This window comes from Rahnella sp. R3(2024) (genome assembly GCF_042920125.1).
Classification (GTDB): domain Bacteria; phylum Pseudomonadota; class Gammaproteobacteria; order Enterobacterales; family Enterobacteriaceae; genus Rahnella; species Rahnella rivi.
In genome coordinates, this window is the sequence record NZ_JBHGBU010000001.1 from 2536032 (window position 1) to 2593702 (window position 57671).

General features: G+C 55.0%; 52 protein-coding genes (2 of these 52 cut by a window edge). 25 read left to right on the plus strand and 27 right to left on the minus strand.

Annotation, left to right across the window (positions count from 1 at the left end):
* On the minus strand, nucleotides 1-888 hold the 5' portion of the coding sequence (locus tag ABSH60_RS11485; protein ID WP_390974022.1) for a LysR substrate-binding domain-containing protein. It extends 15 nt beyond the left edge of the window; only the first 888 of its 903 coding nucleotides appear in the window; it begins with the start codon at nucleotides 886-888; its stop codon lies off the left edge, out of view.
* A 120-nt stretch (nucleotides 889-1008) separates the two neighbouring features.
* Here ABSH60_RS11485 and ABSH60_RS11490 point away from each other — a divergent pair, with 120 nt between their 5' ends.
* The gene (locus tag ABSH60_RS11490; protein ID WP_390974024.1) at nucleotides 1009-1749 is read left to right on the plus strand and encodes an SDR family oxidoreductase; all 741 of its coding nucleotides are present in this window, start codon (nucleotides 1009-1011) and stop codon (nucleotides 1747-1749) included.
* A gap of 136 nt (nucleotides 1750-1885) precedes the next feature.
* On the opposite strand, the gene ABSH60_RS11495 is transcribed toward ABSH60_RS11490, so the two are convergent.
* On the minus strand, nucleotides 1886-2794 hold the full coding sequence (locus ABSH60_RS11495; protein WP_183848347.1) for a DMT family transporter: 909 nt from the start codon (nucleotides 2792-2794) through the stop codon (nucleotides 1886-1888).
* A 189-nt stretch (nucleotides 2795-2983) separates the two neighbouring features.
* Between ABSH60_RS11495 and ABSH60_RS11500 the strand changes: the two genes are divergently transcribed.
* From ABSH60_RS11500 to ABSH60_RS11510, 3 genes are all read left to right on the plus strand, one after another.
* On the plus strand, nucleotides 2984-3856 hold the full coding sequence (locus ABSH60_RS11500) for a helix-turn-helix domain-containing protein (RefSeq protein ID WP_390974026.1): 873 nt from the start codon (nucleotides 2984-2986) through the stop codon (nucleotides 3854-3856).
* A 79-nt stretch (nucleotides 3857-3935) separates the two neighbouring features.
* The gene (locus tag ABSH60_RS11505) at nucleotides 3936-4475 is read left to right on the plus strand and encodes a GNAT family N-acetyltransferase (RefSeq protein WP_390974028.1); all 540 of its coding nucleotides are present in this window, start codon (nucleotides 3936-3938) and stop codon (nucleotides 4473-4475) included.
* Between the two features lie 37 nt (nucleotides 4476-4512).
* Entirely contained in the window at nucleotides 4513-5136 is a 624-nt protein-coding gene (locus ABSH60_RS11510) for a glutathione S-transferase N-terminal domain-containing protein (RefSeq protein ID WP_390974030.1), read from the plus strand.
* A 97-nt stretch (nucleotides 5137-5233) separates the two neighbouring features.
* Here ABSH60_RS11510 and ABSH60_RS11515 read toward each other — a convergent pair whose 3' ends face one another.
* Nucleotides 5234-6349 (minus strand): SDR family oxidoreductase, encoded by a 1116-nt coding sequence (locus ABSH60_RS11515; RefSeq protein WP_122094514.1) that lies wholly within the window; start codon nucleotides 6347-6349, stop codon nucleotides 5234-5236.
* A 472-nt stretch (nucleotides 6350-6821) separates the two neighbouring features.
* On the opposite strand from ABSH60_RS11515, the gene ABSH60_RS11520 reads away from it, so the two are divergent.
* The gene (locus ABSH60_RS11520) at nucleotides 6822-7679 is read left to right on the plus strand and encodes a PA4780 family RIO1-like protein kinase (protein WP_122094513.1); all 858 of its coding nucleotides are present in this window, start codon (nucleotides 6822-6824) and stop codon (nucleotides 7677-7679) included.
* A gap of 7 nt (nucleotides 7680-7686) precedes the next feature.
* On the opposite strand, the gene ABSH60_RS11525 is transcribed toward ABSH60_RS11520, so the two are convergent.
* Complete coding sequence (locus ABSH60_RS11525; protein WP_390974033.1) at nucleotides 7687-8427, minus strand: molybdate ABC transporter substrate-binding protein; 741 nt, start codon at nucleotides 8425-8427, stop codon at nucleotides 7687-7689.
* An 80-nt stretch (nucleotides 8428-8507) separates the two neighbouring features.
* On the minus strand, nucleotides 8508-9581 hold the full coding sequence (locus ABSH60_RS11530) for an ABC transporter substrate-binding protein (protein ID WP_390974035.1): 1074 nt from the start codon (nucleotides 9579-9581) through the stop codon (nucleotides 8508-8510).
* Between the two features lie 211 nt (nucleotides 9582-9792).
* Between ABSH60_RS11530 and ugpB the strand changes: the two genes are divergently transcribed.
* From ugpB to ABSH60_RS11550, 4 genes are all read left to right on the plus strand, one after another.
* Nucleotides 9793-11118, plus strand: coding sequence for a sn-glycerol-3-phosphate ABC transporter substrate-binding protein UgpB (ugpB, locus tag ABSH60_RS11535; RefSeq protein ID WP_390974037.1), 1326 nt, complete (start codon nucleotides 9793-9795; stop codon nucleotides 11116-11118).
* A 32-nt stretch (nucleotides 11119-11150) separates the two neighbouring features.
* Nucleotides 11151-11984: a glycerophosphodiester phosphodiesterase family protein gene (locus tag ABSH60_RS11540; RefSeq protein ID WP_390974039.1), complete on the plus strand. Its 834-nt coding sequence runs from the start codon at nucleotides 11151-11153 to the stop codon at nucleotides 11982-11984.
* A complete protein-coding gene (locus ABSH60_RS11545) occupies nucleotides 11981-12778 on the plus strand; it encodes an inositol monophosphatase family protein (RefSeq protein WP_390974041.1) in 798 nt (265 codons plus the stop codon). The genes ABSH60_RS11540 and ABSH60_RS11545 overlap by 4 nt, the downstream gene beginning before the upstream one ends.
* A 235-nt stretch (nucleotides 12779-13013) precedes the next feature.
* Nucleotides 13014-14576, plus strand: a complete 1563-nt coding sequence (locus tag ABSH60_RS11550; protein WP_390974043.1) for a methyl-accepting chemotaxis protein — start codon at nucleotides 13014-13016, stop codon at nucleotides 14574-14576.
* Between the two features lie 12 nt (nucleotides 14577-14588).
* Here the strand turns inward: ABSH60_RS11550 and ABSH60_RS11555 are convergent, their stop codons facing one another.
* Nucleotides 14589-16682, minus strand: coding sequence for a bifunctional diguanylate cyclase/phosphodiesterase (locus ABSH60_RS11555; protein ID WP_056776135.1), 2094 nt, complete (start codon nucleotides 16680-16682; stop codon nucleotides 14589-14591).
* A 269-nt stretch (nucleotides 16683-16951) separates the two neighbouring features.
* Here ABSH60_RS11555 and ABSH60_RS11560 point away from each other — a divergent pair, with 269 nt between their 5' ends.
* On the plus strand, nucleotides 16952-17620 hold the full coding sequence (locus ABSH60_RS11560; RefSeq protein ID WP_122094497.1) for a glutathione S-transferase: 669 nt from the start codon (nucleotides 16952-16954) through the stop codon (nucleotides 17618-17620).
* A gap of 382 nt (nucleotides 17621-18002) precedes the next feature.
* On the opposite strand, the gene ABSH60_RS11565 is transcribed toward ABSH60_RS11560, so the two are convergent.
* The gene (locus ABSH60_RS11565; protein ID WP_162997802.1) at nucleotides 18003-18152 is read right to left on the minus strand and encodes a hypothetical protein; all 150 of its coding nucleotides are present in this window, start codon (nucleotides 18150-18152) and stop codon (nucleotides 18003-18005) included.
* Nucleotides 18153-18166: 14 nt separating this feature from the next.
* Here ABSH60_RS11565 and ABSH60_RS11570 point away from each other — a divergent pair, with 14 nt between their 5' ends.
* Both ABSH60_RS11570 and ABSH60_RS11575 read left to right on the plus strand, forming a co-directional pair.
* On the plus strand, nucleotides 18167-19534 hold the full coding sequence (locus ABSH60_RS11570) for an NCS2 family permease (protein WP_056776138.1): 1368 nt from the start codon (nucleotides 18167-18169) through the stop codon (nucleotides 19532-19534).
* A gap of 313 nt (nucleotides 19535-19847) precedes the next feature.
* Nucleotides 19848-21497 carry a Na+/H+ antiporter gene (locus ABSH60_RS11575; protein ID WP_056776139.1) on the plus strand — a complete coding sequence of 550 codons (1650 nt, stop codon included), beginning with the start codon at nucleotides 19848-19850 and terminating at the stop codon, nucleotides 21495-21497.
* A 71-nt stretch (nucleotides 21498-21568) separates the two neighbouring features.
* Here the strand turns inward: ABSH60_RS11575 and ABSH60_RS11580 are convergent, their stop codons facing one another.
* A complete protein-coding gene (locus ABSH60_RS11580; RefSeq protein ID WP_122094612.1) occupies nucleotides 21569-22447 on the minus strand; it encodes a LysR family transcriptional regulator in 879 nt (292 codons plus the stop codon).
* Between the two features lie 113 nt (nucleotides 22448-22560).
* Between ABSH60_RS11580 and ABSH60_RS11585 the strand changes: the two genes are divergently transcribed.
* Nucleotides 22561-22983: a CidA/LrgA family protein gene (locus ABSH60_RS11585; protein ID WP_183848359.1), complete on the plus strand. Its 423-nt coding sequence runs from the start codon at nucleotides 22561-22563 to the stop codon at nucleotides 22981-22983.
* Entirely contained in the window at nucleotides 22976-23665 is a 690-nt protein-coding gene (locus ABSH60_RS11590) for an LrgB family protein (protein ID WP_390974046.1), read from the plus strand. Before ABSH60_RS11585 ends, ABSH60_RS11590 begins: the two co-directional genes overlap by 8 nt.
* Nucleotides 23666-24290: 625 nt before the next feature.
* On the opposite strand, the gene ABSH60_RS11595 is transcribed toward ABSH60_RS11590, so the two are convergent.
* From ABSH60_RS11595 to msrP, 17 genes are all read right to left on the minus strand, one after another.
* Nucleotides 24291-25052 carry an amino acid ABC transporter ATP-binding protein gene (locus tag ABSH60_RS11595; protein ID WP_056776143.1) on the minus strand — a complete coding sequence of 254 codons (762 nt, stop codon included), beginning with the start codon at nucleotides 25050-25052 and terminating at the stop codon, nucleotides 24291-24293.
* Nucleotides 25053-25060: 8 nt separating this feature from the next.
* Nucleotides 25061-26170 carry an ABC transporter permease subunit gene (locus ABSH60_RS11600; RefSeq protein ID WP_390974048.1) on the minus strand — a complete coding sequence of 370 codons (1110 nt, stop codon included), beginning with the start codon at nucleotides 26168-26170 and terminating at the stop codon, nucleotides 25061-25063.
* A gap of 9 nt (nucleotides 26171-26179) precedes the next feature.
* Nucleotides 26180-27358 carry an amino acid ABC transporter permease gene (locus ABSH60_RS11605; RefSeq protein ID WP_056776147.1) on the minus strand — a complete coding sequence of 393 codons (1179 nt, stop codon included), beginning with the start codon at nucleotides 27356-27358 and terminating at the stop codon, nucleotides 26180-26182.
* 110 nt (nucleotides 27359-27468) lie between these two features.
* Nucleotides 27469-28494, minus strand: a complete 1026-nt coding sequence (locus ABSH60_RS11610; protein ID WP_056776148.1) for an amino acid ABC transporter substrate-binding protein — start codon at nucleotides 28492-28494, stop codon at nucleotides 27469-27471.
* Between the two features lie 444 nt (nucleotides 28495-28938).
* The gene (locus tag ABSH60_RS11615; RefSeq protein WP_217204484.1) at nucleotides 28939-29124 is read right to left on the minus strand and encodes a hypothetical protein; all 186 of its coding nucleotides are present in this window, start codon (nucleotides 29122-29124) and stop codon (nucleotides 28939-28941) included.
* A 91-nt stretch (nucleotides 29125-29215) separates the two neighbouring features.
* The gene (gene lpxP, locus ABSH60_RS11620; RefSeq protein ID WP_056776152.1) at nucleotides 29216-30136 is read right to left on the minus strand and encodes a kdo(2)-lipid IV(A) palmitoleoyltransferase; all 921 of its coding nucleotides are present in this window, start codon (nucleotides 30134-30136) and stop codon (nucleotides 29216-29218) included.
* 425 nt (nucleotides 30137-30561) lie between these two features.
* Complete coding sequence (locus ABSH60_RS11625; RefSeq protein ID WP_056776155.1) at nucleotides 30562-30990, minus strand: DoxX family protein; 429 nt, start codon at nucleotides 30988-30990, stop codon at nucleotides 30562-30564.
* Nucleotides 30991-31192: 202 nt separating this feature from the next.
* The gene (fis, locus tag ABSH60_RS11630; RefSeq protein ID WP_004097144.1) at nucleotides 31193-31489 is read right to left on the minus strand and encodes a DNA-binding transcriptional regulator Fis; all 297 of its coding nucleotides are present in this window, start codon (nucleotides 31487-31489) and stop codon (nucleotides 31193-31195) included.
* Between the two features lie 21 nt (nucleotides 31490-31510).
* Nucleotides 31511-32476 carry a tRNA dihydrouridine synthase DusB gene (gene dusB / locus ABSH60_RS11635; RefSeq protein ID WP_112168396.1) on the minus strand — a complete coding sequence of 322 codons (966 nt, stop codon included), beginning with the start codon at nucleotides 32474-32476 and terminating at the stop codon, nucleotides 31511-31513.
* A gap of 402 nt (nucleotides 32477-32878) precedes the next feature.
* Nucleotides 32879-33763: a 50S ribosomal protein L11 methyltransferase gene (gene prmA / locus ABSH60_RS11640; RefSeq protein WP_122094494.1), complete on the minus strand. Its 885-nt coding sequence runs from the start codon at nucleotides 33761-33763 to the stop codon at nucleotides 32879-32881.
* 43 nt (nucleotides 33764-33806) lie between these two features.
* Nucleotides 33807-35252, minus strand: a complete 1446-nt coding sequence (gene panF / locus ABSH60_RS11645; RefSeq protein ID WP_390974052.1) for a sodium/pantothenate symporter — start codon at nucleotides 35250-35252, stop codon at nucleotides 33807-33809.
* On the minus strand, nucleotides 35242-35490 hold the full coding sequence (locus tag ABSH60_RS11650) for a YhdT family protein (protein WP_122094492.1): 249 nt from the start codon (nucleotides 35488-35490) through the stop codon (nucleotides 35242-35244). The genes panF and ABSH60_RS11650 overlap by 11 nt, the downstream gene beginning before the upstream one ends.
* Before the next feature lie 75 nt (nucleotides 35491-35565).
* Complete coding sequence (gene accC / locus ABSH60_RS11655) at nucleotides 35566-36915, minus strand: acetyl-CoA carboxylase biotin carboxylase subunit (RefSeq protein WP_056776169.1); 1350 nt, start codon at nucleotides 36913-36915, stop codon at nucleotides 35566-35568.
* A gap of 11 nt (nucleotides 36916-36926) precedes the next feature.
* Nucleotides 36927-37391, minus strand: a complete 465-nt coding sequence (accB, locus tag ABSH60_RS11660) for an acetyl-CoA carboxylase biotin carboxyl carrier protein (protein ID WP_056776171.1) — start codon at nucleotides 37389-37391, stop codon at nucleotides 36927-36929.
* A gap of 32 nt (nucleotides 37392-37423) precedes the next feature.
* Nucleotides 37424-37876, minus strand: coding sequence for a type II 3-dehydroquinate dehydratase (gene aroQ / locus ABSH60_RS11665; RefSeq protein ID WP_112168390.1), 453 nt, complete (start codon nucleotides 37874-37876; stop codon nucleotides 37424-37426).
* 241 nt (nucleotides 37877-38117) lie between these two features.
* On the minus strand, nucleotides 38118-38720 hold the full coding sequence (msrQ, locus tag ABSH60_RS11670) for a protein-methionine-sulfoxide reductase heme-binding subunit MsrQ (protein WP_056776175.1): 603 nt from the start codon (nucleotides 38718-38720) through the stop codon (nucleotides 38118-38120).
* Nucleotides 38721-38738: 18 nt separating this feature from the next.
* A complete protein-coding gene (gene msrP, locus ABSH60_RS11675; RefSeq protein ID WP_390974056.1) occupies nucleotides 38739-39740 on the minus strand; it encodes a protein-methionine-sulfoxide reductase catalytic subunit MsrP in 1002 nt (333 codons plus the stop codon).
* Nucleotides 39741-40023: 283 nt separating this feature from the next.
* Between msrP and csrD the strand changes: the two genes are divergently transcribed.
* From csrD to tldD, 8 genes are all read left to right on the plus strand, one after another.
* Nucleotides 40024-41958 carry an RNase E specificity factor CsrD gene (gene csrD, locus ABSH60_RS11680; protein WP_122094484.1) on the plus strand — a complete coding sequence of 645 codons (1935 nt, stop codon included), beginning with the start codon at nucleotides 40024-40026 and terminating at the stop codon, nucleotides 41956-41958.
* Nucleotides 41959-42313: 355 nt separating this feature from the next.
* On the plus strand, nucleotides 42314-43357 hold the full coding sequence (gene mreB, locus ABSH60_RS11685) for a rod shape-determining protein MreB (RefSeq protein ID WP_013577291.1): 1044 nt from the start codon (nucleotides 42314-42316) through the stop codon (nucleotides 43355-43357).
* Nucleotides 43358-43625: 268 nt separating this feature from the next.
* A complete protein-coding gene (mreC, locus tag ABSH60_RS11690) occupies nucleotides 43626-44633 on the plus strand; it encodes a rod shape-determining protein MreC (RefSeq protein ID WP_056776182.1) in 1008 nt (335 codons plus the stop codon).
* Nucleotides 44630-45118, plus strand: coding sequence for a rod shape-determining protein MreD (mreD, locus tag ABSH60_RS11695; RefSeq protein ID WP_056776185.1), 489 nt, complete (start codon nucleotides 44630-44632; stop codon nucleotides 45116-45118). The genes mreC and mreD overlap by 4 nt, the downstream gene beginning before the upstream one ends.
* Before the next feature lie 7 nt (nucleotides 45119-45125).
* Nucleotides 45126-45719, plus strand: coding sequence for a Maf family nucleotide pyrophosphatase (locus ABSH60_RS11700; RefSeq protein WP_390974059.1), 594 nt, complete (start codon nucleotides 45126-45128; stop codon nucleotides 45717-45719).
* Complete coding sequence (gene rng / locus ABSH60_RS11705) at nucleotides 45709-47178, plus strand: ribonuclease G (RefSeq protein WP_056776189.1); 1470 nt, start codon at nucleotides 45709-45711, stop codon at nucleotides 47176-47178. The genes ABSH60_RS11700 and rng overlap by 11 nt, the downstream gene beginning before the upstream one ends.
* Nucleotides 47179-47275: 97 nt before the next feature.
* Nucleotides 47276-51106 carry an AsmA2 domain-containing protein YhdP gene (gene yhdP, locus ABSH60_RS11710; protein ID WP_390974061.1) on the plus strand — a complete coding sequence of 1277 codons (3831 nt, stop codon included), beginning with the start codon at nucleotides 47276-47278 and terminating at the stop codon, nucleotides 51104-51106.
* 142 nt (nucleotides 51107-51248) lie between these two features.
* Entirely contained in the window at nucleotides 51249-52694 is a 1446-nt protein-coding gene (tldD, locus tag ABSH60_RS11715) for a metalloprotease TldD (RefSeq protein ID WP_056776193.1), read from the plus strand.
* A 33-nt stretch (nucleotides 52695-52727) separates the two neighbouring features.
* Here the strand turns inward: tldD and aaeR are convergent, their stop codons facing one another.
* Nucleotides 52728-53666, minus strand: a complete 939-nt coding sequence (aaeR, locus tag ABSH60_RS11720; RefSeq protein WP_056776195.1) for an HTH-type transcriptional activator AaeR — start codon at nucleotides 53664-53666, stop codon at nucleotides 52728-52730.
* 282 nt (nucleotides 53667-53948) lie between these two features.
* On the opposite strand from aaeR, the gene aaeX reads away from it, so the two are divergent.
* Genes aaeX through aaeB form a run of 3 tightly spaced genes read left to right on the plus strand, consistent with a single transcriptional unit; the run spans nucleotide 53949 to nucleotide 57063 of the window.
* Nucleotides 53949-54152 (plus strand): p-hydroxybenzoic acid efflux pump operon protein AaeX, encoded by a 204-nt coding sequence (gene aaeX, locus ABSH60_RS11725; RefSeq protein WP_015698919.1) that lies wholly within the window; start codon nucleotides 53949-53951, stop codon nucleotides 54150-54152.
* A gap of 7 nt (nucleotides 54153-54159) precedes the next feature.
* A complete protein-coding gene (gene aaeA / locus ABSH60_RS11730) occupies nucleotides 54160-55095 on the plus strand; it encodes a p-hydroxybenzoic acid efflux pump subunit AaeA (RefSeq protein WP_136376853.1) in 936 nt (311 codons plus the stop codon).
* Nucleotides 55096-55104: 9 nt separating this feature from the next.
* Nucleotides 55105-57063: a p-hydroxybenzoic acid efflux pump subunit AaeB gene (gene aaeB / locus ABSH60_RS11735; protein WP_390974064.1), complete on the plus strand. Its 1959-nt coding sequence runs from the start codon at nucleotides 55105-55107 to the stop codon at nucleotides 57061-57063.
* Between the two features lie 60 nt (nucleotides 57064-57123).
* Here aaeB and ABSH60_RS11740 read toward each other — a convergent pair whose 3' ends face one another.
* Nucleotides 57124-57671, minus strand: partial view of a maltose acetyltransferase domain-containing protein gene (locus ABSH60_RS11740; protein WP_390974066.1) — the 3' portion only. The gene runs 46 nt beyond the window's last position; only the last 548 of its 594 coding nucleotides appear in the window; its start codon lies beyond the right edge, outside the window; the stop codon is at nucleotides 57124-57126.

Here is a 57671-nt window from a genome sequence, read left to right on the forward strand (position 1 = left end):
ATCGCGCCGCGCAAACTCTTTGACCATCCAGTCAATGAATACCCGAACGCGTGGCGAAAGCTGGCGGTTGCGGGGATAAAGCAAAGCCACCGGCATCGCACCCACCGGAAAACCGGCCAGGATCTGCACCAGTTTTCCCTGCGCGAGATCGTCAGTCAGCGCGTATTTTGGCACCTGAATAATGCCCATTCCGCGCCGTGCGGCTTCTTTCATACTCTCCGCGCCGTTGACCGAAAATGGCGTCGGCAGCAGAATTTCACGGGTTTTGCCCTGAACCTGAAAAACCAGCGGCAACAGCCCGCCGGTCGCACTGGAGCGGTAGCCAATCATTCGGTGTCCGGTGAGATCGTCCGGTGTGTCTGGCGTGCCGAACCGTTGCAGATAGTCCGGGCTGGCGCAGGTGATTTCCGGCAGCGTGCCGAGCGGGCGCGCCACCATATCGCTGTCTTTCAGCTCACCGGCGCGGATCACGCAGTCGATGCCTTCGCGCACCAGATCCACCAGCCGGTCGCCCTCGCTCAGGTAAAACTCAATATCAGGATATTGCGCCAGAAAATCCGGCAGGCCGGGCAACACGAAATGCCGCGCCAGCGTGCCGTGCACATCCACCCGCAATAGCCCTTTCGGCTGCGCCCCTGCGAAGGCCATTTCGGCATCTTCCACCTCTGCCAGAATGCGCAGACAGCGCTGGTAATAGGCTTCGCCATCCAGCGTCGGGCTGACGTGGCGGGTGGTGCGCTGTAAAAGCCGGATGTTGAGCTGCGTTTCCAGCTGTTTAATGGCGTCAGTCACCGTCGAGCGTTTCAGGTTCAGCGCCTGTGCGGCCTGCGTGAAACTCCGCAGTTCCACCACGCGGGTGAACAACGCCATGCTGTCGAGTTTATCCATGATGATTGTTCGCCTTTTCCGGATAGTGATAACGAATATCAGGGAATTATCCGGCAGCGTCAATCGGCTACTCTTTCTTCAGCGACAACGAATCCGAATCACTCAAAAAGGAAACACATCATGACGTCATCCAATCAAAAAGTGGCACTGGTTACCGGCGCATCCCGTGGCATCGGTGCGGCTATCGCAGCGCGTCTGGCGCGGGACGGTTTCACCGTGATCGTGAACTATGCGCGCGGTGCGGCAGAGGCTGATGCAGTCGTCAGTAAAATCGAAAAGGCAGGTGGCCGGGCTATCAGCGCGCAGGCCGATGTCAGCGACGCGGCGGCAGTCAGCCGGATGTTTGCCAGTGCGCAACAGGCATTTGGCGGCGTGGATGTGCTGGTGAATAACGCCGGGATCATGACGCTTTCGGCGATTGCCGACACCGACGATGCCGCATTCGATCGCCTCATCGACATTAACCTGAAAGGCACCTTCAACACCCTGCGCGAAGCGGCGAAACACCTGCACAACGGCGGGCGCATCATCAACTTCTCATCGACCGTTGTCGGGTTATACCAGCCGACGTACGGCGTGTATGCCGCAACCAAAGCGGCCGTCGAGGCGCTAAGCCGCGTGCTGACAAAAGAAATGCGCGGACGCCAGATCACCGTGAATACTGTGGCACCCGGCCCGACGGCAACGGATTTGTTCCTCAACGGCAAATCTGAGCAACTGGTGGAAACCCTCGCCAAAACCTCGCCGCTCGAACGCCTCGGCCAGCCGGAAGATATCGCCTCCGTGGTGGCGTTCCTCGCCGGCCCCGATGGCGCCTGGGTGAACGGCCAGACGCTGAGGGCGAATGGCGGGATTCTCTAACCGCCCCGTTTTAAGGGGGAGATGAATCGCCGGAATACAGATGGCAAAACCCGGATCAGAAATACTGCTACGGGTTTTAACGATGTGCCCGCGCGCATCATTCCGCGGATTGTCGGGGAGAGTTTATTGGGCTGATTTAAAGCGACACCGCCGCCTTGCGCCTGAACATCTCCAGCCATGCCGGGCGGCAGAACATCACCAGATTACCGAGCAGGATCAGCGCCAGCCCGATGACGGCGTTGATGTGCCACTGATACCCTTCGTAGAAAGTGGAAACGGTCAGGGCGACCAGCGGGAACAGCAGCGTGCTGTAGGCTGCCTGGCTGGCGCCAATGCGTCCGACCAGCGTGAAGTAAATGCCGAAGGCCAGCACGGAGCCGAATACCGACAGGTAGACCAGCGAACCGAGGTATTGCGGCGTCAGGTCGATGGCGAAAGAGGCACCCTGAAACACGCTCAGTGCACCCATCACCGCTGTGCCGTAGAACATCGCGTAGGTGTTGGTGGACAGAACGTCCAGCCCCCGGCGCTGATGACGGGCGCTGATCATATTGCCGAGCGAGAAACCGTAGGTACCGAGCAGGCTCAGGCCAATGCCTTTGAGCAGTTCCGGTGCAATGTGGGCGGCGCTGAGATCGTGCCAGAACAGGGTGATAATTCCCGCCAGCCCGAGAACGGCCGCCGGAATAACCGCCGGTGCCAGTTTTTGGCGGAAAAACACCATGCCGTTGAACGCGTTGAACAGCACGGCCATCGAGAAAATCACCGATTCCAGCCCGCTGGTGATGTAAGCCGCTGCGTGATAGAAGCAGTAAAAATTGAAGCAAAAGACGCAGCAGCCCTGCACGATGCAAAAAAGATGATCTTTCAGGGCGAGCCTGCGCAGGCGACGGGCCGCCAGCAGCGCCACCAGCATAATCACCGCCGCCAGCAGGAAACGGTAAAAGATCGATACCGTCACCGGCACATCGCCCTGTTGCAGGTAAATCGCAAACCAGGTGGTGCCCCAGATAATAATCACCGAAATATAAAGCAGAGCGTTCATCGACTTCTCTCATTGAAAAATAATGGTCTGAGGGAAGTGTGCGGTAATCCGGTGCCTTTGGCTTTCAACGGCTTGCGGTTGAGTTGCATATTCTTGCGCATTTCTTTGTGCGCCGGCGTGGCAATATCTGGCTCTCATGCCGTCAAAACCCGTAAACTGGGCCTCTTCTTTTTCCTCCGGGTGCAGGTCATGACCAAGGTTTATCAGGCTTTCGACACGCTGCGTAAGCACAAAGCGGTTCTGCACGACAGTGTGGAGCTGAGTTCAGGTATTCAGCTGGCGGCCTGGTCGAATAAAAATGACACCGTGACCCAGGAAAGCCCGGATCACCATACGCTGAGTCTGTACGTCGCTGACGGCTACGAGTGTTATCACAAAACCCGTGGTGGCTGGCGCAACGGCGGCGGCCCGGACCGCTTTTGTCTGATGCCAAAAAACAGCATGTCGAGCTGGGATGTGCGCGATGATTTGTCATTCGTGCATGTGTATTGCTCTGATGAACATCTGCGTCATCTGGTGGAGCAAACCTGGGATCGCAGCCCGGCAGCGATTCAGATGGAAGAACGCACGTTCGAAGAAGATCCGCAGATCACGCTGCTCTATCGCCACTTTTTGCTCAGCAGCCAGTGGCAGGAAAACAGTAATCAGCTGATGCTGAGCAGTGCGGCAAATCTGCTGATGGCGCATCTGGTGAAGAACTACACTCACCTGCAATGGGCGTTGCCGACGGTGCGCGGCGGACTGGCACCGCATATTCTGAACCGGGTAAAAGACTATATTCACGCTCACCTTGCGCAACCCCTGATGCTGCCGGAACTGGCGCTTCTGGCTGAACTGAGCGAGTTTCATTTCGCCCGTATGTTCAAACAAAATATGGGCATGGCGCCGCACCAGTACGTGATGAACGCCCGTCTGATCCGCGCCGAACACCTCCTGAAAACCACTGGCATGGAGATCACCGCCATCGCGCTGGAATGTGGTTTCAGCTCCGCCAGCCACTTCAGCCACCGCTTCAAATCCGTGCGCGGTATCACGCCGAGCGCACTGCGCAGCGGATCTTAATTTCTTTCTCCGCCCGCACTTCCCGTCTTTTCAACTTCAATGCTAACGTGATGGTCATTCTGAGAAATGAGGAGCAACCATGCACGCCCAAGCGCCTGTTATTGAAACCGAACGTCTGATTTTACGTGGTCATCGCATTGATGATTTTGATGCTATTGCCGCGCAGTGGGCGGATCCTGCCGTGGTGAAATACATTGGCGGTACGCCGTCCAGCCGCGAAGCCAGCTGGAGCCGGTTACTGCGCTATACCGGCCACTGGCAGATGCTGGGTTTTGGTTATTGGATTGTGTTTGAAAAACACAACGGTAAAGAAGGGGCGTTCGCCGGTGAAATTGGTCTGGCGGATTATCAGCGGGAGATGACGCCATCGCTCAACGGCATGGCGGAAATGGGCTGGGTGGTGGCACCGCAGTTTCACGGCAAAGGCTATGCTGTCGAAGCGGCCAGGGCGGTACTGACATGGGCCGATGAAAACCTCGATCGTCAGCTATGCTGCATTATTGCGCCGGAGCATCAGGCGTCTGTCCGGCTGGCGGAAAAGTGCGGATTTGTGGCGCACACCGACACCACCTATCACGGCTCGGCAACGCGGATTTTTCTCCGTCAGCCCAAAGCCTGATGGTTATTCCGGTTGTTCCATTTTGTCAGGGGAAGTCATGCTGAAGATTCTGGGTAAATCGACGTCGATCAATGTGCGTAAGGTGTTATGGACCTGCCACGAGCTGGGGCTGGAATGTGAGCAGGAACAGTTTGGTTCAGGTTTTCAGGCTGTGCAGACGCCACAATTCAGGGCGCTGAATCCGAATGCCATGGTGCCGGTGGTGCTCGATGGCGAATTCGTATTGTGGGAATCCAACGTCATTTGCCGATATCTGGCGGCGAAGGAAGGGCGGGAAGACCTGCTGTCATCGGATCCGAAACGGCGTGCGCTGACCGAACAGTGGATGGACTGGCAGGCGGGTGAGCTGAATAATTCATGGCGATATGCGTTTCCGGCACTGGCGCGCAACAGCCCTCAGCACACCGATCCGGCGCTGATTGATGCCGGTGTCAGCGAATGGAACCGTCATATGCAGATGCTGGAAGAGCAGCTTCAGCGCAGCGGCGACTATGTGCTGGGCGATAATTTTACGCTGGCTGATATTCCTCTGGGGCTTGCCGTTAACCGCTGGTCGATGACGCCGATGTCGCGCCCGGCGCTGCCTGCGGTCTCGGCGTATTACGATCGGCTGAATCAGCGCGAAGGTTACCGGCTGTTTGGTCGTAACGGCATGGTCTGATGCGGATGCCGGGCTGAAAATAAAAAAAGACGCGGCAATGTCCTGTGCCGCGTCCTGTTATTCTAAACCTTCTCTATTTTTCAACAGACGCATCGGTTTATTTAAAATCGACTCTCATGAGTTCAGGAATTGTCTGACCATGCGTCGAGAAAACACACTTATCAATATAACTCTTAAATGCCGCCGGTTTAGGAATGCCCATATCCATCAGCCGGGAATTATCAAACTTCACGTTTAACTGCGCGAATCCGCCGTACAATTTAATGGCACGTAAAATAATTTTGTCATTACACGGCCCTAAAACATCTTTAAATTGTTTGCGAATGCCGGTGAATTCCTGATAACTGATCTGCTCGTATTCGTTAATAATACGCGAAGTATTATTGGCTTTTGCCACCGAGGTATCTATTTCATGGAAGGGTGTACACATTTCCGCGCCGGACGAAATATGATAGAAGCTGTGGCTCAGTTCGGCGGCCAGGCATAATTTCACCAGTACCATGGCGCAATAATCGACAGGAATAACATCGACTTCATCGTCGAGGTTACAGGTGAATTTCTTCAGCTTGATGGCCATCATAAAGACCCAGAAAATGCTGCTCGACGGCTGGCAACCGTACTGAGTGTGACCGACGATAATCGACGGACGTGCCACCACAAACGGCAGTGTCGGGCACTCTGAACGCACCAGATTCTCGATAGCACGCTTGGAAATGGTGTACTGCACCAGGTCTTCGTTGTGCTCGTTGTCCGGCATTCCTTCATAGAACACGCTGTCTTTGTCCGGCATGGAGGCCATCGCCGTGCCGACGTGAACGAAACGCTGCAAGCCTTTCACCTGCGCCATGCGTTTGGCGAACACCAGAGAGCCTTCGACATTGACGCGCCACATGGCCGGATTATTGCCGAACGAGGCAATCGCCGCACAGTTGATCACGTGAGTGACCTGATCTAAACGCGGGTCGTGAATAAAGCTTTCGGGTTCGGCAAGATCCCCGGTTAAAATAGACTGTTCAGTTAACGCAGAAAGCAGTTCGTCGCTTAATTCAAATTTCTTTAAATTATCGATGATTCTGGCGAGTCCCGTCGCATTATCGTCGGCTCTGACTAATAACAATAACTGGCTCTTCGCCGTTAATTTCTGACGTAAAAGATATTCAACAACTGCACCGCCGACAAAACCAGTGGCACCGGTAATTAAAATACTGTTCATTATTAAGACCTGCAACGGGAAAGTATTGAGACAGTATCACCCGGACTGTAAACAGAACGTATACCGTTTTTTGCGCTAATTAAACGGCAGTTAAACAGCACGAAAAGCTTAAAAAATCAGGAAAGTTCATTTTAATGAAAAACTAAATATATGGCATTTGTTGGTTACACCGGGAAACATCTCAATAATACATTCGTTCTCTCTTCTCGTTATTTAAGCCAAATTAACAGCGAATAAACCGGAGGGGCAACAGGGCGCGCAGGGGGCCATTTTTACGCATAATAGCGAGAAGATACGTGCAGAAAGTATCCACCATGCTGTCACTACGTTAAACTACTCATGTTTAGGGGGGTCTGTCTTTGGACTGCTCCGGAGCGATAACGAGGATGACGCGAACGGCGTGTCTGGTGTGTAATGCAGGGAATATTGCGCAGATCATTCCCTCACGCGCTGAAATAAGGTACAAGGCTGCATGAAAATCCCAAATAGAATCCAACCTCTGGTGGATGACGGCCTGATAGACGATGTGGTCCGTCGACTGAAAAGTGGCAAAGAAGCCGACGTTTACACTGTTTTATGCGGTGAAGAGATCCGTTGCGCCAAGGTGTACAAAGAAGCTACGCAGCGTAGTTTCAAGCAGGCCGTTCAGTATCAGGAAGGCCGAAAAGTCCGTAACAGCCGCAACGCCCGTGCGATGCAAAAAGGCTCGAAGTTTGGCCGCAAGCAGCAGGAAGAATCCTGGCAGACGGCGGAAGTCGATGCGTTGTTCCGTCTGGCGAATGCCGGTGTGCGCGTACCGCAGCCCTATATTTGTCTGGATGGCGTGCTGCTGATGGAGCTCATCACCGACGGCGATGGCGTGGTAGCGCCACGTCTGAGTGATGTGATCCTGACGGAAGAAGAAGCCGTGGCGGATTTCGAGACGATGATCCGCAATATCGTGCGGATGTTGTGTGCGGGTATCGTTCACGGAGATTTGTCAGAGTTTAACGTGCTGATGGATGCCGAGGGGCCGGTGATTATCGATCTGCCGCAGGCCGTGGATGCCGCGGCGAATAACCACGCCGAATCCATGTTTGAACGCGATGTGAATAACATGACCGAATACTACAGCCGCTTTGCGCCGCAGTTGCAGACGACCCGCTACGCGAAAGAAATCTGGGCGTTGTATGAAGATGGCAAACTGACGCCGGAAACCCTTCTTACCGGGCACTTCGCCGAAGATACGCATAAAGCCGATGTGGATTCACTGCTCGATGAGATCATTGCCGCCGAAGATGAATACTACGATCGTCAGCGGGCAATGAAAGAACGCGATCTCGACCACTAAGCCGTTATCAGTCCGGCATCACCGAATGCTTCCCGCAAAAACCGGCGTTCTGCAAAATATGCTGGCCGGTTTCTGACAGGATAAACTCCGCCAGCGGTTTCGCTTTCTCCGTACAGGTGGCGAGCGCATAGCTGGCGCGCACGTTGTAATCCGCAGGAATATTAAACACCTCCAGCTCATCATTTTCCCGCAGCAGGGTGGCGTAACTGGTGTAGCCGATAAAGACGTCGGCCTGCCCGGTGCAAATCAACCATTCTGCCGCCAGTTTCCCCTCCGGCACTTTCGCCGACTTCTCGCCGCCCACCAGACGCAACGCTTTATTGCGCAGCACCGCGCCGGAATCGGGATGACGTCGTTCAATCAGTTCGAACATTTGCCAGGTGTAATCACCGGAAGGATCGCTTTGCGGCGTCGATGTCGCCAGGCGAAAACGCGGATCGAGCAGTACGCTCAGCCAGTTAAGCTTCTCCAGTTCCGGCATCTTACGCGCGGTGACGCACAGGCTGTTGCCGCAAAAGGTCTGCACGTCCAGCGCTTTGCCGTGCTGTTGCAGCGCCAGCGGATGCGCGGTGTTGGCAGAGGCGAACAGATCGGGTTTTTCACCTTTTTCGATCCGTTCACGCAGCAGCCCGGCAGGGCCGAATTCGGTGACCACGCGGATGCCCGTTTCTGCCTGAAACGCCTCACACAGTGGCGCCCACGCCCGCCGCAGACTGCCCGCGGCGAGCACTTTGATCGATTTTGTCATCAGATCTCCTTGTCACATTGCTTCAAAAAAGTCGTTGAAACGCAGTGATTTCAACAGCATGTACGACGCAAAGAAGAGCATTATTTCCCCGCGTGCGGGGCTTCTGCGGCGGGTTTGAAATCCGTCCGGTAGAAGCGCTGATAGTAAGCATCTGCCTGTTTCTGCATGTCGATGTCAGCAAATTTTTGCGGATACAGCTTTTTCGCCATCCACAATTCACCGATCGCCATCGCTTCAGGCATCGGGTAGCCCCAGGCTTTGGCGTATTCCGGCATCAGGTATACGCGGTGGTTTTTCACTGCATCAATGCTCTGCCAGTTCGGATCGTGGTTGATCTGCCCGACCACTTCCGGGTAACGATCCTGCACGAAGATCACCTGCGGATCCCAGGCGATGACCTGTTCCAGCGATACCTGTTTGTAACCTTTCACCGTCGCGGCCGCCACGTTCATGGCCCCGGCACGCGCCATCATCAGCCCGGTATATTTACCGGATCCGTAAGTGGTCAGGTCAGGATTGGCCATATACGTGCGGATACGCTGCGCCGGCGCAATGTTTTTCAGCCGTTCGCCGGTGAGCTGACGCTGAGAAAAAGTATAGTCGATCAATGCCTGCGCCTGTTTCTGGCGGTTCATCACGTCGCCGATAAGCGTAATGCCTTTTTTCAGCCCTTCGGTATACGCCCGGTCTTCATCCGGCAGCGCCGGGTTCATTTTGTGTTCTTCGCCTTTCGGATCGTCACGCAGCGACACCGCCACCACGGCGATACCGGTCTGACTTATCTGGTCGATCATTTCCTGCGGCGCATAGTTAGTGACGAACACCACCTGTGGATGCAGCGCGACCACGCTTTCCAGATTGACGCTGGTCAGATCGCCGACCACCGGCGTGTTCACCAGTGAAGGCGCGAGCCGCACATAACCGCTGCCGAGCTGCTGTTGCCAGTTATTGAGCACACCGACGATGTTGCGGGTGGCGTCGAGCTGTACCAGCAGATTCAGGGTCTGATGTTGCAGCACCACCACGCGATCAACCTTGTCAGGCAGGGTCACCTGCCGGCCCAGCTGGTCGGTTATCAGGCGGGAAGCAAAAGCGGAAGGGACGGAAAAGCTCAGTACAAGTCCGAGAAGGACGGTGGATGAAAATGAACGCACGGCAGGATCCTCTGATTTCGTTATGCATAGGATTATATAGCGTTAAGGACGAGATGAATATGACCGCCGACAATCCCGCTTTGCGCAACGTTTTTTGGCTGAGCTCATGCGGGGCATGTCACCGTTTGTTCATGATTTCCTCCCTGAATTGTCATACACGCGTGCCAAGGTTACCGCCGGATAATTGTTAAGCTTTTCAACCGGAGCGATCATGAAAAACCCTGTAATGCGCGCCACGCTGATGAGTGCGCTGGCGGTAATGGCCTTTGGCGCACAGGCGCAAACGACGCTGACTTTCTGGCATTCCATGGACGGTGATTTAGGTAAAGAGGTCAGCGCGCTGGCTGACCGTTTTAACCAAACTCATCCGCAATACCGCGTGGTGCCGGTCTACAAAGGCAATTATGAGCTGGGGCTGGCCGCAGGCGTCTCGGCGTACCGCAACGGTAACGCGCCGGATATTTTGCAGGTGTATGAAGTGGGCACGCCGAACATGATGGCCAGCAACGCCGTGGTGCCTGTGGCGCAGGTGTTCAGGGATGCGGGCATCCCTAATGACGAAAGCGCCTTTGTGCCTTCCGTGGCGGCCTATTACAGCGACAGCAAAACCGGGCATCTGATCTCGCAGCCGTTCAACAGCTCGACGCCGGTGCTGTATTACAACAAAGATGCGTTTAAAAAAGCCGGGCTGGATCCCGACGAGCCGCCTAAAACCTGGAATGCGCTGGCGGCGGACGCCGCGGCACTGCGCGCGGCGGGTATGACATGTGGTTACACCAATGCCGGTCAGCAGGGTTGGATCCAGATCGAAGGCTTCAGCGCATGGAACGGTTTACCGGTGGCGACGCGTAACAACGGCTTCGACGGTACCGATGCCGTGCTCAACTTTAACGGCCCGTTGCAGACGGCACACATTACGCAGCTCAATGAGATGCACAAGAAAGGGGATTTCTCGTTCTATGGCCGTAACGACGATGCCACCACCAAATTCTACAGCGGCGATTGCGGCATCCTGACCACCTCTTCGGGCTCGCTGAACAGGATCCGTCAGTACGCAAAATTCGATGTGGGCGTCGGCATGATGCCTTATCAGGATGGCGCGCCGGGCGCACCGCAAAATGCCTTTATCGGCGGCGCGAGTCTGTGGGTATTCAAAGGCAAAACGCCGGAAACCTACAAGGGCGTGGCTGAGTTCCTGCACTTCCTGGTTGAGCCGGACATCGCCGCCGAATGGCATCAGAAAACCGGTTATCTGCCGATCACCAACGCGGCCTACACGCTGACCCGCGAACAAGGTTTTTATCAGACCCATCCGGGGGCCGATATCGCGATGAAACAGATGATCAACAAGCCGCCGCTGCCGTTCACCAAAGGGCTGCGGCTGGGCAATATGTCTCAGGTGCGCACCATCATGGACGAGGAGCTGGAGAAAGTCTGGAACGGTCAGGAAACCCCTAAAGCCTCGCTCGATAACATGGTGACCCGCGGAAATCTGCTGCTGCGCCGGTTCGAAACGTCGATTGCAGCCAAACAATAGCCGGTGATTTTTTCCCGATGTCAGGAGTGATGATGAAAGCGTTAACCCGATCTTTGATTTCTCCGGAGAACCCGGATGTACTGGTTATTGCCCACCGTGGCGTATGGCAAACCACCCCCGAAAATTCACTCGCTGCGCTGCATGAGGCGATTCATCAGGGCGCAGATATTATCGAGATTGACGCGCAAACCACCGCCGATTCGCAGGTGGTGGTGATCCACGATGCCCATCTAGACCGTACCTGTGATTATCAGGGCGAGGTGGCGACCATGTCGCTGGCAGCCGTTCGCCGCGCGAGGCTGAAGGCCGCAGACGGACGCGAAGGCATGGTGCTCACCAGCGAACGCGTTCCTTTGCTGGAAGAGTTACTCGAAGAAGCCCGCGGGCGCATCGTGGTGAATGTGGACATCAAGTATGCGCGGGATTTCGATCGCATCGTGGCGCTGATCCTCAGCATGAACATGGCCGACGGCGTGCTGCTTAAAAGCAAAATCGATCTGAAAACCCAGCGTTTTCCGCTGCAAATGACCGATGCGCGGATCCCTTATATGCCTATCCTGCACGCCCGTCCGGGCAAGTTTTCGGATGATTTGCGCAAAATTGGGGAGTTCGGTGCGCAGATGATTGAACTGAACTTTACCGATCTGGCCGACGTGATCGCCGCCCGCGAGCAACTTAAACGCCTCGGCGTCCGGTTGTGGGTCAATACGCTGGATGTCTCCCATTCGCTGGATTACTGTGACAGCCGCGCTGCGGTGGATCCCGACGGTGTATGGGGTGTGCTGGTGGATGCCGGCGTCCGGGCGTTTCAGACCGACCATGTCGGGCAACTGGTGCGCTGGCTTAAAAACAGAGGTAACCAATGACGATCACGCTTTCCGCCAAACTGGCGATTGCCAGCTCTATTGCCGCTCAGGCTGCCGAACTGGCGCTGGGTTTTTTCAACCGTCGCGACAGCATTGAAGTCAGCAGCAAGCGCCCGCAGGATTTCGTTTCAGAAGCCGATGTGGCAGTGGAGCAGTTTATCCGTGCGCAGCTGGCACAGCATTTTCCGCAGGATGCGATCATCGGTGAAGAGATGGGGGGCGTGCTGACGGACGCCGCCTGCTGGGTGATTGACCCTATCGACGGCACGTCGAATTTTCTGCGCGGTTCGCCGCTGTGGGGCGTCTCGCTCGGGCTGGTGGAAAACAAAAAACCGACCCTCGGCGTGATTGCGCTGCCGGTGCTCAACGATCTGTTTGCCGCAGAATCGGGTAAAGGCCTGTTCCTCAACGGCAAGCGGTTTCACCGTGACGACCGCTTTGGGGATGTGCAGATTGTGTCGCTCGGCGACAGCTCCGATGACAAGCTGGATGAAGCCTCGGCGTTTTATCGCGGCCTGCGGGCCGCTGAGTGGTCGGTACATTGTTACCGCTGTACCACCATCGGCATGGTGTTCGCCGCCAAAGGCATTATCGACGGGCACCTGCAACGTCGCACCACGCTGTGGGATATCGCGGGAGGCGTTGTGCTGTGTCAGGAAGCCGGGCTGGATACCGTTGTCCATTTCGCCGGTACGGCCGGAAATGAAAACTACCGGCACATGTCGGTCGCCACCGGCACGCCGTCACTGATGGCCGCCGTTCAGCCGCTGTGGCCGGATTTTGCGCCGCGTTAACGCCTCCTTGCCCACCAACTCGCTGCTCCCGGCCATTTCGGGAGCCTGGCGGGAAATGCGGGCGGCGTCCTGTTTTTTCCTGCCTGAAGTAACATCCTGAATTCTTCAGGTAACCCTCTGATTACACGATAAAGAACAGCATTTAACAAAATGAAATATTGTTTCATTTCACCATAAAGTTCCTCAGGGTTATGCCGTTATCTCTGACTCCTGTCACTCACTTTGCTGTGTCCTGATGAATAAATTAACCCAACTTTCCGTGCTCGCCCGCCTGATGGGGGCGTTTGCCCTTGTTCTTTCCCTGATGCTGATTTTGGCTGCGACCTCTGCCTGGCAGCTGAAAAATATTAATCAGCAGATTGAAGATTACCGTGCGTACCGGCTGCCGGGCGTTCAGTACCCGCTGGTGATGCGCGGCACGCTGGCCGAGCTGCGTCTGCAACAGGTGCAATACATCGCTTCACCGCAGGGCGCGCCGCGCGACGGTCACCGGGTGGAAATCATGCAGGCGGTGGCTAACTTTAAAGCCGCGGAACATGCCTATCAGAATCTGAACAGCGGCGGCAGCCAGTCGGCGCTGTTTAAGCAAATCGTTGATAACTTTCAGCACTTTTCGTTGGCGAACGATCAGGTCATTGAAGCGATGGATCGCAATGATGTGGCGCATGCCACGCAAATCAGCGGCGATAACTCACGAAAATACCGCACACAGCTGATGGCCGATCTCGCCACGCTGGTTAAAGACGAAGTCAGCAACAGTGAGCACGCGGCGGCACAGGCGCGCAGCCATTATCACTCTGCCAGCGTGCTGTTCCTGGTGCTGGTGGTGTTTGCGCTGCTGCTGTCTGTGGCGATGGCGCTATTGCTGGCGCGAAATCTCAACCGGCAGCTGGGCGGTGAACCGGCGTACGCGGCGGCGATCATGCAGGAGATTGCGGCGGGAAATCTGGCGACGGAGATCGTTCTGCGGCCCGGCGACAGCGGCAGTTTACTGGCGTCGCTGAGCCGCATGAATCAGCAACTGAACCAGACAATCCATCAGATCATGAACGGCAGCGAGTCGATCAATCATGCCGCCAGCGAGATTGCGCAGGGCAACATTGATTTATCGCAGCGAACCGAAGAGCAGGCGGCCTCGCTGGTGCAGACCAGCGCCAACATGCAAAACCTGACCACCACCGTCAGCCAGAATGCGGAGAACGCCCGCGAGGCCAGCCAGCTGGCACACGCGACGTCAGAAACCGCTTCGCAGGGCGGGTCGATCGTCAGCGGCATGCAACTGCATATGCGGGATGTTTCCGGCAGTTCAAAAGAAATCATCAATATTATCAGCGTGATCGAAGGTATTGCCTTCCAGACCAATCTTCTCGCGCTGAATGCGGCGGTAGAAGCGGCACGCGCCGGCACGCAGGGCAAAGGCTTTGCGGTGGTGGCCAGCGAAGTGCGCGTTCTGGCGCAGAAAAGCGGGCAGGCGGCGAAAGAAATTAAAAATCTGATCCACGGCACCGTCTCTAAAATTGCCGAAGGTTCGCAGCAGGCTGATCGCGCGAGTCAGGCGATGAACGACATCGTGAATTCAGTGAATAAGGTGGCGGGAATTGTCAGTGAAATTTCGACTGCCAGCACCGAGCAGCATACCGGCATTCATGAGGTGGGCATTGCGGTGGATCAGATGGACCGGGTGACGCAGCAAAACGCCGCGCTGGTGGAGCAGGCCGCGGCGGCGGCGCAATCGCTGACGGAGCAGAGTGTCGAGTTGCGCAATGCCGTGCGGTTCTTCCGCACGGCTGCTGTCTGATATCAGCCGCTGTCAGGGCTGTTGCGTGATGGTGAGCTGAGGTTCCCAGGCCGAATCCGGGTGCCGGGCGATTTGTTCCGGCGTCATTGGCCGCCCGAGCAGATAGCCCTGCAAGGTGTCACACCCCAGCTGGGTGAGGAAATCCTGTTGCTGGGTGGTTTCCACGCCTTCGGCCACCACTTTCAGATTCAGCGTCTGGCCGAGGGCAATAATGGCAGACACGATGCTGGCATCTTCGCTTCCGGCGATCAGATCGTTGATAAATGCGCCGTCGATTTTCAGCTCGCTGGCGGGTAAACGCTTGAGATAGAGCAGGCTGGAGTAACCGGTGCCGAAATCATCAATCGAGGCTTTGACACCGTATTTTGTCAGGCGCTCGAGTATCGCCACGCTGACGTCCGGGTTGCGCATCGCGGTGGTTTCGGTGACTTCCAGCGTCAGCATTTCCGGCGGAATGTGGTGGCGTTCAACGGTATCGATGACCATTTCCACCAGATTCGCCTGCTCGAATTGCAGCGCGGAAAGGTTTACCGCCACCGTCCAGGTGGTGTGCCCGGCGAGGTGCCATTCACGCAGCTGGCGGCAGGCTTCATTCAACACCCATTCGCCGATAGGAATGATCAGACCGGTTTTCTCCGCCAGTGGCAGGAACACGTCCGGGCTGAGGGTTTTACCTTCGCGCTCCCAGCGCAGCAGGGCTTCAAAGCCGCTGACCGGCCCGTAAGGCGCGATAAATTTCGGCTGATAATGCAGACGTAATTCGTGATGCTCGATCGCCAGACGCAAGTCGTTAAGCATCTGCAACTGATTTTGCGCATTGGCGTTCATCGAAGGCTGGAAGAAACTGTGGCCGTTGCGGCCTGAGTTTTTGGTGTGATACATCGCCGCATCGGCGTTAAGCATCAGTTCGCGTTCGTTCTCGCCGTCGCCCGGATACACGGCAATACCAATACTGGCGGATACCAGCAGTTCGTAGCGCGAAACGTGGAACGGGCGGGCAATCAGGTGCACCAGTTTATCCGCCAGCTGTGAGGCATCGGTCGGCTCGGTGATTTCTGTCAGCAGGACAAACTCATCGCCGCCCAGCCGTGCCAGCGTATCCGACGCGCGTAAATGCGACAGCAGCCGCTCGGTCACCGACACCAGCAGCTGATCGCCAATGTGATGGCCAAAGGCATCGTTGACCGCCTTGAATCCGTCGAGATCGATAAACAACACCGCAAATTCGGATTCTCCCCGCGTGGCTTTCTGCACGGCCTGGCCGAGACGATCTTCCAGCAGCAGACGGTTGGGCAACTTGGTCAGGTTGTCATGCAGGGCTAACTGGGTCAGCTCGCGATTGGCCTGCGCCAGGGAAGACGCGAGCACCGACGTGCGCGCCTGCATACGGCCATCGAGCACCGAGATAATCAGCGTGATCGCCAGGATCGCCAGCGTCACCACAATGACCAGCAGCGCCAGCCAGTTGTTATCCACGCCGCTGTTGGCGGCCATGCTGTGGCTCATCGGTGGGAAAGTGGCGGCGGCCATGCCGGTGTAATGCATGCCGACAATGGCGGTGCCCATGATCACGGCGGCGCTGATGCGCAACAGACGCACGTTAGGCGACTGCTGACGTAAATGAAAGGCCATCCACAGCGCCGCACCCGACGCCACCACGGCCACCAGTACGGACACCATCACCCACGGCACGCTGTAGATAACAGGCGGCATCATGCGCATCGCGGCCATGCCGGTGTAATGCATCGCGGCAATCCCGCCGCCCATCAGCAGTGAACCGGCCAATAAACGCATCATCGGTAACTGCGGCAGGCACACCAGCCACAGCGCAAAGGCGGAGGAAATAATGGCGATAAGCATGGAGAGTAAGGTGATCAGCGGGTCATAACCCATTGATACCGTTGAGTTGAATGCCAGCATTCCAATGAAATGCATCGACCAGACGCCGATCCCCATGGCGATTGCGCCACCGGTTAACCAGAGACGGGAGGCCTTTCCCTGAGTGGTCGCGACCCGCCCGGCCATATCCAGCGCGGTATAAGAGGCAAGCATTGCAACAATGAATGAAAACATCACCAGCACATTGTTGTAATTACTGGAAAACATGTAAGGCTCCACACAAGCAGGGGTCAATGAGACGGGCTGTTTTTATATTCGGCGTTAATCGCATCACGAGTTATTAAAGGCGAATGAAGTCACGAAAATCTGTTTTCGCGTAATTAAGATTAATCTGTAAGTGGTTTTAATCAAATAAAAAAAACGCATGCAAAATTACACCTGATGAATGCAAGGTTTTTTTAAAGCGTGATAAACAGAGAACCAAAGTCTTGTCTATAGTTAACAAATAATTAAACGTCACGGGATGGAACAGATTCATGATTAAAGTACATCATTTAGATAATTCACGTTCACAGCGAATTTTGTGGATGCTTGAAGAAGTGAGCGTCCCTTATGAAATTCAGCGTTATCAGCGGGATAAATCGACCATGCTGGCGCCCGCGTCTTTGAAGAAAGTGCATCCTTTGGGAAAAGCGCCGGTGCTGGAAGATAACGGGCTGATCCTTGCCGAGTCTGGCGCCATCATTGAATACTTACAGGAAACCTATGACGCCGAAGGGGTGCTGAAGCCATCGGCTCTGGCCGAGCGTCAGCAGTACCGCTACTGGATGCATTACGCCGAAGGGTCACTGATGCCGCTGCTGGTCATGAAACTGATTTTCGGGCGCTTAGGCAAACCGCCGATGCCGTGGCTGATCCGTCCGATTGCCGGTGCCATCGGGCAGGGCGTGCAGAAAAATTACATCGATAAACAGCTGACCACCCACATGGATTTCCTTGAGCAGCATCTGGCCGTCCACCCTTATTTCGCCGGTTATCAGTTCAGCGCGGCTGACATCCAGATGAGTTTCCCGGTAGAAGCCATTAATGCGCGCGCAGGGTTGGGAAAATATCCCCGTCTTAATGCCTGGTTATCCAATGTCACGGCGCGACCGGCTTATCAGAAAGCCCTGGAAAATGGAGGGCCATTCACCATCATGCGTTAAGTTTATTTCAGGCTGAGATTTCTTTGTGCCGCGTTGTTTTTATTTTCCGGGCGTTCGTGCGTGACATATTTACGTGATGAACGCCTTTAAATAAATAACCCTTAATAACTGTCATGGTATTTTATTTTCAACGTTTGCATGCCCGTTCCTGATTTATCTCCGGTGTTTCAGTGCTGAATTTTATTTCTGACGCCGCCGCGTTTTTCACCCGCCGCCCCCGCCTTTTTTGCGTTGCTGTCATCGCGTGCGCAACCGATATCGTTCAGCAAACCGCCATCGGGACAAATTTGCAGCAAATTCGCGTTTTTCTTGACCGGACAACGGTAAATTGTCGGCAAACAGAGTTGAAAAGAGGGTATAAGAGGCCGGATAATCGTTTGCGCTAAATTTTAGTCCCGCCATACGCGATGTGAGTTAAACGTTTGCCCTGCACACGTGACGCCGGTTTTGCCGGTATTTCGTGCATCAGGTAAGGAAGCGAACGTGAAGAAACGGTTTCATAATGACCACGCAGGCTAATCAGTAAAGACATCCAGAGGATTTTCCATGTCGAGTCAACAACCTCAAACGGGCCGCGCTGTTGCGCCAAAGGGCCCGCTTGATGCTTATTTCAAAATCAGTGCGCGTGGCAGCCATGTGCGTCAGGAAGTGATCGCCGGGTTAACGACGTTCCTGGCGATGGTGTATTCGGTGATTGTGGTGCCGTCAATGCTCGGCAAAGCGGGCTTCTCCCCGAGCGCGGTGTTTGTCGCGACCTGTCTGGTGGCCGGTTTCGGTTCCCTGCTGATGGGGCTGTGGGCAAATCTGCCGCTGGCGATTGGTTGCGCCATTTCTCTGACGGCGTTTACCGCGTTCAGTCTGGTCCTTGGCCAGCACATCAGCGTACCGGTTGCGCTGGGTGCGGTGTTCCTGATGGGCGTGTTGTTCACGATTATCTCGGTCACCGGGATCCGTTCGTGGATTTTGCGCAACCTGCCCATGGGCGTTGCGCACGGTACCGGCATCGGCATTGGTTTATTCCTGCTGCTGATTGCGGCTAACGGTGTCGGTCTGGTGGTCAAAAACCCGCTGGACGGTTTGCCTGTTGCGCTCGGCGCGTTCACGTCGTTCCCGGTGGTGATGACGTTGCTCGGTCTGGCGGTGATTTTTGGTCTGGAGAAGCTGCGCGTTCCGGGCGGTATTCTGCTGGTGATTATCCTGATTTCCGTTATCGGTCTGATTTTCGATCCGGCGGTGAAATATCAGGGGCTGTTCGCGATGCCTTCTCTGGCGGGCGCGGATGGCAAATCTGTCATTTTCGATCTCGACATTATGGGCGCACTGAAAGCGGCGGTATTGCCAAGCGTTCTGGCGCTGGTGATGACGGCGGTGTTTGACGCCACCGGTACCATCCGTGCGGTGGCCGGTCAGGCGAATCTGCTGGATGAAAAAGGCCAGATCATCAGCGGCGGCAAAGCCCTGACGGCTGACTCCGTGAGCAGTATTTTTGCCTCGCTGGTCGGGGCATCGCCTGCGGCGGTGTATATCGAATCAGCAGCGGGTACGGCGGCAGGCGGTAAAACCGGCCTGACGGCCACGGTTGTCGGCGTGCTCTTCCTGCTAATGTTGTTCCTGTCTCCGCTTTCTTATCTGGTGCCTGCTTATGCCACCGCCCCTGCGCTGATGTATGTCGGTCTGCTGATGCTGAGCAACGTAAACAAATTGGATTTCAACGATTTCGTTGATGCCATGGCGGGGCTGCTGTGTGCGGTGTTTATCGTGCTGACCTGCAACATTGTTACCGGCATCATGCTCGGTTTCAGCTCGCTGGTGATTGGCCGTATTTTCTCCGGCGAATGGCGCAAACTGAACGCGGGCACGGTGATTATCGCCGTGGCGCTGGTGGTGTTTTATGCGGGCGGATGGGCGATTTGATGCCAGGCCGACCGGAAAGTTTCGGTTTCTCACGTGCGGTAATCGCTTAACGCGCTGCGCCGAAACCGTCCAAAGGAGGAAAGTGCTTTTCCTCCTTTGGATCCCTCCTCGCTTTTTCAACAAGCGCTTTGCTCGCTGGATCTTAAATTCACGGGCAGATTGTCTTTTTCTTTCCCGCGACCACGACCTGGGGTTTAAAAACGGGTTTAAGCACGCTCTGATTTAAAAATACGTTTTTTTTGATCTACTATTCCCCCTGTATGTGTCAGACCCCGTCTGATTGAAATCATAAAAACAAGAGTCTAAGGAAAGCATGGAAATATTCTTTACCATTCTGATTTTGATTCTGGTGGTGTCGCTCTCCGGTGTCGTTACCAGAATGTTGCCGTTTCAGGTTCCTCTTCCATTAATGCAGATTGCTGTCGGTGCCTTGCTGGCCTGGCCGAATTTTGGTTTGCACGTGGATTTCGACCCCGAGCTGTTTCTCGTCCTCTTTATTCCACCCCTGCTGTTTGCCGATGGCTGGAAAACCCCGACCCGTGAATTCCTCCACCACGGGCGCGAAATACTTGGGCTGGCGCTGGTGCTGGTGTTACTCACCGTCGTCGGCATTGGCTACCTGATTTATATGATGGTGCCGGATATCCCGCTGGTCGCGGCGTTTGCGCTGGCTGCGGTGCTTTCCCCGACCGATGCCGTGGCGTTGGGTGGTATCGTCGGCAAGGGCCGTATTCCGAAGTCGATCATGAGCGTGCTGGAAGGTGAGGCGCTGATGAATGATGCGTCCGGTCTGGTGTCATTGAAATTCGCTATCGCCGTGGCGATGGGCACGATGATCTTTACCGTCGGCGGTGCCAGCGTTGAGTTCCTGAAAGTCGCCATTGGCGGCCTGATGGCCGGTGTCGCGGTGACCTGGCTGTACAGTAAATCACTGCGCATCATGAGCCGCTGGAGTGGTGATGACCCGGCGACGCAAATCGTCTTCCTGCTGTTGCTGCCGTTCGCCTCGTATCTGATCGCAGAACACATTGGTGTGTCAGGCATTCTGGCCGCCGTTGCCGCCGGTATGACCATCAGCCAGTCCGGGATTATCCGTAATGCGCCGCTGGCGATGCGTCTGCGCGCCAACAGCGTCTGGGCGATGCTTGAGTTTGTGTTTAACGGCATGGTGTTCATCATGCTGGGCCTGCAATTACCGGGCATTCTGGAAAATTCTATCGATCAGGCGACGCACGATCCGTCCATCGTGACCTGGCATCTGTTTGCTGACGTTGGGATTATCTATTTTGCGCTGCTGATCCTGCGTTTCGTCTGGCTGTGGGTGATGAAGAATTTCAGCAACCGTTTCCTGAAAAAGAAACCGCTGCTGTTTGGCAGCTACAGTACGCGTGAGCTGTGGGTGGCGTCGTTTGCCGGTGTGCGCGGGGCGATTACGCTGGCCGGTGTGCTGTCAATTCCGCTGTTCCTGGCCGATGGTTCGGCGTTCCCGTCGCGTTATCAGCTGGTGTTCCTGGCGACCGGCGTCATTCTGTTCTCGCTGATTGCGGGCGTGATTGCCTTGCCGTTCCTGCTGAAAGGCGTCGTGGTGGCCGATGGCTCGACCTACCGTGAAGAAGAGCGCATGGCGAAATCCATCGCAGCGGAAGTGGCAATCGAAAGTCTGCATAAGATGGAAGAGCGCCTGGCGGCGGATACCGAAGAGAACATCGATGAACAGACGCTGAAGGAAATCAGTTCGCGGGTGATCGGGACATTGCGGCGAAGAACGGCCAACCGTGATGATATGGAAACAGCGCTGAAGCTGGAAAACCTTGAGCGTCGCTTCCGTCTGACCGCGTTGCGTGCTGAACGCGGTGAGCTTTATCATCTGCGCGCCACGCAGAAAATCAGTAATGAGACACTGCAAAAACTGCTGCATGATCTCGATTTACTTGAGGCGCTTCTGGTCGAAAAAGAAGTGTAGTTTCGGTCTGAAATGAAAAAACCGCGTGCGCTGAAAGGGGCACGCGGTTTTTTATTGCCTGCTATTTCCCGCTATTTCCAGTGATCGCGGCACAGCGTGATCCACGCCTGCGCGCTGTGAGAAAGATAGCTGCCGTCATGCCAGATGAGTCCCAGTTGCCACGGCATCAGGGGCGCCAGCGGCAGCCATATCAGCGCGTTTTTATCCAGCCGCTGGCAGATGGGTTCCGGCAGGATCGCCACGCCCATGCCGGTTTGTACCATTGCTGCCAGGAAATCCCATTGTCCGCTGCGGGCAGCAATTTTCGGGATGAAACCCTGCGCGGTGAAGGCGTCCATCAGCTGGCGGTACAGGGCAAAATCTTCGTTGTAAATCAGGATGCTTTCATCTGCCAGCTCACTGAGGGCAATATGGGTACGGTTCTCCCAGTGCGCCGTGCGCGGCACCACCACGCAGAGCGGATGGCTGAACAGCAGCAGTGAAGCGATGGAGGGCACTGCGTCGGCGGGCAGGGCGGTGAGCGCCAGATCCAGCTCACCGGAGATCACCGCCTGCTGCACCGTCAGGCCGCCGAACTCGGAGATGATCAGTTCAATGCCCGGATATTGCTGGCGGAAGGTGCCGATCAGCGGGGCGATTTGTGTGCCGACCATGGGCGGAATGCCCAGGCGCAAATGGCCGGATTTGAGCGAGTTAATGTCTTCGAGTTCCGCTTCCAGCTGACGGAATTCTTCGAGGATATTCAGCCCGCGCTGATACAACGCCTGGCCGCTGTCAGTCAGGCGTAAACGCCGTCCTTCGCGGACAATCAGCGTGCATTCCAGCTCTTCCTCCAGATGACGCAACATTTTGCTGATGGTCGGCTGGGTGACGAACAGCTTCTCTGCCGCGCGGGTGAAGCTCTGCTGGCGAACCACTTCGACGAAATAACGTAGCGTACGGACGTCCATCATTGAGTATTCCGGTTTGGAATCATTTTTATGATTTTAATTCATTTCTTTACCGGTTTCCTGCCAGCGTATACTTCATTTCTTCCCTTTTTTCGCCTTCCGAGGTCTTTCCCATGTTGCTGGCGTTGCGCACTAAAGCGCCGTCCCTGCTGACCCGCTGTCAAATCCCCGTTCAGGTGGTGTTGTACGCGGTGTTATTTGTGATCGCCGATCGTCTCGTTACCGCGCTGCACCTGCCGCTGCCCGCCAATATTGTCGGGATGCTGATGCTTTTATTGCTGATTATGTTTCGCGTATTGCCCCTGAACTGGGTGAAAGCCGGTTCCCGCTGGCTGCTGGCGGAGATGCTGCTGTTTTTCGTGCCCGCCGTGGTGGCGGTGGTGAACTACGCGCAACTGCTGATGATCGAAGGCTGGAAAATCTTTCTGGTGATTGGTGTCAGCACGGTACTGACGCTTGCCGCAACGGCATTAGTGGTAGACCGGGTTTACCGGCTGGAACAACGTCTGGCGGCGAGGAAGGCATCCCGTGACTGATCTGCTCATCAGCATAGTCTGTTTTGTCATCACGCTCGGGCTGTATTACGCCAACAAAAAACTCTACCGCCAGCGCCGCACGTTGCTGCTGATGCCGCTGGTGTTCACGCCGATTGTGCTGGTGGTTCTGCTGGTTGTCACGCACACGTCGTATCAGGATTACATCGGCGAAACCCACTGGCTGCTGTGGCTGCTCGGGCCTTCGACCATCGCGTTTGCGGTGCCGGTTTACGAGAATATGGCGGTGATCCGCCGCCACTGGATGTCGCTGAGCGCGGGCGTGCTGACGGCTATCGTCGTCGCCGTCAGCAGTTCCGTCTGGCTGGCGCGGATGCTGACATTGCCGGAAGAGATCCAGCGCAGTCTGGCGGTACGTTCCATCACCACGCCGTTCGCGCTGGCGGCGGCGAAGCAAATGGGCGGTCAGCCGGATCTGGTGGCGCTGTTTGTGGTGATCACCGGCGTATTTGGTATGGCAGTGGGCGATATGTTGTTTTTGCGTCTGGCGGTGAAAAGCGGTCTGGCGAAAGGTGCCGGGTTTGGCGCGGCTTCCCACGGTGCCGGTACGGCCAGAGCATATGAGCTGGGTGCCGAAGAGGGCGTTGTGGCGAGTCTGGTGATGATGCTGGCGGGTGTGGTGACGGTGGTGATGGCGCCGGTGATTGGGGGAGTGATGTGGTGATGATCTTTTGAAAAAGATCTGAAACGTTTAATTTAAATTCAAATTCAAATTCAAATTCAAATTCAAGGTCGTGGGCGTCGGCCCACACCGACCAGAGACCCGGTAACGCGCGGGCCTCTGGACTCCGCGCTTTTTTAACTGCGCGCTCCGCTCGCAAGCTATGTTTCAGGTACCGCAGCGATAGCCGCAAAATCCCGCCGCTGCGCGGTGCCCTCCCGTCGGGTTACAACCCGCGCAAAAACACGCGCGGTTTTCCACCTCTCCCTCCGGCGTGATTTTTGAAAGCGGCTTCAGGCCTGTACTTCACAACCTCACAACCTCACAACCTTCTTTTCTGAGGGCGATTCAGACATCTTGCTGAACGGAGCGGCCTGGAGACCAAAGGCTCCAGGACCGAGAGAAGGGACCGCGCAGCGGCAAGATGTCCAGCCTGTCGCAGCGGTTTCTGAAACATAGCCTGAGAGCGATAGCGCGTGTTGAAAAAGCGAGGGGAAATCCAAAAGGGGAAAAGCACTTTCCCCTTTTGGGCGGTTTCGGCGCAGTGCGATAAGGGATCACCGCCATTGAGAAACCGAAACTTTTACAATCCTGTTGTTAAACGGCGCGCGTAAACACCGCCCAGTGTTTAATGAATCACCTGTGACAGAAACTCTCTTGTCCTCGCCGATTTCGGATTCGCAAAGAACTCCAGCGGCGGGGCTTCTTCTACGATCTCTCCGCGATCCATAAAGATCACCCGGTCGGCCACGGTGCGGGCAAAGCCCATTTCATGTGTCACACACAACATGGTCATCCCTTCTTCCGCCAGCCCGATCATGGTGTCTAACACTTCTTTCACCATTTCCGGATCCAGCGCGGAGGTCGGTTCGTCGAAGAGCATGATTTTTGGCTTCATGCACAGCGAACGGGCGATGGCCACTCGCTGTTGCTGTCCGCCGGAAAGCTGCCCCGGAAATTTGTTGGCGTGCTCGGCGATACGCACCCGTTTGAGGTAATGCATCGCCAGCTCTTCCGCTTCTTTCTTCGGCATCTTGCGCACCCAGCATGGCGCCAGGGTGCAGTTTTGCAACACGGTCAGATGCGGGAACAGATTAAAATGCTGGAACACCATGCCGACTTCGGTGCGCACCCGTTCGATGTTACGCAAATCATCGTTCAGCTCGGTGCCGTCCACCACAATGCGCCCTTGCTGATGCTCTTCCAGATGGTTGATGCAACGGATGGTGGTCGATTTCCCGGAACCGGAAGGGCCGCACAGCACGATGCGTTCGCGCGGTTTGACGCTCAGATTGATGTCTTTCAAAACGTGGAACTGTCCGTACCACTTATTCACGTTTTCCAGCGTGATCATCATATTTTGTTGTTCAGTGACGTGATGGTCGCTCATGGTTTACCTCAGTGTGCGGAACGTCCGGTGTGAAAGCGTCTTTCCAGATGCTGGCTATAACGCGACATGCTAAAACAGAAAATCCAGTAAACGGCGGCGGCGAAGACGTAGCCTTCGGTCGACATGCCGAGCCACTCGGGATCGACGGTGGCTTGCTGTACGCTGCTGAACAAATCAAACAGGCCGATGATGATCACCAGACTGGTGTCTTTAAACAGCGCGATGATGGTGTTGACCAGACCCGGTATCACCATTTTCAACGCCTGCGGCAGAATGACTAATCCCTGCGTTCTCCAGTAGCCCAGCGCCAGCGATTCTGCGGCTTCGGTCTGGCCTTTCGGCAGCGCCTGCAGGCCACCGCGCACCACTTCCGCCACATACGCCGACTGAAACAGCACCACACCCACCAGCGCACGCACCAGTTTGTCGATACTCGTCCCTTCGGTCATAAACAGCGGCAGCATCACCGAGGACATAAACAGCACGGTGATAAGCGGCACGCCGCGCCAGAATTCGATGAAGATGACCGAGAGGATCCGCACGACAGGCAGACGCGAACGTCGCGCCAGCGCCAGCAGAATGCCCAGCGGTAATGCCCCGGCAATGCCCACTGCGGCGATGATAAGCGTCAGCGTCAGGCCGCCCCACTGGCGGGTTTCAACGCGGGTCAGGCCAAAGAATCCGCCGTACAGCATGAACCAGGTGAAGATCGGGAACAGCACCATCCACACCGCGATGTAACGTCCGCGGCGTGGCGTGGCTTTGAAGAATATCGGTGCCAGCGTCAGCAACCCGACAATCAGCGTGAGGTTGATGCGCCAGCGCTGATCAAACGGATACAGACCATACATAAACTGGCCGAAACGGGCATGGATAAACACCCAGCAGGCACCGGCTTTGGTGCAGTCTGGGCGCGCCGTGCCAACCCAGTTGGCCTGGAAAATAACCCAGTTCAACATCGGAGGGATCACCAGCCACATCAGCCATAAACAAAACAGCGTCAGCAGGCTGTTAAACCAGCTGGAGAACAGATTTTTACGCGCCCATAGCACGGCCGTTCCGACTGGCGTACCGGGCTTCACGGCTCTGACTCCCGGAGGAAGTGTTGTCATCGTCATGGGTTTCCCTTAACGCTCGACCAGCGCGATGCGCCGGTTGTAAATGTTCATCAAAAACGAGATCAGCAGGCTGATGATCAGGTAAACCGACATGGTGATGGCAATGGTTTCAATCGCCTGACCGGTCTGGTTCAGCACGGTACCGGCGAACAGCGACACCATATCCGGGTAGCCAATCGCGGCGGCCAGAGAGGAGTTTTTGACGATGTTCAGATACTGGCTGGTCAGCGGCGGAATAATCACCCGCATCGCCTGCGGTAAAATTACCTGACGCAGGGTAACCGGATTCGGCAGGCCGAGTGAGCGCGCTGCTTCATGCTGGCCGTGCGAAACCGACTGAATCCCGGAGCGGATCACTTCGGCGATAAACGTGGAGGTGTACACCGACAGCGCCAGCGTTAACGCCGCCAGTTCCGGGATCAGCACCATGCCGCCCCGGAAGTTGAACCCGCGCAGTGCAGGCACATCCCAGTGAACTGCCGGCCCGAAAATCAGGTGCGCCAGCGCAGGGAAAACCACCAGCATCAGGATTGCCCACGGCCAGATACGCCAGACGCGCCCGGTGTGGATCTGCCGAAAATGGTTGTAACGCCTGAGGGCAAAAATACCGAACACCGCCAGCAGCAGGGCGATAAAACCGGCCAGACTGCCCGGCGATAACTCCGGTGACGGCAGGTACAAACCACGGTTGCTGACGAATGCCAGATCAAATGCGTTGAGGCTTTGACGCGGGCCAGGCAGGTTGCGCAGGACGGCGAAGTACCAGAAGAAGATTTGCAGCAGGGGAGGAATGTTACGGAATATCTCGATGTAGACCGTCGAGACTTTACGGATCAGCCAGTTATCAGAGAGACGGCCTAATCCGATGATAAACCCGATAATCGATGCGAACACGATACACAGCGCAGAAACCAGCAGGGTGTTGAGCAGGCCGATAACAAAAACGCGGGCGTAGGTGTCGCCTTCCTGGTAGTCAATAAGATGCTGAACAATGCCGAAACCGGCACCTTTTTCAAGAAATGCAAATCCCGAGGTGATCCCTCGTGTAGTCAGATTGGTAATGGTGTTGTGGAGCAGGTAACCGAGACAGGCTACCAGCAACACCACCGCGAAAATTTGGTAAATCCAGGCTCGTACGGCTGGATTGGTCAGCGAGAACGAACCTTTTCCGGTTGGGCGTTGCGACATAGTGGATGGCCTTTAGCAATCTATCACCGGGAAGTGATGCACCGGGGAACGGCCGGTGCATCAACATCCTTAAACACTTTATTATTCAAACACGTTGGTGATGAAGGGTATTAACGGACCGGTGGTGCGTACTGGATGCCGCCTTTATTCCACAATGCGTTCTGACCACGTTTGATTTTCAGCTCACTGCCCTGACCGACGTTGCGTTCAAAGCTTTCGCCGTAGTTACCGACTTGTTTGACGATTTTCACCACCCAGTCGTTAGGCACTTTCAGATCTGCACCGTAAGTCCCGGTTTTACCGAGCAGGTTGCTCATGTCCGGCGTGGTCGGGTTAGCGGCCAGCTGCTCAACGTTGGCAGATGTCACGCCCATCTCTTCGGCATTCAGCATGGCGAACAGGGACCAGCGCACTACGGCCAGCCAGTCTTCATCACCACGGCGAACAACCGGACCCAGAGGTTCTTTAGAAATCACTTCCGGCAGCACGATGAACTCATCCGGTTTACCCAGTTTGATGCGCAGTGCGTAGAGCTGAGACTGGTCAGAGGCCAGGGTGTCGCAGCGGCCTGAGTCCAGCGCTTTGGCACTTTCATCAGAGCGGTCGAAGGTGACCGGGGTGTAAGTCATTTTGTTGGCTTTGAAGTAGTCAGCCACGTTCAGCTCAGTATCAGTACCGGCTTGCAGACATACCGTCGCGCCATCGAGTTCTTTCGCGCTTTTCAGGCCCGCTTTCTGATGTGTCAGGAAGCCGATGCCGTCGTAGTAGTTGACGCCCGCGAAGATCATCCCCATGCCCGCGTCGCGGGAAGAGGTCCAGGTGGTGTTACGGGACAAGATATCCACTTCGCCAGATTGCAGGGCGGTAAAACGCTCTTTCGCGGTCAGCGGGGTGTATTTCACTTTCTCAGCATCGCCAAACACGGCAGCGGCCACTGCGCGGCAGACGTCAACGTCAAGACCGGTGAATTTGCCTTTGGAGTCCGCGTAGGAGAAACCCGGCAAACCATCACTGATGCCGCATTGAACAAAACCTTTCTTTTTGACTGCATCCAGAGTGGTACCTGCATGAGCCTGACCAGCCAGTGTCACGAAGCTTGCTGCGGCAATCAGCGTAGAGAGCAATATTTTTTTCATTAAGCGTCCTGTGAGACAAAACTGAGAATTATTATTGTGTGAGTGCCTGAGCACCCTGTCTGTTTTGGGGCGTCGCCCTCTGCTCCTGTCATTGCAAAGGGAGTGCCAACATCGAAAAAACGTCCAACAATCTAGTCACAGTAGGGAAATGCTCAGTAACATTGATGGGCGTTATGAAATGTATTGCCCTGTTTCAGTGCGCGGTCAATGTGACTGCCGTAAAACAGTGCGGATAATTTCAATACTGGAGTGGAGAGCACAGAATGCTAACCCGCTTTGTTTCGATTCCGGAGGAAAGAGAACCGGCAGATGTCGTCAGAGTGGATTTCGCGCAGGGGATTGATCAAGGCGGGGGAAGTGTTGTGACAGGCGGCAGTTTAGCCACTGCATCACAAGGCAATAAAAAACCCGCACGAAGCGGGTTTTGCAGGCAAACCGGACAGGTTATTCAGGCTGGCTTTTGCTGCCCGCAATCAGTTTACGCGCGGCAGCGATCTGGTCGTTGTCCGGTGTTTTAGGTTTGGCTTTGTTGAGCGCGGTGCTGAGGCTGGAGCGCCCCCAGAGATCAAAACTGTCGTCATCTTTGAGGTGATCAAAGATGGAAGGGGCTGCGTCTGGTTTTTTCGCCATGAGGAATACCGCTCTCTTATTGGATGTTGTTCAGTTCAGTCGTCAATGAAAAAGCCCGACGCGGTGGCATCGGGCTTGATGTGATATCAGGCTATCGGTAAAGCGACGGCGTGCCCGCCGGGCGGGTTTTGAAGCGGCGATGCAGCCACAGATACTGATCGGGCGCCCGCATGATTTCGGTTTCGATGACGCGGTTCATGTAAGCCGCCGCGGCCATTTCATCGTCAATCGGGTAATCCTGCAATGCCGGTTGAATCACCAGATCATAACCTTTCGCGGCCGGTTTACGCACCAGCACCACGGTGACCAGTGCCGGTTTAGCCAGTCTTGCCAGCATGTAGGTTCCGCTGGTGGTTGCGGCTTCATCGACGGCAAACAGCGGCGCAAAAACGCTGCCGCGCGGACCGTAATCCTGATCTGGTGCAAACCAGACGGCTTCGCCCTTTTTCAGCGCATGAACCATGCCGCGTAAATCTTTGCGATCCAGCATCGCTTTGTTAGAACGCATGCGACCCCAGGTCTGCACAAATTCCATCGCTTTGTTGTTGTGCGGTCGGTACATCGCCATCATCGGCTGACATAATCCCATCGCGCGGCCACCGAGTTCCAGTGACATAAAATGCACGCCGATGACCAGCACACCCTGATTATTTTCCTGCGCTTTTTTAAGGTTATGCAGGCCGCTGACGTCGAACCAGCGTTTGACCCGGGCGTCTGACCAGAACCAGGCCATGCCGGTTTCCAGTAAGCCCATGCCAAGAGATTCAAAGTTACTGACGATTCTGGCTTCAACCTGTTCAGACGAGAGATCAGGGAAACACAGCTGTAAATTGCGGCGGGTTATCGACACGCGGCGTTTCAGGAAACGCATGGACGTGCGGCCAAGCCAGACGCCTAAACGGTATAACACCGGATAAGGAAGCTGAACCAGAAGGAACAGAACGCCGAGACCGAACCAGGTCAGCCAGTAGCGGGGATGTAAAAACGAAGCGCGAAATCGTGGAGATGTCATAAATGCCTAATCATCTGCATAAAGAAACCGGGGTAACGCGTGAGTAAAAAGTTCGGCGCGGTACGGATTATCCTGCAAATAGTGGGACAACACGTGTCTGAAAACGTTTAAAAAACGACGCCCGTTGACGCATTTTTTACACTAACAGACAGTACATTTTTTTTAGAGGACGGGATCGCGATGCTGAGTGCTGTCCGTAGGCGATGAGCGGGGCGAATACGACTCTGATGGAAAGTATAACATGTTCTCCGGCGGTTCCGGAGAGGGTAATTGTCCGATAAACAGGCAAATCGACGTCCTTTTTTAGACGTTTTAAACAACTGATGTAAAACAATACGAATGGCGGTTTTTCACCTCTGAGTACCGGCTCAACACCGCCAGGCTTAAACGGCATACTTCGGTGAAAAAGTATGCCGGAAACGTTTTCAGCGGTAGAGCGGATTGCTCATTACCGAGTAACGGCCGCTGCCGTAAAGTGCGATAACAAGGGCGGCCATAAAGTAGTAAACAATATCTTCAATCGCCCAGGCACCGACCGGCGTCAGCGCGAAGGTGTGGTGCACACCCACCATCAGCCAGGCGACCACCATTGTGGCTGCCGCCGACAGCGCAGCGAGGCGGGTGAAGATGCCGAGGATCATCATGATCGGGGCAATCACTTCGCCAATGATCACGCCGTAGGCAACAAACGCGGGAATACCATAACCCGCCAGCATGCCCTGAATGCCGCCCAGACCGTCGTGCAACTTATGCCAGCCGTGAAAAATCAGCAGGCCGTAGGTGATACGTAACAGCAAAATAGCCAGATCCGGCTTGTTCAGCGCAGCGGTAAAACGCATATAAAGTTGCTTCATTGTTGCCACTCCCCAGAGACATTTTTTGTTCCTCTAAAGTAATTCCTAATGGCGGAATGAATGAGAGAATTATTCTCATTTGGCTTGATCTGGGTTAGGTTTTGAGCAGATTTACAGGAAGGGGTGTTGCCGGATGACACATAAACAAAAAAGGCGCTCTCCTTGCGGAAAAGCGCCTTTTCAAGACAATGACTGATTAGTATCAGTTCATGCCGTATTTTTTCAGTTTCTTACGCAGCGTACCGCGGTTGATACCCATCATCAGGGCCGCACGAGTCTGGTTGCCACGGGTGTACTGCATCACCATGTCCAACAGTGGCTGTTCAACTTCAGCCAATACCAACTCATACAGGTCATTCACGTCCTGACCATTCAATTGAGCGAAATAGCCCTTAAGTGCTTGTTTTACCGAGTCACGCAGAGGCTTTTGAGTCACCTGATCTTGTGAGTTTACGGTAGAAACGGTCAGTACGTCAGAATTCACGCGTTGTTCGAACATAGTTCTGTCAGCTCTTTTTTGTTACGCAAGATTTTCGAAATATGCTTCCAACGCCTCCAGCTGTTCGCTGGCATCCTCTATGGCGTTGAAGGAGCGCCGAAACTGGTCACTCGGGGCATGTTCCTGGAGATACCATGAAACATGCTTACGGGCGATACGGAATCCCTTGCCTTGACCGTAAAAGTCGTGCAATTCCCGTACGTGCCCTATTAACAAGCGCTGTACCTCACCCAAAGGCGGTGGCGGTAACAGTTCCCCTGTGTCCAGATAGTGCTGGATTTCCCGGAAGATCCAGGGTCTCCCCTGAGCGGCACGTCCTATCATCAGAGCATCAGCTCCGGTGTAGTCGAGCACCGCTCTGGCTTTATGCGGGTCAGTTATGTCGCCATTCGCGATAATCGGAATGGAAACACTCTGCTTAACTGTCCGAATACTGTCGTACTCTGCATCTCCATTGAAGAGACAGGCACGGGTTCGGCCATGAATAGTCAGGGCCTGAATTCCACAGTCTTCAGCCAATTGGGCAATTTGTACACAGTTACGGTGTTCCGGTGCCCAACCAGTACGAATTTTCAACGTGACTGGCACATCTACCGCGTTTACGACGGCAGTGAGGATCTGTTTGACCAAATCCGGATACTGCAAGAGCGCAGATCCTGCCAGTTTGCGGTTCACTTTCTTGGCCGGGCAGCCCATATTGATGTCAATGATCTGCGCACCGCTCGCCACATTAATTCGGGCGGCAGCCGCCATATCTTCGGGATCACAACCGGCAATTTGCACGGCTCGGATACCCGGTTCATCGTTATGCACCATACGCAATCGGGACTTGTCCGTCCGCCACACCTCCGGATTGGAGGAGAGCATTTCGGATACAGCCATCCCAGCACCCATCGCATGACATAAGGCACGAAACGGTCGGTCTGTTATACCGGCCATAGGGGCCGCAATCAGGCAATTTGTAAGCTGGTGGTGTCCGATGCGCATAGACTTAGAATGACCATACTGATGTCCGCAAGGGCGCGTATATTACGCATTTTTGATGTGAGATGAAAGGCCAAACTTTGAGCGATTTGATAAGAAAATGCCTAACCGCGATGAATATGAAGGGTGGCGAGGTTTTTTATTGTGTATTTACATCAGGTTAAGTCATTTTGGTTAAATTGTGCGCTTGAATAAATTCCTAATTTCTCTCTAAATCAGCCCGTTATAGCAGGTGATTCTAAGGGCTTGATCGTCGTTTTAAGCATCAACAACCACAAAATTCCGTGATTCAGATCGCCTGATGGTCAGAAAATGACTCTTTTTTGGAAAGAAAAAATGACAGAGGGGAGACGCGCGGAGCAAACCCGCGCTTTCTGCATAATCAGAAAGCGCGGGTAATGCTTATCAGGCTTTTTTAACACCCGTAATGCGGCACCATTCTTCTTTCTCGGCGACCGGATCCAGTTCGAACAGGTCCTGGTACGCATCGGCCACGCTTTGCGCCTGGCTCGCCAGAATGCCGGACAACCCGAGATGCCCCCCCGCGACCGGCAGCACACTGATCAGCGGTGCCAGTTCACGCAGCGGGCCTGCAAGGATGTTAGCGACCACGACGTCGGCAGACAGGTTCTCGGGCTGGTCTTTTGGCAGATACAGCGACAGACGCTCTGAGACGCCGTTACGTTCGGCGTTATCACGGCTGGCCTGAATCGCCTGCGGATCGATGTCGATGCCGACCACGTGTTTCGCACCCAGCTTCAGCGCGGCGATCGCCAGAATGCCGGAGCCGCAACCAAAGTCGATCACGGTTTTGTCGGTCAGATCGAGGCTGTCGAGCCATTGCAGGCACATGGCGGTGGTCGGGTGGGTGCCGGTTCCAAATGCCAGACCCGGATCCAGCATCACGTTGACGGCGGTGGGATCCGGCACATCGCGCCAGCTCGGGCAAATCCACAGACGCTCGCCAAAACGCATCGGGTGGAAGTTATCCATCCATTCGCGTTCCCAGTCTTTGTCTTCCAGCTGTTCGATTTTGTGCACGAAACCTTTGCCCAGCAGCGGTTCGTTCTCCAGCATCGCCACCACGTCTTCCATGTTGGTTTCTGCGTCATACAGGCCGATAGCATCGGTATCGCCCCACAGCAGGGTTTCGCCCGGCAGGGGTTCAAACACCGGATTATCATGGGTATCGAGGAACGTGACAGACACTGCACCACTTTCGATAAGCGCGTCGCTCAGCGTTTCCGCGTCATTACCGGTGGTGTTAATTTTCAATTGGATCCAAGGCATAGCGATTCTCTTCCTAGCAATCTGTTAAATCAGTGCCGCCCGGTCAGGACGGCTTGAGTTCGGTTTCGCGTGGCTGTACGCCAAATTTATTGCCGATGTAAAACGCCAGCAGGCTCAGCGACAGCGACGGCACAATCGGATGCAGACCCGCAATGTGCAGGTCGATACTGGCAAGCAGGGTATAACAAACGGCGCCAACAATCATTGAGCTCAGTGCGCCGGTGGCGTTCGCCCGCTCCCAGTAAAGGCCGAGCACCAGCGGCCACAGGAATACGGCTTCCAGCCCGCCGAAGGCCAGCAGGTTAAGCCAGATGATCATTTCAGGTGGACGCCAGGCGGCCAGAACCACCAGTAAACCGAGAATAAACGTTGCCCAGCTGGAGAAGCGCTTTAACCGTCGCTCATTGGTGATTTGCTCCGGCCTGACGCCGAGATACAGATCTTTAACGATAGTCGCCGAGGACTGTAAAAGCTGGGCGTTGATGGTCGACATAATGGCGGCCATCGGGGCAGCCAGGAAAATGCCGGCAGCGTAAGGCGGCAGCACGGTGATCATCAGAGTCGGGATCACCTGATCTGGAATTTTTAAATCCGGCAGGACCGCGCGGCCGAGCGCACCGGCCAGATGCATACCGAGCATCAGCACGGCGACCACAATGGTGCCGAGTACGATACCGCGATGGACGGCTTTGCTGTCTTTATAAGAGATGCAGCGCACGGCAGTGTGCGGCAGACCTATGACCCCAAAGCACACTAAAATCCAGAATGACGCCATAAACGCCAGAGAAAGCACATCATCTCCTCCGTGAACAGACACCAGTTTCGGGTCGATCTGTTGCAGTTTATCGACCGCACTGTGCAGGCCGCCGGCAGCATGGATCACCGCGAACAGCAGCAAAATGGTGCCCAGCAGCATCACCAGCCCCTGCATCGCATCGTTGAGTACGCTGGCACGGAAACCGCCAAATGACGTGTAGAGCGCGATACTGATGCCGAAAATCAGCAGGCCGGTGTCGTAAGGAATACCGGCTGCCGTCTCCAGCAGACGCGCGCCGCCGATGAACTGCACGGTCATTGCCCCGAGGAACGCCACCAGCAGGCTGAGGCTCGCCAGCCAGACCAGCAGACGGCTCTGATAGCGTGCAAACAGCATGTCGTTGAGCGTCACGGCGTTGTAACGTCGCGCCAGAATAGCGAATTTTTTACCTAACACGCCGAGCGAAAGCCAGACCGCCGGCAACTGGATCATCGCCAGCAACACCCAGCCAAGGCCGAATTTGTACGCCGCGCCGGGACCGCCGATAAACGAACTGGCGCTGATGTACGTGGCGGTGAGGGTCATCGCCAGAACGAAACCGCCCATCGAACGGTTACCGAGGAAATACTCCGTCAGGAAGCTGCCTTGCTGGCGGCGCGTATAGGCGTATACCGAAAGCCCGAAGACCAGCAGCAGATAGGCGATCAGCGGTAATAAAACTTCAGTCTGCATGGTGATCCTCCAGCGGAATATCGCGGTAAATCACGCGAACCATCAGCCAGCTCAACAGGATAAAAATCAGCGGGACCAGAAGGCAGGCCATTTCAAACCAGTGCGGAAGACCGGTGATGCCCTGTTTGTCATCAGGAATATAGGCGGCAAAACTCCACGCCAGCAGATAAGCAATCGTCAGCCCGAATGCCCAGCGGGCTTCCCGGTTGGCTTGCAGAAAACGTTTATCAGATCTCATTTTCTTCTCCCCCCAAACGTAAAAAAGGCCGGAATATCCGGCCTTGATAAAAGAGTACGCAACGGTACGGTCTTTTTATTTTTCCTGCAAACCGAGTTTTTTCTCCAGATAGTGGATGTTGGTTCCACCGTGCTGGAAGTTCTCGTCGTCCATAATACGCATTTGCAGTTCAATGTTGGTCTTGATGCCGTCGATGATCAGCTCTGCCAGTGCATTTTTCATGCGGGCAATGGCCACTTCACGGGTTTCGCCGTAAGTGATCAGTTTACCAATCATGGAATCGTAGTACGGAGGCACAGTGTAGCCTGCGTAAATGTGCGATTCCCAACGAACACCGAAGCCGCCAGGTGCGTGGAAGCGGGTGATTTTGCCTGGGCTTGGCAGGAAGGTGTTTGGATCTTCCGCGTTAATACGGCATTCCACCGCATGGCCTTTGACTTTCACTTCGCTTTGTTTGATCGACAGTGGCTGGCCGGACGCAATGCGCAGCTGCTCTTTGATCAAATCCACACCGGTGATCATCTCGGTAACCGGATGCTCAACCTGGATACGGGTGTTCATTTCGATGAAGAAGAACTCGCCGTTTTCGTACAGGAACTCGAAAGTACCCGCGCCACGGTAGCCAATATCCACACAGGCTTTTGAACAACGTTCGCCGATGAAACGACGCAGTTCTTCAGTGATGCCTGGTGCTGGCGCTTCTTCAACGACTTTCTGGTGACGACGCTGCATGGAGCAGTCACGTTCAGCCAGATAGACCGCATTGCCCTGACCATCGGCCAGTACCTGAATTTCCACGTGACGTGGATTTTCGAGGTATTTCTCCATGTACACCATGTCGTTGTTGAAAGCCGCTTTGGCTTCAGCACGGGTCATGTTGATGGACTGCTCGAGATCTTTGTCGCTGCGCACAACGCGCATACCACGACCACCGCCGCCGCCAGAGGCTTTGATGATGACCGGATAGCCGATGCGTTTTGCGAAGCCACGGTTTTGATCCATGTCGTCACCCAGCGGGCCATCGGAGCCAGGTACACAAGGTACGCCTGCCGCTTTCATGGCATGGATTGCAGAAACTTTGTCGCCCATCAGGCGGATAGTTTCGGCTTTCGGGCCGATGAAGATGAAGCCGGAACGTTCAACCTGCTCGGCGAAATCTGCGTTTTCGGACAAGAAACCATAGCCAGGGTGGATAGCCACCGCGCCAGTGATTTCCGCCGCAGCGATGATTGCCGGGATGTTCAGATAGCTTTTTACTGAAGGTGCCGGGCCGATACAGACGGTTTCGTCTGCCAGCAGCACGTGTTTCAGGTCACGGTCAGCGGTGGAGTGCACAGCAACGGTTTTGATGCCCATTTCTTTACAGGCACGCAAAATGCGCAGAGCGATCTCGCCGCGGTTCGCGATAACAATTTTATCTACCATGGTACGCCTCGTTATTCGATGACGACCAGCGGCTCGTCGAATTCAACCGGTTGGCCGCTTTCTACCAGAATTGCTTTAACAACGCCGGATTTGTCTGCTTCGATTTGGTTCATCATTTTCATCGCTTCAACGATACACAGGGTATCGCCGGCGTTCACTTTCTGACCCACTTCGATGAAGGCTTTCGCGTCCGGGCTTGGCGTGCGGTAGAAGGTACCTACCATCGGGGAGCGAACGATGTGACCACTGATTGCAGCCGGAGCAGCGGCTTCAGCAGGTGCAGCTGGAGCAACCGCAGCAGCCAGACCTGGCTGCTGTTGAACAGGCATAGCATAAGCCTGTTGCATCATAGGATAAGCCTGCGCAGGTGCAGCACGGCTGATACGAACTGACTCTTCACCTTCAGAAATTTCCAGTTCAGAAATACCTGATTCTTCAACCAGTTCGATCAGTTTTTTAATTTTACGAATATCCATGGGTGTGATTCCGTACTCTTTTTGCGTAGAAATTAGTGGGTTTTAGACAAGCGATTAACCGCTGCCTGTAAAGCAAAGTGGTAGCCGTCTGCGCCAAGTCCGCAGATGACACCCACTGCGATGTCGGAAAGATAGGAATGATGCCGGAAAGCTTCGCGCGCATGTACATTCGACAGATGGATCTCGATAAACGGAATCGACACCCCCAGTAATGCATCGCGTAGTGCCACGCTGGTATGGGTAAAGGCCGCGGGATTGATCAAAATAAAATCGACGTTTCCGCGTGCCTGATGAATGCGTTCAATCAGGACATGTTCTGCATTGGATTGCAGATGGCTCAGTGCCACATCAGCGGCAGCAGCCTGCGTTTCCAAACCTTTAACAATATCGTTGAGCGTGGTGTGTCCGTACGTTTCAGGCTCACGGGTCCCTAACAAATTCAGGTTAGGACCGTTCAGTAGCAAAATGTCAAACTTATGCGCCATTGTGAGCCTATCTCCGGCAATTAGACAAAGATTGTAGAAAATACCCTGATGTCACCGATTTGTCACCTGTTTCGCGGCAAATCGTCCCGTCTCCTCGACATGAGGTCGGGCATTATAATGATATCGTGGCAATTAGCAGCTAAATACTGGTCTTATCAGCGAAGATAATCAACCCTCGTCCGGTAGCAGAGCGTTGATTTTCAGAAATTATGAGGGGCAGAATGCAGAAAAGTTCCACGGCTTATCGCAGCCACTGGCGGAATTTTTTGTAACGCAGGGCCAGCAGGATGGCGGCGATCGTCGCGTAGATCACCGGTTGCGGAGATAGCACTTTCACCGACCATAGGTAGTGGATCGGTGCAAGAATGGCGATCAGATAGATAAAGTTGTGCAACTTCTGCCACGCAGCGCCCAGTTTACGTTGTGCCCACAGCGTCGAGGTGCAGGCCAGCGCCAGCAGAAGGATCCAGCTGATGATACCGAGAGTGAGATAGGGCCGGGAAATCAGTTCACTGCCCAGCAGGCGGATATTGTTGACGCCAAGTTCGAGGAACGAATAACTCAGAAGATGCAGCGTGCCCCAGGCAAAACACCACAACCCGAGCAGACGGCGGGTTCGGATCAGTAAGGGTTGTTTGCCGTAACGCGCAACCGGGGTGACCAGCAGGGTGACCAGTAAAAATTTCAGCGTCATCCTGCCGGTAAAGTGTTGTATATCTTTCGCCGGATCGGCGCTGAACCAGCCCTGATCGACAGAAAGCAGCAGCCAGAGAAAAGGCAGAATGGCAGCAAGATAGATAATCACCTTCAGCCAGGTAATATTGGCGGGGGACAAACGGCGCATCGTGGCGTTTCCTCTTCCTTAATAGAACTTACGTAAATCCATGCCGTGATACATCGAGGCAACCTGTTCCGCATAACCGTTAAACAGCAGGGTCGGCTGACGTTGCACGTCGAGTAATCCGCCTGAGCCAATAAAGCGCTCCGTGGCCTGCGACCAGCGCGGATGGTCAACGTGCGGGTTCACGTTGGCGTAAAAACCGTATTCGTTGTTGGCAATCTGATTCCACGTTGTTGGCGGTTCATCTTTGGTGAACTTGATATTCACGATCGATTTGATGCCTTTAAAACCATACTTCCACGGCACGGTCAGGCGGATAGGTGCGCCGTTTTGCGGCGGCAGCGCTTTGCCGTACACGCCGACGGTCAGCATCGTCAGCGGATTCATCGCTTCATCTATCCGCAATCCTTCCACGTAAGGATAATCCAGCCCGCCGCCGATAAACCGGTCTTTCTGGCCTGGCATATGTTCCGGATCATACAGCGTCGTGAACGCCACATAGCGCGCATTGCTGGTCGGTTCGGCGAGTTTGAGAATATGACTGAGCTGGAAACCGACCCACGGCACCACCATCGACCAGGCTTCGACGCAGCGCATGCGGTAGATACGTTGCTCGAGCGGGAAGCGCTTCATGATGTCGTCCATATCCAGCGTGATCGGCTTACCGACTTCACCATCAATTTTGATTTTCCACGGCGACGTCACCAGCTGTCCGGCGTTCGCGGCAGGGTCGGCTTTATCCAGCCCGAATTCGTAGAAATTATTGTAGCCGGTCACTTTATCTTCCGGCGTCAGCGGCAGATCGTTCTGATAAGCCGCGGGTTTAGTGAAATCCAGCGGTTTACCTGAAGGGGCGGGCGGACGATCGTGGCCTTTAAACCAGGAAAGAATGTCGGCGTTTGCATTCTGTGGCAACGCCAGTGCCGCTGCGCCGAGCCCCAGCGCCTGCAACACTCTGCGGCGGTCGTGAAACAGGCTTTCTGGCGTGACATCTGCTTCAGTAAGTTTGCGGGGCTTGTGCATGGCAGTCTCCGTTTTCCGACATCATTCGTATTCATGTTTTTTTATGATTATGCAGACAGCATGGCGTGAATCTCATTGTTTTGCGAGTCATGCCAGGAAAATACTGAGTTCTCAAAATGGCGGCTGGAACATAAGAATTCTGAATTAATGGTTTTTTGAATTGCTATGCTATGAATGTATGCAAAAACCTGTCGGGCTTACTGGGGTAAGATAGCGGGTTCATTCTGGGCAGACGAAGCACAGAGCTCTGCTTTCCATTCACCGCAGCGAGTAAGGCACAGGGATGCGATTTACGACCAGACTTTCAGCACTGATTTCGATGTTAGTTGCGCTGGCAATGTTGCTCATGTTGTTGGGCGTGACCTTCAGTTTCATTTATCTCAACAAGCAAAATACCGAACAACATCTTCAGGCGCTGGTCACGACTTATGATCAGGCGTTGCTGAGACAGTCTCCGGAGCAGGCCGAGCGCTGGCTGCCGCAGGCCATGCGTATGCTGGATGTGACCGATATTGAAGTGAAACTCAATAATTCCACCGTCTATGAATACCACGAGCGCCCTGATTTACATCGGTCGTGGGACAGCGCAATGCCAGAATACAACACCGCCATTTACCCCCTCATGCAGCATACGGATATGACGCTGTACGTCTCTTATATCGATCCGGTCAGCAGCTATATCCGCTCAATGCGCTCAACGCTGACGATCAGCGTCGCCATCCTGATCATGCTGGGCATGTTGTTGCTCAGTTTCCGCTGGCTGCGTCAGGAAACCGACGGCGTCGAAAAACTCGAAGACCGCGCGGTGCGGATTTTACGCGGTGAACGTGAAGGGCTGACCAGCCACCTGGGCGAGTGGCCGCACTCCGCCAGCAGCGCGATTAATCTTCTGCTGACCGATCTGAACGAAGCCCGCGAACAGCGCAGCCGCGTCGATACTCTGATCCGCGCCTACGCCCAGCAGGATTCACAAACCGGCCTCAGTAACCGGTTATTTTTTGATAATCAGCTGGCGACTCATCTGGAAGAAGAGGGTGCGCACGGCGTGATTATGATGCTGCGCCTGCCTGATTTTGACCTGATGCGCGAAACCCACGGACAGACGATGGTGGATGAGTTCCGCTCTGCCATGGTGAATCTGCTTTCAACCTTTGTAATGCGGCATGTTGATGCGTTACTGGCGCGCTATTTCCACAGCGATTTTGCCGTGCTGTTGCCACACCGGACGCTGAAAGAGGCAGAAGTGATGGCGGCACAGCTGGTTAACGCGCTTGGTGTTCTCCCGGCGTCCTCGCAAATTGATCGCGACGCCCTGATGTACATCGGCATCAGCGCGTATCGCTTCGGGCAGACGCCCGATCAGGTTATGGATATGGTGCAGCAGGCGACGCGACACGCTGCGTTTCAGGGCAGCAACAGCTGGTTTATTTACGACAACAATGTGCCGGAGAAAGGGCGTGGAAGCGTGCGCTGGCGCACATTGCTCGAAAACACGCTGGCGCGCGGTGGCCCGCGCTTATACCAAAAACCGGCTTTTAGCCGGCAGGGCAAACTCGATCATCGTGAAATACAGCGGCGTGTGTTTGATGGCGAGCATGAGTTGCTGGCCGCGGAGTTTATCCCGCTGGTGGTGCAGTTCGGGCTTTCGCAGAGCTACGATCGCATTATGATAAGTCAGATTATTCCGTTACTTAACCGCTGGCCGGATGAAACGTTGGCATTTCACGTGACGGTTGATTCATTATTACAGCGCTCTTTTGTGGGCTGGCTGCGCGATACGCTGCTGCAGTGCGAAAGAAAACACCGAAATCGGATTTTGATTGAACTTGCAGAGGCAGATCTCTGTCAACATACCGATCGCCTGCGTCCCGCGATTCGTTTATTGCAGGGTTTAGGATGTCGTCTGGCGGTTACACAGGCCGGACTGACGGTCGTCAGTACCTCTTATCTCAAGACCTTCCCGGTCGAAAGAGTCAAACTTCATCCGGGGCTGGTGCGCGACATTGATAAAAGGATTGAAAATCAGCTTTTTGTACAAAGCCTGCTGAGTGCATGTGAAGGCACTCAGGCACTGGTCTTTGCCTCTGGCGTGCGAACAAAAGAGGAGTGGTCGATCCTGCTGAGCAAGGGGATCCACGGCGGCCAGGGTGATTTTTTTGCCGTACCGGAGCAGGTTGAACCAGCCGGTAAAAAATATTCACACAACAGCGACGTTTAAGTGACCGTAAAGGGATTATTTAACGTAGAATGACCCAGCTTTCGACCGACTCCCTTGCCTGGCATACGGTGCTTATCATCTGGCCGCGGGTTGACGGAGATTCACGGTGAAAGTGTAAGAATTTATGTGCGGTGTTGCTACTTCGCCTGGGTATCTGCCCGAGGTAAACCGAGCCTGCGATTCAGAATTATATCGCAGTGCCATCAGCCTCAAAAAGTAACAGCAAGTAAATGGCGACATCGCGGACAATTTTCACGTAAGCAGGACGTTTTTGCGCCTTGTCGCTGCTTCGCGTGGTTGGTAAAGTAGGCGGATTTTATTTTCCGCCCCCAGCTAGCAGGATTATCCTTTCGTTATGTTTAAGAAATTTCGTGGCATGTTTTCCAACGACTTGTCCATCGACCTGGGTACCGCCAATACCCTTATCTATGTAAAAGGACAAGGCATCGTGCTGAATGAGCCATCAGTTGTGGCTATTCGTCAGGATCGTGCTGGTTCACCTAAAAGTGTTGCTGCTGTAGGGCACGACGCTAAACAGATGCTGGGTCGTACTCCCGGCAATATCGCAGCGATTCGTCCAATGAAAGACGGCGTTATTGCCGACTTCTTCGTGACTGAGAAAATGCTGCAACACTTCATTAAGCAAGTTCACAGCAACAGCTTCATGCGCCCAAGTCCGCGCGTGCTGGTTTGTGTGCCGGTCGGCGCAACGCAAGTTGAACGCCGTGCTATTCGTGAATCCGCACAAGGTGCTGGTGCGCGTGAAGTGTTCCTGATTGAAGAACCGATGGCTGCGGCGATCGGCGCAGGCCTGCCTGTTTCTGAAGCAACCGGCTCAATGGTTGTGGATATCGGCGGTGGTACCACCGAAGTGGCGGTTATCTCCCTGAACGGCGTCGTGTATTCCTCTTCTGTACGTATCGGTGGTGACCGCTTCGATGAAGCTATCATTAACTACGTACGTCGTAACTACGGTTCCCTGATTGGTGAAGCGACGGCGGAACGCATTAAACACAGCATCGGCTCGGCGTATCCGGGTGATGAAGTGCACGAAATCGAAGTGCGTGGCCGTAACCTGGCAGAAGGCGTTCCGCGTGGATTCACGCTGAACTCCAACGAAATCCTGGAAGCGTTGCAAGAGCCGCTGACCGGTATCGTGAGTGCGGTGATGGTTGCGCTGGAACAGTGTCCGCCAGAACTGGCTTCCGACATCTCCGAGCGTGGCATGGTGCTGACCGGCGGTGGCGCATTACTGCGTAACCTCGATCGTCTGCTGATGGAAGAAACCGGTATTCCGGTGGTTGTCGCAGAAGATCCGCTGACCTGCGTTGCTCGCGGCGGCGGTAAAGCATTAGAAATGATCGACATGCACGGCGGCGACTTATTCAGCGAAGAGTAATCTCAGCGACGATTTATTTGATGACGGAATGACGGATTTCTTCCTTTATTCCTCTCAAAAAGTGGTCTGCCGGGAAGGTGGTTGTCCGTCAGGTAAAACCTGCAACGTGAAGTGTGCAGTGTTCAATGTGGATCCGCGCAAACACTGGCTGAGCGTCAAAGCTCTGCCGGTGTTTTGGCTATCCCATGAGATTGCCGCCTTTTCTCTCAGGGGAAGTTCTGACTTCGACTGACTGAAACCTTCTGTTGCCGAGGAACTCGCATATTTTATGAAGCCAATTTTTAGCAGGGGTCCTTCCCTGCAACTGCGACTTTTTTTGGCTATTCTTACGGCCATTATCCTGATTGTTGCCGACAGTAAAATAGGTACGTTTGTTAAAATCCGCACCTATATGGATACTGCCGTCAGTCCCTTCTATTTCTTGTCAAATGCCCCGCGTGAATTCTTAGATCAGGTTTCCTCGACGTTTGCGACGCGCGGCCAGCTTGAACTGGAAAACCGTGCTTTGCGTCAGGAATTGTTGCTGAAAAACAGCGATCTGATGCTGCTTGGCCAATACAAACAAGAGAATGCCCGTCTGCGTGAACTGCTGGGTTCGCCGTTGCGTCAGGACGAGCACAAAATGGTGACGCAGGTTCTGTCCACCAGCAATGATCCTTACAGTGATCAGGTGGTGATCGACAAAGGCAGCAACAATGGCGTGTACATCGGGCAGCCGGTCATCAGCGATAAAGGTGTTGTCGGCCAGGTCGTTGCCGTTGCCGCACTGACCAGCCGCGTTCTGCTGATTTGTGACGCTTCCCATGCGTTGCCGATTCAGGTGCTGCGCAATGACATCCGCGTCATTGCTGCGGGCAGCGGTTGTGCTGACGATCTGCAACTTGAACATCTGCCAAGCAATACCGACATTCGTGTTGGCGACGTGCTGGTGACGTCCGGTCTGGGCGGTCGTTTCCCGGAAGGCTATCCGGTTGGCGTCGTGTCTTCGGTTAAAGTCGATAATCAGCGTGCTTATACCGTCATTCAGGCACGCCCGACGGCAGGTCTGCAACGTCTGCGTTATCTGCTGTTGTTATGGGGTTCTGATCGCAACGGCGAGCATCCGTTACCGCCTGATGAAGTTCATCGCGTTGCCAATGAACGCCTGATGCAAATGATGCCTCAGGTATTGCCACCGCCGGGTGATATGGGTCCTCCGGCGCCGCTTCCGGCACCTGCAACAGGCACTGTGACCACACCAGTCAGCACCACGCCTGCGCAGGGAGCACGGCAATGAACAGTTACCGGAGCCACGGACGCTGGATTATTTGGCTATCCTTTGTCATAGCCATGTTGTTGCAGGTCATGCCGTGGCCTGAACAAATCTACATGTTCCGGCCCTCCTGGCTGTTGCTGATCCTGATCTACTGGGTGATGGCTTTACCGCATCGCGTCAACGTTGGCACCGGTTTTATTGTCGGTTTCATCATGGATTTGATCCTCGGTTCCACGCTGGGCATTCGTGCGCTGGCGTTTGCCATCACCGCCTATGTGGTCGCGTTCAAATTCCAGTTGTTCCGCAATCTGGCACTCTGGCAGCAAGCGCTGATTGTCATGGTGCTGTCGCTGGCGGTGGACGTCATGGTGTTCTGGGGACAATTTATGGTGGTCAACGTGTCGTTCCGCCCCGAAGTTTTCTGGAGCAGTGTGGTTGACGGCATTCTGTGGCCGTGGCTGTTCCTGCTGATGCGCAAAATTCGCCGTCAGTTTGCTGTTCAATGAGGATGTTATGACCGCACTTTATCTCGCTTCCGGTTCGCCACGCCGTCGTGAATTGCTGGCCTTACTGGATCTGCCCTTTGAGCGTCTGATCACCGACGTAGCGGAAGAACGCCAGCAGGATGAGGCACCCGACGCTTACGTTTTGCGTCTGGCGAAAGATAAAGCGCGGGCCGGTGTGGCGGTTGCAGATGAGGATCTTCCTGTTCTGGGCGCCGACACCATTGTGCTTCTCGACGGTAAAGTGTTGGAAAAGCCGCGCGACGAATCGCAAGCCGCTGTTATGCTTACTGCATTGTCTGGCAGACAACATCAGGTGATGACCGCCGTCGCTTTTGCTGACCGGCGTGATTGCCTCAGTACGTTGGTTGTGACCGATGTCACCTTCCGTTCACTATCCGCCGATGACATTGCACACTATATTCTGAGCGGTGAGCCCATGGATAAAGCGGGCGCTTACGGTATTCAGGGAAAGGGCGGTTGTTTCGTCCGTGAAATTCGCGGCAGTTACTATGCAGTGGTGGGGCTTCCTCTGGTGGAAACTCAGGAACTGCTCAATGAATTTGCTGCCTTACGCGAGCTTAGGAGAAAACATGACAGCTGAATTACTGGTCAATGTCACCCCGTCCGAGACACGCGTGGCTTACATCGACGGTGGCATTCTGCAGGAAATCCATATTGAGCGCGAAACCAAGCGCGGGATTGCCGGCAATATTTATAAAGGACGTATCAGCCGCGTTTTGCCTGGAATGCAGGCGGCTTTTGTTGATATCGGCCTTGAAAAAGCAGCGTTTTTACACGCTTCAGACATCATGCCGCATACCGAATGCGTTGCCCGTGATGAGCAGAAAAATTTCAATGTGCGTGACATCGCAGAGCTGGTGCATCAGGGCCAGGATCTGATGGTGCAGGTGGTGAAAGATCCCCTCGGCACCAAAGGCGCGCGTCTGACTACCGACATCACGTTGCCTTCACGTTATCTGGTGTTTATGCCCGGAGCATCGCACGTTGGCGTCTCACAACGTATAGAAAGCGAAGCGGAACGCGATCGCCTCAAGCGCATCGTCTCTGAATATTGTGACGAGCACGGCGGCTACATTATCCGTACGGCGGCCGAAGGCGTGGGCGAAGAAGAACTTAAGCAGGATGCGGCTTATCTCAAGCGCCTGTGGACGAAGGTGATGGAGCGCAAACGTCGCAACAAAACCAAATACAAGCTGTATGGCGAACTGGCGCTGGCGCACCGTGTCCTGCGTGATTTTGCCGGTGAAGCGCTGGATCGCATTCGTGTCGATTCCCGCCTGACCTATGAATTGCTGGTCGAATTCACCAGCGAATACATGCCGGAAATGACCAGCAAGCTGGAACATTACAACGGCAAGCAGCCTATTTTCGATCTGTTCGATGTGGAAAATGAGATCCAGCGCGCCCTCGAGCGCAAGGTGGAACTTAAGTCTGGCGGCTACCTGATTATCGATCAGACTGAAGCCATGACGACGGTGGATATCAACACCGGCGCGTTTGTTGGCCATCGCAATCTGGAAGACACCATTTTCAACACCAATACCGAAGCGACACAGGCGATTGCCCGTCAGCTGCGGTTACGTAATCTGGGCGGCATTATCATCATCGACTTTATTGATATGTCGAATGAGGATCACCGCCGTCGCGTGTTGCACAGCCTTGAGCAGGCGCTGTCGAAAGACCGTGTGAAAACCGGTATTCACGGCTTCTCCGCGCTGGGACTGGTGGAAATGACCCGCAAACGCACCCGCGAAAGCGTCGAGCATGTTCTATGCAGCGATTGCCCGACCTGTCATGCGCGCGGCACGGTGAAAACCGTCGAAACGGTTTGCTATGAAATATTGCGTGAAATCGTGCGCGTGCATCATGCGTATGATTCCGACCGCTTCCTGGTCTACGCCTCTGCGGCAGTGGGCGAAGCGCTGAAGGGCGAGGAATCCCATGCACTGGCTGAAGTCGAAATTTTCGTCGGCAAACAGGTCAAAGTGCAGGTGGAGCCGCTCTACAGTCAGGAGCAGTTCGACGTCGTGATGATGTGATCTGAGCCAACGTGCCAGACGCATCAAGAAGTTACAGGTTTCCATTGCCGTCTGTACGGGAGCGAACCCGCATGGAATGGAAAACAAGGAGAGAAGTTTGAGGCGACTGCCCGGTATTTTATTAACCACCAGCGCAACCCTTGTCGTGATAGTGGCTTTGGTGATCAGTGGCTTACGTCTGGCGTTGCCTCAGTTGAGCCGTTTCCAGAACCAGCTGGTCGCGAAAGTCGAATCTGCGACGGGCGTGCCGATCGAACTGTCACAGATCAGTGCCAGCTGGAAAACCTTTGGCCCGATCATGGAGGTCCGGGGCCTGCAGGTGACGTTGCCGGATTCCACCCTGAAGGTTCAGCGCATCACCCTGGCGCTGGATGTCTGGCAGTCGATGCTGCATCTGCGCTGGCAGTTCCGCGATCTCACTTTCTACAACATGCAGTTGGATCTGAACAGCACGCTGGGCGGAGACAACAATCAGGGCAATGGCCTCAAGCCAAACCGCATCAGCGATATTTTCCTTAAGCAGGTCGATCACTTCGATTTGCGCGACAGCCGTATTTCCTTCCTGACACCGTCCGGCCCGCGCGCCGAATTCGACATCCCGCAGCTGACCTGGCTCAATATCCATAACCGCCACCGTGCGGAAGGCCAGCTGAGTCTGTCGAGTTTCAACGGTCAGCATGGTGTGGTGCAGGTGCGTATGGATCTCAATGATTCCAACGGATTGCTCAACAACGGCAAGATTTACCTGCAAGCTGATGATATCGATATGAAGCCGTGGTTCAGCCGCTGGCTGCGCAGCAACACCGGCCTTGAGAGTGCCAATTTCAGTCTGGCGGCCTGGCTTACCGTGCGTAACGGCGATGTGTACGCCGGTGATGCATTGTTGAAAACCGGTTCTGCAACCTGGAAAACCGGCGATGACGAACATCGTCTCGACGTAGATAACCTGACGCTGCACGGCAATCGTCAGGGGAATGGCTGGCAGCTTGGTACGAAGCAACTGAACATCAAAACGGACGGCGTGGCCTGGCCAAAAGGCACCCTGGACGCGTTGTACCTGCCGGAAAACAACGAATTCCTGGGTCCCTCGCAGGGTGAAGAGTTGCGTATTCGGGGTACCCATTTGCAACTGGAACGCCTTGGTCCGGTGATACCGACCTTCTCATTCCTGACGCCTGCTGTGCTCGAACGCTGGCAGGATCTGAAACCGTCGGGCAAGGTCGACAGCCTGGCGCTGGATATTCCTCTCAAACAACCCGAGCACACCCGCTTTATTGCTAACTGGCACGATGTCAGCTGGCAGCGTTGGGAATTATTGCCGGGCATCAATCATTTCAATGGCAGCCTGAAAGGCAGCGTCGCCGGCGGCCAGCTGAACGTCAAATTACAAGACAGCCAGTTGCCTTATGGTGAGATGTTCCGCGCGCCGCTGAACGTCAGTGCCGCAACCGGCTCATTCAACTGGACCAACGATAAAGACGGCTGGGCATTGTCCGGTAAAGACGTGGATGTCAAAGCAGACGCGCTGTGGGCGAAGGGCGACTTCCACTACAACCAGCCTGCGAACGGCGAGCCGTGGCTGAATATTCTGGCCGGTATCCGCCTGTACGACGCCGGTCAGGCGTGGCGTTACTTCCCCGAAAAGCTGATGGGCAAACATCTGGTGGATTATCTCACCGGTGCGATCCAGGCCGGGCAGGTGGATAACGCCACGCTGACCTTCAACGGCAATCCGCATCACTTCCCGTTCAAAAATAACGAAGGGCAGTTCCAGGTGTGGGTGCCGTTGCGCCACTCGACCTTCCAGTTCCAGCCTGAATGGCCCGCGCTGACCGATCTGGATATCGATCTCGATTTTCTGAACGACGGTTTGTTTATGAAAGCCGCGCACACAAAATTGGGCAACGTAGATGGCAACAACGTAGTCGCCAATATCCCGGATTACCTGAAAGAAAAGCTGTTTGTCGATTCTGATCTGCGCGGTTCCGGCAAAGATATCGGTGATTATTTCATGAACACGCCGCTGCACGACACGCTCGGCAGCGCTTTGCAGGAGCTGCAAATCAGCGGCGAAGTGAATGGTCGCTTACATCTGGATATTCCGCTCGACGGCGAACTGGTTCGTGCCACCGGTGGCGTGACGCTCAAAGATAACAGCCTGCTGATCAAACCGCTGGAAAGCACCATCAGCCACCTCAGCGGGGAGTTCAGTTATGACAATGGAAATCTGCAAAGCAACAGAATGACCGGCAACTGGTTCGGGCAACCGATCAACGTGATGTTCAGTACGCAGGAGCTGGCAGACGACTTTAAGATTCAGGTGGGACTGGATGCGAACTGGCAGTTGTCGAAGTTGCCAGGGTTGCCTGCGGTGGCCGCCAGCAAAATTTCCGGCGGTACGCCGTGGAAGGCTGACGTCAATATTGCCCTGCCGCACAAAGGCACGCCGAATTATACCGTAGATGTGAATGCCGATCTGAAAGATGTAAGCAGTCACTTACCGGATCCTCTCGCTAAGAAAGCTGGCCATTCGTTGCCGCTGCTGGTGAAAGTGAAAGGCGATTTGCACAGCTTCAATCTTGAAGGCGTGCTGGCCGGGAAAGATCATTTCAACAGCCGCTGGCTGCTGGGTAAACAGCTCAAACTGGACCGCGCCTCCTGGCAGGCGAACACCAAAAAAACACCGGCATTGCCGCAAGACAGCAGCCTGACGCTTAACCTTCCGGCGCTGGACGGCGAAAGCTGGCTCGGACTCTTGTCGCCGGAGAAAGCGACGCAGGGCAGCGGCAGCAGTAAAATGGCCGGCTTCAGCTTCCCGCATGAAATTATCCTCACCACGCCGGCGCTGACGCTGGGCGGCCAGGTGTGGAATGACCTGACGCTGCGATCAACGCAGGGGCATCAGGGGCTGGCGATTGCCGCTAAAGGCAAAGAAATCGACGGCACGCTGAACATGAATGACACCGGCCCGTGGCTGGCAAACCTGCGCTACCTGTATTTCAATCCGCAATGGACGGTGGCAGACGTGTCGGAAAGCGCTAAACCGGCGTCGAACCCAGCGGGCAATGACAAAATTTCCTTCGCCAGCTGGCCTGCGGTGCAACTGCGCTGCGAAGCCTGCTGGTTCCTCGGCCAGAATTTCCGCAAGGTGAACGCCGATGTGACCCCGCAGGGCGATCAGTTAATGCTGCGCAACGGCCTGATCGACACCGGTGTTGCACGACTGGACGTACAGGGCGACTGGAAGCAGAACGATCAGGGCGAGAATACCGGCCTGAAAGGTAAACTGAGTGGTAAAAATATCGATCAGGCGATGTCATTCTTCGGTGTCACCACACCGCTGAAAGGCGCGCCTTTTGATGTGAATTTTGACCTGCACTGGAAATCTGTCCCCTGGAAACCGGATGTCAGCACGCTCAACGGCACGCTGAAAAACGAGCTCGGTAAAGGTGAAATCGCCGACGTTGGCGGTGGCCGCGCCGGGCAGTTACTGCGTCTGGTCAGCTTCGATGCGTTGCTGCGTAAGTTGCGCCTCGATTTCAGCGACACCTTCGGTCAGGGCTTCTATTTTGACTCGATCAAATCGACCGCCTGGATAAAAGACGGCACGCTGCATACCGATGATCTGCTGGTTGACGGGCTGGCGGCAGATATCGCCATCACCGGTAAGGTCAACTTTGTGAGCCAGAAACTGGATTTGGAAGCGGTCATCGCGCCGGAAATTTCAGCCACCGTCGGCGTGGCAACGGCGTTTGTGATAAACCCTGTGGTCGGCGTGGCCGTATTTGCAGCCAGTAAAGTGCTGGCACCGCTGTGGAATAAGATTTCGCTGATCCGCTATCAGATCACCGGCACCATCGCGGAGCCGCGTATCAATGAAATTCTGCGTAAACCCGTCACCGCGCCGAAGGCTGCTGCCGCGCAGTAATCCCTTTCAGGATGGCGGCAGGCAACCTTGTCCGGGCTGTGTTAGGCTGTTAATAACCTTGTAACAATGGATTGTCCGGCGCACTGAGCGATGCATTACGCTTGAGTCCGCCGGATTTTCGTCAAAAAGAGAGTGAACATCTATGAGTCTGGCCTTAGTCAGTGAGCAGTTACTAACTGCCAATAATCTGAGTCATCAGGATCTGTTTTCCGTTTTGGGCCAGTTGTCAGAACGTCGCCTCGATTACGCCGATCTCTTTTTCCAGTCCAGCTTCCATGAAGCCTGGGTAATCGAAGACAGCATCATCAAAGACGGTTCTTACAATATCGATCAGGGCGTGGGTGTTCGTGCCATCAGCGGCGAGAAGACCGGTTTCGCTTATGCCGACCAGATCACCCTCAATGCCTTAAATCAAAGCGCCACCGCCGCGCGCAGCATTGTCCGCGAACAGGGCAATGGCAAAACGCGCACGCTGGGCGAAGTGGCCTACCCGCCTCTGTACTCCGCGCTGGATCCGCTGCAAAGCCTGCCGCGTGAAGCGAAAATTGAGCTTTTGCATCGCGTGGACAAAATCGCCCGCGCTGCGGATAAACGTGTGCAGGAAGTCAGCGCCAGCATTACCGGTGTGTATGAAACGGTGCTGGTGGCTGCCACTGACGGTACGCTGGCGGCAGATATCCGTCCGCTGGTTCGCCTGTCCGTGAGCGTGCTGGTCGAGCAGGATGGCCGCCGTGAACGCGGCTCCAGCGGCGGCGGTGCGCGTGTCGGTTATGATTATTTCCTCGAAACGGTTAACGGTGAAGTGCGCGCCGAAGCGTTCGCGCGTGACGCAGTGCGTATGGCATTGCTCAATCTGACCGCCGTTGCCGCCCCTGCGGGTGGGATGCCGGTAGTTCTGGGCGCAGGCTGGCCGGGCGTGCTGTTGCACGAAGCGGTCGGACACGGTCTGGAAGGTGATTTCAACCGTCGCGGAACGTCAGTCTTTAGCGGTCAGATGGGTAAACTGGTGGCGTCCGAACTGTGTACCGTCGTCGATGACGGTACTATGCACGGCCTGCGCGGTTCACTGGCGATTGACGATGAAGGCGTGCCGGGCCAGTACAACGTGTTGATCGAAAACGGTGTGCTGAAAGGTTACATGCAGGACAAACTGAATGCGCGCCTGATGGGCGTAGCGCCGACCGGTAATGGCCGTCGTGAGTCGTATGCGCACCTGCCGATGCCACGCATGACCAACACCTACATGCTTGCAGGAAAATCTACGCCGGAAGAGATTATCAGCAGCGTCGAATACGGCCTGTATGCGCCGAACTTCGGCGGTGGTCAGGTGGATATCACGTCCGGCAAGTTCGTGTTCTCAACGTCCGAAGCGTATCTGATTGAAAATGGTCGCATCACTAAACCGGTGAAAGGCGCGACGCTGATCGGGTCGGGTATCGAAGCGATGCAGCAGATTTCCATGGTAGGTAACGATCTGGCGCTCGATAAAGGCGTCGGTGTGTGCGGCAAAGAAGGCCAGAGCCTGCCGGTCGGGGTCGGTCAGCCAACCCTGAAACTGGATAATCTGACGGTGGGCGGTACCGCTTAAGTTTTGTTTTAGCCTCCCCTGATCAGGGGAGGTTTACCCCCACGTCGTTCCCTTTTTCCCCTGCCTGTAGCCCTGATACACCTTACTGACCTGCTTGAAGTAATCCGTCAGATAGTTAATGCATACCTGCACTTTCAGCGGCAGTTTGTCTTTTTCGGTATACAGCGCGTAAACCGGGCGAGGGTCTGACTGGTAGCTGCGGAACAAAATCTCCACTTCCCCGGCATTGATTTCTTCGATGATCCACATCAGCGGCACATAAGCGATACCCACCCCGGCTTTAAGCCAGCGGATCATCGTTTGCGAATCGTTGGTGACGAAACGCCCCTGCGGATTAATGCGTGTGGTAATGCCCTCGGGCGCGATCAGTTCAAACTCGCTGTCGGGGCGCACGCTGTATTCCAGCCATGAGAAATTCACCATATCCGCCGGTTTTTCCGGCGTGCCGTGCTGGGCCAGATAGCTGCGCGCGGCACACACGACCATCGGCATCGAGCCGAGTTTTGTGGAGAACAGACTGGAATCCTGCAACGCCCCGACGCGGATCACCAGGTCTAAGCCGTCGGCGATCAGATCCGGCGCCGGAATGCCGGTGACCAGATTAACGGTCAGGCCGGGATATTCACTGAGCATCTCGGCAGTCATGGCAGCAAGAACATTTTGTGCCATTGTCGATGAGCTGCCGATGCGCAACGTGCCGGTGGGTGTGTTGTTGAAGGCGTATAATTGCTCATGCACTTCGCGCACGTCTTGCAGCATTTTCCGGCAGCCCTGATAGTAAATCTTTCCGGCTTCAGTCAGGCCGATGCTGCGTGTGCTTCGGTTTAGTAATTTGATTTGTAAGTCATTTTCAAGTTTTGAAATCGTCTGACTGATGGCGGAAACGCTCATGTCGAGACGTCGTGCCGCCGCGGTAAATGAGCCGCTTTCAACCACCTGGGCGAAAATTGACATACGTTTTAATCGGTCCATTGTTAACTCTGGCTTAAAAGTGATTTAGATCACATAACGTTGATCACTTGATAATAAGCAGGCTAATATACTCTCCCGGGCGATAACCCTCAGGTCGCATTTTCCTGACGGCTTACCTTCGCACACTTCCCTGGCAACTCCACAGTTTTCGTCGTCACTTCCCGTGAAGATTTATCTCCGGGTTTGTGAGCTGTTGCCTAAAATAATGAATAATGTGTGCGCGGGACTCACCACACCTTTTTCTGGTCATACTGCCCGTCGTCATAATGTAAGGAATTTTTGATGAGTTTGCTTCCGGTAATGGTGATTTTCGGATTGTCGTTTCCCCCGGTGTTTTTTGAAATACTGCTGGCGCTGGTCGTGTTTTTCCTGCTGCGACGCGTCTTGCAGCCCACCGGGATCTACGACTTTGTCTGGCACCCGGCGTTGTTCAACACAGCATTGTATTGCTGTCTTTTCTACCTGATCTCCTGCATGTTCGTCTGAGGGCGTTGTGAAAAATTTCTCTATAAAAATAATACGTTATGCAATTACGCTGATCCTTGTCGTTCTGGCTGTCATCGCTATTTTCAAAGCCTGGGCGTTCTACACGGAATCACCGTGGACCCGTGATGCCAAATTTACCGCCGACGTCGTCTCTATCGCGCCCGACGTGACCGGCCTGATTACCGATGTGCCGATCACGGACAACCAGCTGGTCAAGAAGGGGCAAATCCTGTTCAAAATCGACCAGCCGCGTTATCAGCAGGCGCTGGACGAAGCGAGCGCTGACGTGGCGTATTATCAGGCACTGGCCGGCGAGAAAAGACGCGAAGCCGGACGCCGCGTGAAACTGGGCGTGCAGGCGATGTCGCAGGAAGAGATAGACCAGGCGAATAACGTTCTGCAAACCGCCCAGCATCAGCTGGCGAAGGCTCAGGCAGCACGTGATCTGGCGGTGCTCGATTTACAGCGCACCGTGGTGGTGGCTCCGGCAGATGGCTGGGTGACTAACCTTACCGTGCATCCGGGGAACTACATCAACCGTGGTTCTACAGCCGTGGCGTTAGTGAAGAAAAACTCCTTCTACATTCTGGCTTATCTGGAAGAAACCAAACTGTCCGGCCTGAGCAAGGGCGATCGCGTGGAAATTACGCCGCTCGGCAGCAACCGCATCATGCACGGCAGGGTCGACAGCGTGGCAGCAGCGGTCACCAACAGCTCTTCTTCTGCGGCGACTAACGGTCTGGCGACCATCGACAGTAATCTCGAATGGGTGCGTCTGGCGCAGCGCGTACCGGTGAAAATCGTGCTTGATGATGCCGACCAGCAACATCCGTACCCGGCCGGGACAACGGCGACCGTTGTGATCACCGGCAGCCACGACCGTCAGCAGAATGAAGGTTCTCCGTTCCGCCGTCTGTTACATCGCCTGAGAGAGTTTGGCTAAGGCCGGAAAATGAATAGTGTACTTATCCCACGCGTGCGTTTTGCATTTAAGCTGACGTTCGCGATCCTCGGCGCGCTGGTGCTCGGGTTCTATCTGCAACTCGAAACCCCGCGCTGGTCGGCCATGACCGCCGCCATCGTGACCTCCGGCCCGGCGCTGGCCGCCGGCGGTGAGCCGTTCGCCGGGGCAATCCGCCACCGTGGTTTTCTGCGGGTGATCGGCACCTTTATCGGCTGTATCGCGGCGCTGGTGATTGTGATTGCCACGGCGCGCGCGCCGGTAGTGATGCTGTTGTTGTGCTGTATCTGGGCGGGTGTCTGCACCTGGTGGTCATCGCTGGTGCGCATCGAGAACTCGTATGCGCTGGGTCTGGCGGGTTATACCGCACTGATTATCGTCGTGACTTCCGCGTCGGCGCCGTTGCAAACGCCGCAGTTTGCGGTGGAGCGGTGCAGTGAAATCGTCCTTGGGATTTGTTGCGCCATCGTCGCTGACTTACTGTTTTCTCCCCGTTCTATCAAAAAAGATATCGACCGCGCTGTTAGCCAGCTGATGCTCGACCAGTTCGCGCTGATGCGGATTTGCGTGAACAACGCGTCGAAAGAAGACATTGATAAATCGTGGAATAATCTGGTGAAGAGCACCACGGCGCTGAACGGTATGCGCAGCAGCCTGATGATGGAGTCGTCACGCTGGCAGCGCTGTAACCGGCGTCTGAAAGCGCTGCACAGCACGTCGCTGAGCATGATCACTCAGGCCTGCGAAACCTATCTGATCCTGCAAGGCACGCCGGAACGGTTATCGCCGGAACTGAAAATGATGTTCGATGAACCGGCGGAGACGGTGGCAGATGTTCACCGCCGGATGAAACAATTACGGCAGGCCATCACCGGCTCGCACAGCGATAACGTCCTGATAACCCTGAGCGCCTGGACCGGTGCGGGCACCCGCGCGCTGTTGCTGATGAAAGGCATCCAGACCAACAGCAGTATCAGCACCATAGAAAGCGGCGTACTCGATGGCGAAGTGGTGGTGCGCCCTGTGTCGGCAGAGCGCCATCATGCGATGATCAACGGTCTGCGAACGTTTACCGCCACCGCTATCGGCTGCCTGATGTGGCTGTGGACCGGCTGGACCTCGGCCAGCGGCTGCGTGATTATCATCGCTGTCGTGACCTCGCTGGCGATGCGCACTCCTAACCCAAAAGGGATGGCGATGGATTTCATCGTCGGTATGCTGCTGGCTATTCCGGTGGGTTCGATGATGTTTATGCTGATCATGCCCGCCACGCAGCAAAGTCTGTTCCTGCTGTGCCTGATGCTGGGGATTTTCACCTTCTTCATCGGTATCGAAGTGACCAAGCGCCGCCTCGGTATGCTCGGGTTGCTGGCGGGCACCATCAATATTTTGGTGCTCAGTAACCCGATGAAATTTAACGTTACTGCTTTTCTGGATAGCGCGATGGGGCAGGCCATTGGGACGGTGATTGCGATGGCGGTGTTGCTGATTATTCGCGATAAATCGCGCGAAAAAACGGGCCGTACCTTGCTCAACCGCTTCATGAGCAGCGCGGTGTCGGCACTGACCACCAAGGCTTATCGCCGCCGCGAAAACCATCTTCCGGCGCTCTATCATCAGCTCAACCAGCTGCTGGTGATGTTCCCGAATGACATCGGTAAATACCGTCTGGCGCTGATGCTGATTATCGCGCATCAGCGGATGAAGATGGCGGAAGTGCCAGTGAACGATGAACTGTCGGCATTCCATAAGAAAATCCGTAATACGGCAGACCACGTGGTGTCGTCATCGGGCGAAGGGAAACGGACGTACTATTATCAGCGTCTGCTGAAAGAGCTGGGCGAGTATCAGGAAAAACTGGTCGAGTACGATGCGCCGCTTAAAGTCACCGAACCGGTTCGTCGCCTGACTGACATGCTGCACCGCTATCAGCATTCATTCCTGGCATAAGCCGGTAGTTACCGGCGTAAAGACCACAGGGCCGATGCGGTAACGCACCGGCCTTTTTTATTATTCACGTTCTGAGGTCAAAAAGGCGTGGCGATCTTCCGGGCTGATGGCACGCATGACGCGGCAAGGCACGCCCGCCGCGACCACGTTGGCAGGAATAGATTTCGTGACCACGCTGCCCGCACCAATCACGCTGTTACGGCCAATCGTCACCCCAGGATTCACTATCACCCCCGCGCCAAGCCAGACGTTGTCTTCAATAACGATAGGCTGCGAGAACTGTTGCCCGGTGATGCGGATGTCCGGGTCGATCGGGTGCCCGGCGGTGGCGAGCGTCACGTTCGGCGCGAACATCACGTTATCGCCGATGGTCACGGTGGCGTCATCCACCAGGGTCAGATTGAAGTTGGCGTAGAAGTTTTTACCGATGTGAGTGTGTGTGCCGTAAGCGACGCGCAACGGCGGCTCAATCCAGCCGTTCTCGCCCAGGCTGCCCATGATGTCTTTGAGCATCCGCTGGCGTGTCTCTTCTTCTGACGGGCGGGTCAGATTGTAATCATACACCCGCTCCTTTCCCGCACGGCGCTCCTCCGGCAAGCCTTCGCCCA

Bases quoted from the DNA above. Each gene is read 5' to 3' on its own strand.
- ABSH60_RS11490 (WP_390974024.1), top strand. From the start codon at position 1,009: ATGACGTCATCCAATCAAAAAGTGGCACTGGTTACCGGCGCATCCCGT.
- ABSH60_RS11495 (WP_183848347.1), bottom strand. From the start codon at position 2,794: ATGAACGCTCTGCTTTATATTTCGGTGATTATTATCTGGGGCACCACC.
- ABSH60_RS11500 (WP_390974026.1), top strand. From the start codon at position 2,984: ATGACCAAGGTTTATCAGGCTTTCGACACGCTGCGTAAGCACAAAGCG.
- ABSH60_RS11505 (WP_390974028.1), top strand. From the start codon at position 3,936: ATGCACGCCCAAGCGCCTGTTATTGAAACCGAACGTCTGATTTTACGT.
- ABSH60_RS11510 (WP_390974030.1), top strand. From the start codon at position 4,513: ATGCTGAAGATTCTGGGTAAATCGACGTCGATCAATGTGCGTAAGGTG.
- ABSH60_RS11515 (WP_122094514.1), bottom strand. From the start codon at position 6,349: ATGAACAGTATTTTAATTACCGGTGCCACTGGTTTTGTCGGCGGTGCA.
- ABSH60_RS11520 (WP_122094513.1), top strand. From the start codon at position 6,822: ATGAAAATCCCAAATAGAATCCAACCTCTGGTGGATGACGGCCTGATA.
- ABSH60_RS11525 (WP_390974033.1), bottom strand. From the start codon at position 8,427: ATGACAAAATCGATCAAAGTGCTCGCCGCGGGCAGTCTGCGGCGGGCG.
- ugpB (WP_390974037.1), top strand. From the start codon at position 9,793: ATGAAAAACCCTGTAATGCGCGCCACGCTGATGAGTGCGCTGGCGGTA.
- ABSH60_RS11540 (WP_390974039.1), top strand. From the start codon at position 11,151: ATGAAAGCGTTAACCCGATCTTTGATTTCTCCGGAGAACCCGGATGTA.
- ABSH60_RS11545 (WP_390974041.1), top strand. From the start codon at position 11,981: ATGACGATCACGCTTTCCGCCAAACTGGCGATTGCCAGCTCTATTGCC.
- ABSH60_RS11550 (WP_390974043.1), top strand. From the start codon at position 13,014: ATGAATAAATTAACCCAACTTTCCGTGCTCGCCCGCCTGATGGGGGCG.
- ABSH60_RS11555 (WP_056776135.1), bottom strand. From the start codon at position 16,682: ATGTTTTCCAGTAATTACAACAATGTGCTGGTGATGTTTTCATTCATT.
- ABSH60_RS11560 (WP_122094497.1), top strand. From the start codon at position 16,952: ATGATTAAAGTACATCATTTAGATAATTCACGTTCACAGCGAATTTTG.
- ABSH60_RS11565 (WP_162997802.1), bottom strand. From the start codon at position 18,152: ATGTCTTTACTGATTAGCCTGCGTGGTCATTATGAAACCGTTTCTTCA.
- ABSH60_RS11570 (WP_056776138.1), top strand. From the start codon at position 18,167: ATGTCGAGTCAACAACCTCAAACGGGCCGCGCTGTTGCGCCAAAGGGC.
- ABSH60_RS11575 (WP_056776139.1), top strand. From the start codon at position 19,848: ATGGAAATATTCTTTACCATTCTGATTTTGATTCTGGTGGTGTCGCTC.
- ABSH60_RS11580 (WP_122094612.1), bottom strand. From the start codon at position 22,447: ATGGACGTCCGTACGCTACGTTATTTCGTCGAAGTGGTTCGCCAGCAG.
- ABSH60_RS11585 (WP_183848359.1), top strand. From the start codon at position 22,561: ATGTTGCTGGCGTTGCGCACTAAAGCGCCGTCCCTGCTGACCCGCTGT.
- ABSH60_RS11595 (WP_056776143.1), bottom strand. From the start codon at position 25,052: ATGAGCGACCATCACGTCACTGAACAACAAAATATGATGATCACGCTG.
- ABSH60_RS11600 (WP_390974048.1), bottom strand. From the start codon at position 26,170: ATGACGATGACAACACTTCCTCCGGGAGTCAGAGCCGTGAAGCCCGGT.
- ABSH60_RS11605 (WP_056776147.1), bottom strand. From the start codon at position 27,358: ATGTCGCAACGCCCAACCGGAAAAGGTTCGTTCTCGCTGACCAATCCA.
- ABSH60_RS11610 (WP_056776148.1), bottom strand. From the start codon at position 28,494: ATGAAAAAAATATTGCTCTCTACGCTGATTGCCGCAGCAAGCTTCGTG.
- ABSH60_RS11615 (WP_217204484.1), bottom strand. From the start codon at position 29,124: ATGGCGAAAAAACCAGACGCAGCCCCTTCCATCTTTGATCACCTCAAA.
- lpxP (WP_056776152.1), bottom strand. From the start codon at position 30,136: ATGACATCTCCACGATTTCGCGCTTCGTTTTTACATCCCCGCTACTGG.
- ABSH60_RS11625 (WP_056776155.1), bottom strand. From the start codon at position 30,990: ATGAAGCAACTTTATATGCGTTTTACCGCTGCGCTGAACAAGCCGGAT.
- fis (WP_004097144.1), bottom strand. From the start codon at position 31,489: ATGTTCGAACAACGCGTGAATTCTGACGTACTGACCGTTTCTACCGTA.
- dusB (WP_112168396.1), bottom strand. From the start codon at position 32,476: ATGCGCATCGGACACCACCAGCTTACAAATTGCCTGATTGCGGCCCCT.
- prmA (WP_122094494.1), bottom strand. From the start codon at position 33,763: ATGCCTTGGATCCAATTGAAAATTAACACCACCGGTAATGACGCGGAA.
- panF (WP_390974052.1), bottom strand. From the start codon at position 35,252: ATGCAGACTGAAGTTTTATTACCGCTGATCGCCTATCTGCTGCTGGTC.
- ABSH60_RS11650 (WP_122094492.1), bottom strand. From the start codon at position 35,490: ATGAGATCTGATAAACGTTTTCTGCAAGCCAACCGGGAAGCCCGCTGG.
- accC (WP_056776169.1), bottom strand. From the start codon at position 36,915: ATGGTAGATAAAATTGTTATCGCGAACCGCGGCGAGATCGCTCTGCGC.
- accB (WP_056776171.1), bottom strand. From the start codon at position 37,391: ATGGATATTCGTAAAATTAAAAAACTGATCGAACTGGTTGAAGAATCA.
- aroQ (WP_112168390.1), bottom strand. From the start codon at position 37,876: ATGGCGCATAAGTTTGACATTTTGCTACTGAACGGTCCTAACCTGAAT.
- msrQ (WP_056776175.1), bottom strand. From the start codon at position 38,720: ATGCGCCGTTTGTCCCCCGCCAATATTACCTGGCTGAAGGTGATTATC.
- msrP (WP_390974056.1), bottom strand. From the start codon at position 39,740: ATGCACAAGCCCCGCAAACTTACTGAAGCAGATGTCACGCCAGAAAGC.
- csrD (WP_122094484.1), top strand. From the start codon at position 40,024: ATGCGATTTACGACCAGACTTTCAGCACTGATTTCGATGTTAGTTGCG.
- mreB (WP_013577291.1), top strand. From the start codon at position 42,314: ATGTTTAAGAAATTTCGTGGCATGTTTTCCAACGACTTGTCCATCGAC.
- mreC (WP_056776182.1), top strand. From the start codon at position 43,626: ATGAAGCCAATTTTTAGCAGGGGTCCTTCCCTGCAACTGCGACTTTTT.
- mreD (WP_056776185.1), top strand. From the start codon at position 44,630: ATGAACAGTTACCGGAGCCACGGACGCTGGATTATTTGGCTATCCTTT.
- ABSH60_RS11700 (WP_390974059.1), top strand. From the start codon at position 45,126: ATGACCGCACTTTATCTCGCTTCCGGTTCGCCACGCCGTCGTGAATTG.
- rng (WP_056776189.1), top strand. From the start codon at position 45,709: ATGACAGCTGAATTACTGGTCAATGTCACCCCGTCCGAGACACGCGTG.
- tldD (WP_056776193.1), top strand. From the start codon at position 51,249: ATGAGTCTGGCCTTAGTCAGTGAGCAGTTACTAACTGCCAATAATCTG.
- aaeR (WP_056776195.1), bottom strand. From the start codon at position 53,666: ATGGACCGATTAAAACGTATGTCAATTTTCGCCCAGGTGGTTGAAAGC.
- aaeX (WP_015698919.1), top strand. From the start codon at position 53,949: ATGAGTTTGCTTCCGGTAATGGTGATTTTCGGATTGTCGTTTCCCCCG.
- aaeB (WP_390974064.1), top strand. From the start codon at position 55,105: ATGAATAGTGTACTTATCCCACGCGTGCGTTTTGCATTTAAGCTGACG.